Origin of the sequence: Bacteroides sp. AF32-8BH (assembly GCF_003435205.1) — a bacterium.
Classification (GTDB): Bacteria; Bacteroidota; Bacteroidia; order Bacteroidales; family Bacteroidaceae; genus Bacteroides; species Bacteroides ovatus.
Genome location: NZ_QVLZ01000052.1, coordinates 1 through 46,915, shown reverse-complemented (window position 1 = coordinate 46,915; position 46,915 = coordinate 1). Strand labels below are relative to the sequence as shown.

Here is a 46,915-nt window from a genome sequence, read left to right as displayed (position 1 = left end):
CAGAACTGTAAAATATAAAAGAGGTTGTGCCAACGTTTTGACACAACCTCATAATTCAATGATGATCATATCGACATTTCACTGTAAAACAAACCTTTCACGGTCTTCGAGTGTTTATTATCATATAAACGAATTTTACACGATATGAGCACCAAAGAACAATACTGGAAATATTCCCTCATTGTCATCATCCTGTTTATGGGAGTCATCATCTTCCGCCAAATCACTCCTTTCCTGGGGGGATTGCTGGGAGCACTCACCATCTACATTCTTGTACGCGGACAGATGAATCATCTGGTAGAAAAACGAAAGCTGAAACGAAGCATCAGCGCACTGTTGATTACCGCAGAAACGATTTTCGTCTTTCTTATCCCTTTGGGATTGACTGTCTGGATGGTGGCAAACAAGTTACAGGATATCAATCTGGATCCACAGACCTATATTGCACCTATTCAACAGGTAGCAGAATTCATCAAAGAGAAAACAGGATACGATGTATTGGGAAAAGATACGCTGTCATTCATCATGTCCATACTTCCCCGTATCGGACAAATTATAATGGAAAGCATCAGCAGCCTTGCCATCAACCTGTTCGTCATGATCTTTGTGCTTTATTTCATGCTGATTGGAGGAAAAAAGATGGAAGCTTATGTCAATGACATTCTGCCATTTAATGAAACCAATACGCAGGAAGTCATTCACGAAATCAATATGATTGTCCGTTCCAATGCTATCGGTATTCCCTTACTGGCTATCATCCAGGGAGGCGTGGCTATGATAGGCTATCTGCTTTTCGGAGCACCGAACATACTGATGCTGGGATTCCTGACCTGCTTTGCAACCATCATTCCGATGGTAGGTACGGCATTGGTATGGTTTCCTGTAGCCGCTTATCTTGCCATCAGCGGAGACTGGTTCAACGCCATCGGGCTTTTTGGCTATGGGGCTATCGTCGTATCGCAATCGGACAATCTCATCCGGTTCATCCTTCAAAAGAAGATGGCGGATACGCATCCGCTTATCACTATTTTTGGAGTAGTCATCGGTCTGCCGATATTCGGGTTTATGGGAGTCATCTTCGGTCCGTTGCTTCTTTCATTATTCTTTCTTTTTGTGGATATGTTCAAGAAAGAATATCTCGACTTGCGAAATAACCTCCCATCGAGATGACGGAACTACCGAAAAATTGTGTACTTTTGCGGCTGTAAAAACGACACTATAATTTGATGGAAACATTTACATTCAATACTGTCGAACTGATTCTTTTATCGGCGGCAGGTATTCTTTTTATCATTCAGCTCATTTATTATTTCGGCCTGTACAATCGAATACATGTCCACAATAAGGCTGTGGACAAAGAAGAGGCACATTTCACACGAGAACAGCCTCCACTTTCCGTGATTCTCTGCGCACGCAATGAGGCTGAAAATCTTCGTAAAATTCTACCTGCCATTCTGGAACAGGACTATCCACAATTTGAAGTGATTGTCATCAATGATGCTTCCACAGATGACACCGAGGATATACTGGGAGTGATGGAAGAAAAATATCCTCATCTTTACCATAGTTTTACGCCCGAAAGTGCACGCTATATCAGTCATAAGAAACTGGCTCTGACGTTAGGCATCAAAGCCAGCAAACATGACTGGCTGGTATTTACGGAAACAAACTGTATGCCCGCCAGCAACCAGTGGTTAAAACTGATGGCACGTAATTTCACTCCACAGACTCAAATTGTGTTAGGATATAGCGGATACGACCGCACAAAAGGATGGTTGCACAAACGTACTGCATTCGACGCTTTATTCCAGTCTTTGCGCTATCTGGGATTCGCGCTAGCCGGAAAACCTTATATCGGTATCGGACGCAACCTGGCTTACCGAAAAGAACTATTCTTTCAACAGAAAGGTTTCTCCAAATACCTGAATCTTCAACGTGGAGAAGATGATTTATTCATTAATGAGCTAGCTACCTCCTCCAACACCCGTGTTGAAACAGACTTCAACGCTACCACACGAATACAACCCGTATATCGCTACAAAGATTGGAAAGAAGAAAAGGTTAGTTATATGGCTACTGCCAGATTCTACCATGGAATACAGCGTTACCTTCTGGGATTTGAGACACTCTCCCGTTTGTTATTCTATATTACCTGTATAGCAGGTATCGTATTCGGGATTCTTAATTTCCACTGGCTGGTAGCAGGCATCGCATTCCTGATCTGGTTACTGCGCTTTACAATACAAGCTGTCGTTATCAACCGCACGGCCAAAGAAATGGGTGGAGGACGGAAATACTATTTCTCGTTACCCGTTTTCGACCTTATCCAACCTGTACAGTCATTGAAATTCAAACTCTGCCGTTTCTTCCGGGGAAAAGGGGATTTCATGAGAAGATAAACCGGATTTCGTGAAAAGGCAGACTTATTATTGAATCAATCGCTGCATATAAATAGCATCCGAACCATCGTGATAATAGCATGGCTTTATTCCAGCAGGAATAAAGCCATTTTTCATATATAGTCCGATAGCGGAAGTATTGGTCACTTTCACTTCAAGCGTAATCTTTGCAGCCTTACATTCGCCGGCCGTCTGAATCGTCTGATCCATCAATACCTGCCCCAGTCCTCTTCCTCTATAATCCGGATGAACAGCTATCGAATAGATTCTTAAATAGCGAGTTCCCCCATGAAATAACAGAGAGACATAAGCAATCACCCTATCCTCCTCCATCATCACATAGAAAGTTCCTTTCGAACGGCTTATCAGATAGGCAAACTGCTCCTTTGAGAAACTATCTTCCTGAAAACACTCCCACTCTATTTCCAAAATAGCGGGAATGTCTGCCTGCTGTGCTTTACGGACGAATATCTGCTCCATAATCAATAATGTTTCGTTTCTAACACTTGTTCAAAGTGATTCAACAAACGGTAATACATTTCATCACCGATAATGGCATCTTCCAGTCCATGATCAATGCTCGGATTATCATTGATTTCAATTACATAAGCCTTATCATCCACCATTTTCAGATCGACTCCATACAACCCTTTTCCTATCAGATTGGCAGCCTTAACAGCTGTATCCAATACCACACGAGGCACCTGATAAATAGGAATCGTATCTACCAATCCACAACGGCTTCTGCCCGAATCATAGTGACAGTAAATTTGCCAGTGTCCTTTTGCCATATAATATTTGCAAGCATAGAGCGGTACACCGTTCAATAGACCGACACGCCAGTCAAATTCCGTTGGAGTAAATGCCTGTGCCAGCAAGATTGCCGATTTTTCAAACAGTATCTTCAGACTGGCTTGCAGTTCCTCTTCGTTCGACACTTTTTTCATACCAATGGAATAAGAGCCATCCGGTATTTTCAGGATAAAAGGAGCACCTACCAGTTCGCTTATCTGTTCAAACGAATGATGGTTGGATTGAAAAATCAATGTAGACTTAGGAGCAGATATCTTTTCCTTCTCAAAAAGTTCTTTCAGATACACTTTGTTCGTACACCGAATGATAGACAACGGATCGTCAATAACAGCCATTCCGTTTTGTGCAGCCAACTGTGACAAATGGAATGTATAATGATTGAGTGAAGTTGTAGTACGAATAAACAAGGCATCAAATTCGAGCAAACGGATAGCATCATCTTCGGTTATCATCTCCACATGGATGTTCATTTTCTTAGCTACCTCCGTCAATTTGTGCAGAGCACCTTTATTGCTGGGAGGAAATTTCTCCTGTGGATCGACCAATACAGCGAGACTGTAACGGGAAGCCTTTGCCGACTTCGGTGCACGCCATATTTTCTTGTTAAAGTTATCCAGCGTATTGGCAAAGAAATCCTGCTCTGCATCATTAAGCTGATTCAGGGGAAGAAAATGAATGCCCTCGATCTGATTTCTGGGATGAGTATTCAAAGCCACTCTTAACAATGGGCAAGGGTAATTCTCGAAAATAAAACGCGCAATCCGTTCCAGACCTTTTTCCCGGCATTTGCCAAAGTAAATATTCAGGTACCAGATATCATCCTTGATGTCATTCTTCTGTATCCATTGATAACAAAGGGCTTGCAGACTACGGTCCATCCGCACCCCCGTTCCAACCTCCATTTTGTTGATGATATCAACATCCGGAATGACTTTCTGTCCTCTCGTTTGGGCTAGCAGCGAACAGTAATACCCTTCAGAGTTATAGCTGTAATCATTGCTAAGATTAATAACTAACTTCCGGTCTTTCTCCACCGGCTTGTTTTTTAGATAGTCGGAAACAGTCAGGACACTACTTGTCTCATAATACGGTTTCCAGTCATCCAGATTATCCAACAGAATTAACACATTATTCATAATGGTTAAAAATTAAACCTACAAGAGGATATTAAGTAAATTGGGCGCAAATATAGACATATTATTCACTCCACATCACGCAATAGACCAAATTATTTTTGCAGTAAAAATCAGATAGGAAAAAAGAGGATTATTCGTATCTCATGGAGCTTGCCGGATTGATCTTAGTGATAAGAAATGAAGGACCAATCAACATCAATACAGATGCACACAAAGTGCCCAAATTAATCAAGATAAAAAGTAAAACATTAAAAGAAACTGGAACAGTATCTACATAATAAGTCGCCGGATCAAGTTTAAAGAATCCGAATTGAGACTGAAGGATACAGAATGCCAAGCCAATGGCATTGCCCCAAAACATTCCTTTGCCAATCAAAAAGACTGCAAACCAAAGAAAGGTTCTGCGAATCGTGAAATTATTGGCTCCCAATGCTTTTAAAATCCCAATCATATTGGTACGTTCGATGATAATAATCAATAAACCGGAAATCATGGTGAAGCCAGCAACTCCTATCATCAAAATCAGAATCACCCATACGTTCAAATCCAATAAATCAAGCCAAGCAAAGATTTGAGGATTCAGTTGTTCGATGTTACGCACATAATACACACCTCCCAACTCATCTTGCCTGTTGTCAATATCAGTTGCGATCTCATAGGTTATATCTTCCAGTCTATCATAATCTTTCACCTGTAATTCCACACCGGTCACCTGTTCCGGTTGCCAACCGTTCAAACGATTCACCAGATTAAGATCCGTCAGTAAAAAGAGGTTGTCGTATTCGGAGAAATTCGTCTGATAAATTCCGGCAATCGTCAGGCGACGAGCGCGAATATCATCCTGTATATAATAGGTATATATCTTATCTCCCAGTTTCAACTTCATTTTAGTTGCCAACGCTTTCGAGATAAGTACTTGATTGGTAGAAACTGAATCACTGAAAACAGGAATCTCCCCTTCTACCAAATACTCTTTTATAAAATGGGGGTCAAACTCCGGACCTACACCTTTCAACACCATTCCTTGAAAAGCGTCATCGGTCTTAATCATACCCGGTTTGGTAGAGAAACGCTGCACATGGCTTATCTCCGGATAATCAGCAAGAGCAGTCATCATACTGTCTCCTACCACAATGGGATGGGTTTCGTAAGAACTGACCGCATCCAAATTAGTTATCTGGATATGCGACCCGAATCCTATAACTTTATTTCTCACTTCACTTTTAAACCCGATGACTACCGCCACTGCAATAATCATTACGGCCAAACCAATAGCAATACCCGCCATGGCAATGAGGACCGCAGGACGTGACACCTGCTTTCCGCCATCGCTTTCACGATAGATACGCCGGGCTATGAAAAGTGATAAAGACATTTGTTTAAGTATTAGGTATTAAGTATTAAGTGTAGCAGCAACAAACACCCCAGAAACTACGGTTAATACTTAATACTAGAATTTATTCCGTTCTTCCCGGATACACTTCCAAAGCCTTCTGCAAGACAAAAAGTGCACGGGTTAAATCTTCTTTTTTCAATACGTAAGCAATACGAACCTCGTTGATTCCAGATCCCGGAGTGGTATAGAAACCGGAAGCCGGAGCCATGAATACAGTCTGACCTTCATACTCAAAATCAGAAAGACACCATGCGCAGAACTTATCGGAGTCATCTACCGGAAGTTTGGCCACTGTATAGAAAGCTCCCATCGGAATGGGCGAATAAACGCCGGGAATACGGTTCAAACCGTCAATCAAACATTTACGACGTTCTACATACTCATCATACGTTTCGCGTGAATATTCTTCCGGAGCATCCAAAGAAGCTTCTGCAGCAATCTGTCCAATCAACGGAGGACTCAAACGAGCCTGACAGAACTTCATAACAGCATCGCGTATCTCCTTGTTTTTGGTAATCAACGCACCAATGCGGATACCACATTCGGAATATCGTTTGGATACCGAATCAATCAGTACCACATTATTTTCAATACCTTCCAGATGGCAGGCAGAAATATAAGGAGAACCGGTATATATGAACTCACGATATACTTCATCAGAGAAAAGGAATAAATCGTACTTCTTTACCAAGTCACGAATCTGATTCATTTCACGACGTGTATACAAATAACCGGTAGGATTGTTTGGGTTACAAATAAGAATCGCTTTCGTACGTTCATTAATCAGTTCTTCAAACTTCTCTACTTTCGGAAGAGAAAAACCTTCTTCAATGGTCGTAGCAATAGTACGAATCTTAGCCCCGGCAGAGATTGCAAATGCCATATAGTTAGCGTATGCAGGTTCCGGAACGATAATTTCATCTCCCGGATTCAGGCAGGAAAGGAAGGAAAAAAGCACGGCTTCCGAACCTCCTGATGTAATGATTATATCGTCTGCTGTAAGGTTGATATTGAACTTTGCATAATATCCCACTAATTTTTCGCGATAGCTACGATAACCTGCACTGGGGCTATATTCCAGCACTTTACGATCAATATTGCGTATCGCGTCAATCGCGGCCTGAGGAGTGGGCAGATCAGGCTGTCCGATGTTCAGGTGAAACACATGGACTCCGCGTTGCTTGGCAGCGTCTGCCAAAGGAGCCAGTTTTCTGATAGGAGATGCAGGCATCTCGTTTCCGCGAATGGATATGGTTGGCATAATTTTAACTACAAATTACTAATTACTATTTACTTTTTCTACTTGGAGCTGCAAATGTACGCAATAATTTGAATACAGAGACATAAAAACTTTAAAAACCTTAGCAAGGTTAAAATCGTTATGGTAAATTGAAAAGAAAGCTATACATTTGTCATACGGAAAACTTAAAACAATATCATAATGACCATACACCTTATCTCATTCGCTTCAATACTTCACAAACAAGTCTCGCTACGTAGCTCGCACGAAGCTATTTTGAGCGAGATTGAAAAATATTATACTGTAAAGTTCGTCGACCATCAAGATATGGACAAACTTAGTAGTGACGATTTCAAAATCATTTTCGTCGCTACCGGTGGGGTGGAAAGACTGGTCATACAGCATTTCGAAAACCTCCCTCGCCCCGCCATTTTACTGGCAGACGGCATGCAGAATTCTCTTGCTGCCGCACTGGAAATTTCCACCTGGTTACGGGGACACGGAATGAAAAGTGAAATTCTGCACGGTGAATTACCGGCTATCATCTTACGTATCCATACACTTTATAATAATTTCCAGGCACAACGTTCCTTGTTCGGCAAACGTATCGGAGTCATTGGAAGTCCTTCTTCCTGGTTAGTTGCCAGTAACGTAGACTACTTGTTGGCAAAACGTCGTTGGGGAATCGAATATGTAGATATTCCATTGGAACGGATTTATGAACAATTTAAACACATTACGGATGACCAAGTCGGAGCATCATGCGCAGCTGTAGCATCACAAGCTCTTGCCTGCCGCGAAGGAACTCCCGAAGATTTAATCAAAGCGATGCGATTATACCGGGCAATCAAAAAGGTCTGTCAGGAAGAAAATCTGGAAGCGCTGACATTAAGCTGCTTTAAACTGATTGAACAAATCGACACTACCGGATGCGTGGCATTATCTTTATTGAATGATGACGGGATAATAGCAGGTTGTGAAGGAGATCTTCAATCTGTATTTACGCTATTAGCAGTTAAAGCACTTACGGGTAAAGACGGATTTATGGCAAATCCTTCCATGATTAATTCCCGTACGAATGAACTGATATTGGCACATTGCACCGTAGGTCTCAAACAAACGGAGAGATATATTATCCGCAATCACTTTGAAACAGAAAAAGGAATTGCCATACAAGGGCTACTTCCGACGGGGGATGTAACGATCATAAAATGTGGCGGTGAATGTCTGGATGAATATTACTTGTCTACAGGAACATTGACTGAAAACACTAATTATATTAATATGTGCCGTACACAAGTGCGCATCCGCATGAATACTCCGGCCGAATACTTCTTAAAGAATCCACTGGGAAATCATCATATTATGCTTCATGGTAACTATGAAGATACGTTGAACGAGTTTTTCCAGGCAAATGCTTGCAAGAGGATGGAATAAAGGCATCTATAAAAAACGAAAGATTTATGATAGGAGAAATTACATGTGCTATAAATAGAGTTGAAGAGCAAATAGAGCAGCTCTTTGACGAAAAAGAGGAGTTTATCATGGCCTATGAAGATGCGCTACCTAGAACTATGTATCTGAAGAAGTTGACTGAAATTGATTCACGAATAGACGAGCTAAAGAAAACGTTGATTTCGTTGAATGAAGAGAAACAAGAGATCCTGAATATGGAATAACTTATCCTATGGGAATATCTTCCCATTTCCCCCCATGCCATTCTACCACCGAAGTAAAACCTGCTTTCTTCAAAGCGGCTAACCCTTCGAAGCGGGCATTGTTTATTCTTTCAGGGTAGTGCGCATCACTATTCACCTGTACCCGAATACCCAATTCTTTCAGGAAAGGGAAATAACGTTCATTCGGATAGAATGTACCCAGCTCATGATAAGACTTGGTATTGATTTCCACCATATAACCACGTGCGGCAATCACCGCGAAGTAATCGCGGACCAACGTGTCATACCATGCTTCATCAAGCAAACCCGGACGATAACAGGAAGCGTTATAATGCATCTTGTCAGCATGGCCGACAATATCAAATCCTCCCAGCTCTACCATACGGAGCAGGTTCTTATAATAAAGGTGGACAACAGAATCCAAGTCACCATCGAAGTGCCTGTCTACCAATTGACGGAAAAGATCTGCCGGGGTATCAATATCTACGATTTTCCCTTCTGGAGAATACAACATATGCACAGAACCTATCCGGTAGTCAAGTGGTAGTTTTTGAAAACAAGGCAAAGAGGGATTGTTTTCTTCATTCAGGTAGTCAATTTCGAGACCGATGGCAAGCTCTATCTTACCTGCATATTTCTTTTTCAGACGAGAGAATTCGGAAAGGTAATCTTCCATTCTATCCCACTCCATCGTCCATGCGGTAGAAAATGGTAGTGGAGCATGAGAAGAAATGCCATAAGAAGTAAACCCTTCGCTGATAGCAAAACGAATAAAATCGTCCATATTGGCTCGTCCGTCGCAATACAGGCAGTGGCTATGATAATTGGTTAGGTTTGTCATACTAGGTTATATTGTCTGGGGGTATATTATCATTATTTGGTTATCCGGGAATATAATAAACTATACTTGTGCCATCGAAGTGGCACAAAGGTGCCAATATAGTGGCACGAATCAGCCTTCTATTTCGCTAAGTTCCAACCAACGCATTGTCTTTTCGTCAATCATATCATTGACTTCGGGCAAACGTTTTGACTTTTCAGTCAATTCGTCAACGGAAAGTGTGCCGCTACAAAGAAGTTCCTCAATTTGTGTTTTTTCAGCTTCCAGTTCGGCGATTTCTTTTTCCAGTTGCTCGAATTCACGCTTTTCCTTGAAGCTCATCTTACGTTTGTCGTTCAGGCGGACACGGGCGGTCTTTTCTTCCTGCGGCTTCTCCGCTTCTTTCTCTTTTTGTTCTTTCGCCTCTTTCCAGTCACGATAATCACTATAATTTCCGGGGAAGTCACGGATATCTCCCTGCCCGTTGAATACCATCAGGTGATCTACTACTTTATCCATAAAGTAACGGTCATGGGAAACGACAATCACACAGCCTTTGAAGTTTTGGAGATATTCTTCGAGCACATTCAGCGTGATAATATCGAGGTCATTGGTAGGCTCGTCCAATACTAGAAAGTTAGGATTACGCATCAGGATGGTACAAAGGTAAAGACGGCGACGCTCTCCCCCACTCAATTTATAGACATAGCTATGCTGGGTTTCAGGAGTAAACAGGAAATGCTGCAGAAATTGAGAAGCAGTCAGCTTCTTTCCATTGCCCAATTCGATGACTTCGGCAATATCCTGTATCACATCAATCACTTTCATCTGTTCGTCAAACTGAAGTCCGTCCTGCGAATAATAACCGAAACGAACTGTTTCGCCAATATCCACTGTTCCGCTATCAGGCTTGACTTGTCCCATCAATATCTTGATAAAAGTAGATTTTCCGGTTCCGTTATTTCCTACAATTCCCATCTTCTCATAACGAGAGAAGATATAAGAGAAATCATCCAGAATCTTCAGATCTCCGAAACTCTTGAAAAGATGGTCGGCTTCGAATATCTTGCTTCCGATATACGATGCTTTCACTTCCAGCTTTACATTATCAGTATTAAAACGCTGCTTCGCAACCTTTTCCAATTCGTAGAAAGCATCTTCCCGGTAACGAGCCTTATGTCCGCGTGCCTGCGGCATCCGGCGCATCCAGTCGAGTTCTGTACGATACAGATTATTGGCACGCTCTATTTCCACGCTCTTAGATTCAATACGTTCCTGACGCTTTTCGAGATAATAGCTGTAGTTACCTTTATATTGGTAGATTTGTTGATTGTCTATTTCGATAATCTCGGAGCAAACACGATCAAGGAAGTAACGGTCGTGAGTCACCATCAGCAGGCTAAGGTTGGTACGACGCAGGTAATCTTCCAACCATTCGGTCATATCCAAGTCCAGATGGTTGGTCGGCTCATCAAGGATTAACAGATCCGGTTCGGTAATCAAAGCATTTGCCAAAGCAACACGCTTCAGCTGTCCGCCGGACAGTTGCTTCACTTTCTGATCGAAATTACGGATTTTAAGTTGTGAAAGGATTTGCTTGGCTTTCTGTTCATACTCCCAAGCTTTCTCCTGATCCATACGTGCCAAGAGGTTTTCCAATCCCGGATGACCTTCGGTTTCCATGCAGCGTTCGTACTCCTTTATCAATTCCACCGTGCTGTTACCATGATGGAAACAGGCTTCGAGCACTGTCAGTTCTTCGGGATATTGCGGATCCTGTTCCAGGTAATCCACCCGAAGATCACGACGAAAAACAATATTACCGCTATCATAACCTTCCTTTCCGGCAATGATATTCAGTAAGGTAGTCTTTCCACTACCGTTCTTTGCTATTAATCCTACCCGCTGACCTTCGGCAATGCCCAAAGATACATTTTCAAAAAGAACCAAGTCACCGAAAGACTTGGTCAGGTTATCTATCTGTAAATAAGGTACTGCCATTTTAATCCAAACACTTCTTATATTCTTCTATTACATTGCAAGGCTCTCCCGCCTTTACTTTACTCCAAACGAGCTTCATCGGGTCGATGGTCCGATCTTTATATTGGAGAACAGGAGCTTCCCGGTTGCCGTCAATCAACGTTTTCCATTCCATGCCATCCACTTCATTTGCCAGAATTGCACAAACAGTGATACCAATAGCCAACCATTCCTCTTTCTTTTTCAAACCAATCTTACCGCTGTCAATCACTTGTTGAAGTTTCTCCAAGTCCTCTTCTATTCCTTGAAAATCCTTTTTCAGTTCCTGCTTCACAGTAGATACCACCCATTCATATCCCTCATTAATCAAATAAATTTCAGAAAGACGTACAGGAATCAATTCAGCAGGATACTTCTGCCCTTCTTTACGTACCTCCAAAGTAGCGATTACATCTTCCGCCTCCTTCACAACTCCACCTTTAGGCACGGTGAAAGAACATTCAAAAGCAATATCGTCAACGCCTGTAATCCACAAATGGGAAGTATAATAAGTTCCCTCCTCCTGAAACATTTCTTTACTATACGCACATTCCCACGTTCCGACTTTCACCAATGAAGCCGAATCGTTCTCTTTCAGTTCCTGCCGGATGGCATCTTTGCCATAACCGGCTTTTCCTTTAAATGCGGATATACGAAAATTCCCCGTCCATACATCGGGATTATAGAAAAGAAAAGAGCCTTCGCCATCTTCAAACTCATTCCAGTCTGATGGATAGTTCATAGAAAACCATGCTCCGGGAGAGATAAATTTCTTGCCTTGCATCCTTTTACTTTAAAATGATTACTTGGCAAAAGTACGAATTAAATACGAATTACAAAACATCATTTCCCTATTGGCTGTATTTTCCTCCGCACATCTTTAGAAATCTCCAGAAACATATAATTCAATTTCCCGGAATGAATACCTTCTTCGTTCTCCTTATACTTCTTATTAGCATATTGCTTCGATTTCTCGAAAGTCAATAGCGACATTTCATTCTGCGACTTGCCTACCATTGTGGAGTCCAGCTGTTCATCCGGGAAAAAGTCATCCAGATCGACATCACCAATCATTGTTGTTTCCAGGAAGTTCTTATCAGTATGTGAATTATCGGTATAATACCCCACAAACATGTGTCCCGGCGTACGTACCAGAATAGGATCGATATTTATAGCCCGAAGCAGTGATGCAAACAGTACGCTACCGTCCACACAATTAATCTGCGAAGATTCCAGTGCATCATCAAACGTACGAACCCGTTGCGAGAAAACAACATTGCTCGAAAGGCTGGTGTTGGAAACAGAACTGTAACGGAATTTGCGTTTCTGCAATATATTCCAGAGAGCATACACCTGCTTGTCCACCGCCCCTTTAGCCTTACTCTGATAGCCTAAGAAGCGATTGACAATACGAGTATTCAGTGCTTCGCGAAGCAACTGGTCAATCATCGGATTCTCTTCATTGACATAGGCAGCAAAGAAAATACTTGTATCATGGAATTTGGTTCCATTCGATACATACCCCAACAGACATTCATTGATACTGCGCACAGAGAATGTACGCACCCGTTGCCCCAGATCTTTTCCATTCATCTCGACAGTAATAGCCACACTTACCGGTTCTGCCTGCACCTCATTTTTCAGAGCTTCATAGTTCCAGATGATATCAGGATAAATCGTATATTCCGTTCGAGGCTTGTTTAGTACAAATTCCGACACCGAACGGGAGAAAAAAGGCGTTTCAGCCACTTCAATCCGTACCCGGCTATAGGCTGTCTTCGACTTCACCCGAACAGCAATACACGATTTCGGATTCCCCAAATAATTAGAATCCGACGGAACAATCACCTGCGCATCAGTAGTGGCAACAGACAAAATCGCTGAAGGAAATATATTTCCGCCCAGATCATCCACAATTTCAAAACCGGAATTGAATGAAGTATATTTAAACACAGACATACCGCCAAGGAGAATTAACAGTACCACCACCGATCCTATTATTTCCTTCCGATGCCGTTTTAAGTCAATTTTTATCATTATTTGTAGTTTCTATAATCAAACGTTTCTATTGTATCTCGCTAACAAAGATAACAAATAGTGAGCGGTTTTTCCTCTTACAATCAACAAAAACTTCCATATACCTCATCAATTCTCGGAATTCCCGGAATGTAACACGATTGTAACGTCTGTTTCATCTGCCCGTAACAAAGTCTCCTCATCTTTGCAAAGGATAAAATAAAAACGTAACTTTGTCATATCACATTAATACATATATCTTATGAACGAAACCCGTATTCTAGTTGTCGACGATGAAGAAGACCTCTGTGAGATTCTGAAATTCAATCTTGAAAACGAAGGTTATGAAGTTGATACTGCAAACTCTGCTGAAGAAGCAATGAAGATGGACATCAGCAGCTATCACTTGATTCTCCTCGATGTGATGATGGGAGAAATCTCCGGATTCAAAATGGCGAACATCCTGAAAAAAGACAAGAAAACAGCTAAAGTGCCTATTATCTTTATCACAGCAAAAGATACCGAAAACGATACTGTGACCGGATTCAACCTGGGAGCAGACGATTATATTTCAAAACCTTTCTCGCTGCGTGAAGTCATCGCCCGTGTGAAAGCCGTATTAAGACGCACAGTGACAACGGAAACGGAAAGAGTCCCCGAACGTCTTACTTATCAGTCGCTCGTTATTGACATCACAAAGAAAAAAGTAAGTATCGACGATGAAGAAGTGCCATTGACCAAAAAAGAATTTGAGATCTTGCTTCTGCTGGTACAGAATAAAGGACGTGTATTTTCCCGTGAAGACATCCTGGCCCGCATCTGGAGTGACGAAGTCTACGTGCTCGACCGTACCATCGACGTAAACATCACCCGTCTACGTAAAAAGATTGGGGTATACGGCAAATGCATTGTCACTCGTCTCGGATATGGATACTGTTTTGAAGCTGAATAAATAATTATGCCGAATTAAATAGTTATTATGAACCTGCCTGTAACTCAAAAGCATTTTCTTTCTTTTAGCCGAAAACTTTTCCTTTCGGTTATTTCACTATTCCTGGTATTTGCCATTTGTTTTATTGCGTACCAGTATCAACGTGAACGGGAATATAAAATAGAACTGCTAAACACCAAACTGCAAGATTACAACAGCAGGCTCTACGAACAACTGGAGAATCAACCTCTTGACAGTGAAATCATCGACGGTTATATCAATAACCATATCCTGGAAGACTTGCGTGTAACCCTTATTGATGCTCAAGGAAATGTTGTTTACGACAGCTATCCAAGTCATAATAACCAGATGGAGAACCACCTGAACCGTCCGGAAGTACAGAAAGCCATAAAGCATGGCAACGGATATGATGTACGCCGTACTTCCGAGACAACCGGAGTTCCCTATTTCTATTCGGCCACTCATTATAAAGATTATATTGTCCGTTCGGCTTTACCTTACAATGTCAGCCTCATCAACAACCTGCAAGCAGACCCGCACTATTTATGGTTTACCGTAATCGTGACCTTATTATTAATGATTATCTTCTACAAATTCACCAACAAACTGGGGACTTCCATCAGCCAGCTCCGTGAATTTGCGATGCGCGCCGACCGGAACGAGCCTATCGAAATGGCTATGCAATCCGCCTTCCCGCACAACGAACTGGGAGAAATATCACAGCACATCATTCAAATCTACAAACGACTGCACGAAACCAAAGAAGCTCTCTACATTGAACGTGAAAAGCTAATCACCCACCTTCAAATCTCACACGAAGGACTAGGTATATTTACTAAAGACAAAAAAGAGATTCTTGTCAACAATCTTTTCACCCAATACAGCAACCTGATTTCAGACTCCAACCTGGAAACAACAGAAGAAGTCTTTGCCATCAGCGAACTGCAAGAGATCATTCATTTTATCAATAAGAATCAGCAAGAACGTTCGAGAGGAAAAGGTGAAAAACGAATGTCTGTCACCATCAATAAGAATGGACGGACATTTATCGTAGAATGTATCATCTTCCAGGATGCCAGCTTCGAGATTTCCATCAACGACGTTACCCAGGAAGAAGAACAGGTTAGACTCAAACGCCAACTGACCCAGAATATCGCCCATGAGTTGAAAACTCCCGTCAGCAGTATCCAAGGGTATTTGGAAACCATTGTCAGCAATGAAAATATTCCACGCGAGAAGATCAACGTATTCCTCGAACGTTGTTATGCACAAAGCAACCGTTTAAGTCGGTTATTACGCGACATCTCCGTACTCACCCGCGTGGATGAAGCCGCCAGCATGATCGACATGGAACGGGTAGACATCAGTGTGTTGGTAGGTAACATCATCAACGAAGTATCGTTGGAGCTTGACGAAAAACATATTACAGTCGTCAACTCCTTAAAGAAGAGTATACAAATCAAAGGAAATTACTCACTACTTTATTCCATCTTCCGTAATCTAATGGACAATGCCATCGCATACGCCGGAAGTAATATCCAGATCAATATCAACTGTTTCCGTGAAGATGAGAATTTCTACTATTTCAGCTTTGCCGACACAGGTATTGGAGTATCTCCCGAACATCTGAATCGTCTCTTCGAACGTTTCTACCGGGTAGACAAAGGTCGTTCACGGAAAGTAGGTGGAACAGGACTGGGACTAGCTATTGTGAAGAACGCCGTCATCATCCACGGTGGCAGCATCTCCGCCAAGAACAATCAGGGAGGCGGGCTGGAATTTGTATTTACATTGGCAAAGGAGAAGTAAAATCAGGAGTTATCCTGCAAAACTTGTCTAATCAAAAAAACTAACAGAAGAGAACGCAGCAAAATAAAAGGAAGAAAAATTCTTTGAATAAAGTAGAAAGGACATTATCTTTGTCACCAATGTAATCTACATAAATTCAATGTAATAATTGTTAGTTATGAAAACAAACATCCATATTCTTCCAGCTATATGCATCCTTTGCCTTTGTGCCTGCAAAAGCGGCAACGCTTCCAGTCTGAACAAAAATGATGTAATACAAGACACCATTAAAACCTTTACATTGCCTGCCATCCCCCCAATGATGACAGCCCCGGAACAACGGGCAGACTTTCTGGTAAAACACTATTGGGATAACGTCAACTTCGCCGACACTAATTACATCCACCACCCCGAAGTGACCGAACAAGCTTGGGCGGATTATTGTGACATACTGAATCACGTCCCGTTGGAAACTGCACAAGAAGCCATGCGGAAAACAATCGAACAAACGAATGTAGACAAAAAAGTATTCACCTACATCACCGACCTGGCGGATAAATATTTATACGACCCCAACTCCCCCATGCGTAACGAAGAATTCTATATTCCCGTATTAGACGCCATGTTAGCTTCTCCCTTGTTAGAGGAAATTGAGAAAGTACGTCCTAAAGCCCGCCGGGAATTAGCACAGAAAAACCGTATCGGAACCAAAGCCCTGAACTTCAGCTACACATTAGCTTCCGGCGCACAAGGCTCCCTCTATCAACAGCAAGCCGACTATATCCTCCTATTCATCAACAACCCCGGCTGTCATGCCTGCACAGAAACAATAGATGCCCTGAAAAACGCACCTATCATCAACCGACTTTTGGGACAAAAGAAACTAACAGTCCTCTCTATCTACCCTGACGAAGAGTTGGACGAATGGAGAAAACACCTGAATGAATTCCCCAAAGAATGGATCAACGGATATGACAAGAAATTTGCCATCAAAGAACAACAACTATATGATTTGAAGGCTATCCCCACCCTCTACCTTTTAAACAAAGAAAAGACCGTGCTCCTAAAAGACGCCACCGCACAAGCTATCGAAGAATACTTAACTAATGTTGAACTAGAGTAAAACGATACAAAAATGAGGGTGTTCGGAGAGGGCTGTACAAAGCGCTGAAACGCCCACCAGTAAAGGGGGAAAAGCCAATGAAAACCAGTAGAGTAGAGAAGAGTAAAGAAGAGTAAGTAAAAGTATTATTTCTGTTATAAACAACAGCAATAATACTGGGCAGAGAAGATGGCTTTGGATGCTGCCGTTGTCGGTTCGGACCACTTCGTCGGTGCCGTTTCTGTTCCCGTGTCCCTCATGAACTGTTCGTCCGGCAGATAACCGACTTTTGTCTGGTAGGTTGTTGATGCTCGCCCGGTGGGTAACGGACATTCACACGGTAGGTAACGTACGTTTGTACGTTAGGTAAATTCTATATTATTTCACGGGCTACCGTTTCAATACTTGTTTGCTAAAGTATCATTTGCTTCAAAACCATACCGAAATGAATTAGTTCAAAACCGTGCAGTAAGGAACAAAATAGGTGGATACCGCTGCATCCACCTATAAAAAACGACCAATTATGTTTCAATAAATCTGTTTCATACGTCCAACGTTGGACATAGACAAAGATACTTTTTAAAAGCTAATCTTATGTCAAACAAATAAAAAAAGGCGGGCAACTCAATACCCGCCTCTAAAATCCGCTAATTTGGTAAATTTTGTAATAAGTGACAGTCTCATTTACAAAAATACAGAAAATATCGAAGAAAACAAGTTGGTTCTTTCTCTTTCGTATCAGGACGAAAGAAAAAGAATATCCCCCAACTTGGAAAAAACAAATAAACTCCCTATCTTTGTCCCGCATTGGTTTGCGACTCCCTTACGGGGGAAGCAATTAAAAGGGAATCAGGTGTAAATCCTGAACAGTCCCGCTGCTGTAAGTTCCATGCATGTTACAAGCAATTCACTCATTGCCACTGGAGAATAATCTGGGAAGGCGTTTGTAACAGGAATAAGTCAGAAGACCTACCATGCAATTATGTTTCACTGCTTTCGAGGAAAAAGCGTTGAGTCTAATGAACCGGACAAGTCGTCTATCATTTCATTCATCACTCTAATTCAGAGAAAGTGTGTTAAAACGAATAAACTCTGCCAAGTTTATTTATGCGTGTCCGGTCGAAGGGATTTCGCCCGGACACTTTTAAATAGCAACAGACTGAAATAAGGAATAAATGAAAGAGAGAACATTTAAGAAAATGATCTTTGCAGTATTCTGCTGCCAATTCTTATCCATACCACTTTTTGCACAACAGCAAAAGGTAGATACGACACATACATATTCTATTCCTGAAATAACAGTATCAGATATCTATCAGACTCGCGAAGTACGTTCTACCGCTCCCCTGCAAGTATTCTCCAAAGACGCCCTGAAAAACCTGCACGCCCTGCAAGTATCCGACGCAGTGAAACACTTTGCCGGAGTGACCGTAAAAGACTACGGAGGTATTGGCGGACTAAAAACAGTATCCATACGAAGCCTGGGAGCACAACATACCGCTGTTGGCTATGACGGGATCACCCTAACCGATTGCCAAACGGGACAAATCGACATCGGGCGTTTCTCGCTTGATAATGTTGACCAACTCTCTTTAAGCAATGGTCAAAGTGACAACATTTTCCAGCCCGCCCGCTTCTTTGCAGCAGCAGGTATCTTGAATATCCAGACACTTACCCCACAGTTCACAAAAGACAAAAAGACCAACATAGCAGGAGCTTTCAAAACAGGTTCCTGGGGATTAGTCAATCCCTCCCTCCTGCTGGAACAACAATTCAATAAAACATGGCGCATGTCAGTCAATGGCGAATGGATGTCTTCTGACGGACATTATCCATATACACTGCGCTATGGAAGTGCAGAAGGAGATCTGTCCTCACGTGAGAAACGGAAGAATACAGACGTACAAACATTCCGTGCTGAAGCCGGACTTTACGGTAACTTCTCCGATAAAGAACAATGGCGGTTGAAAGCCTATTACTTCCAATCCTCCCGGGGACTACCCAAAGCTACCACTTTCTACAACGACCATTCTACCCAACACCTGTGGGATAAAAACACTTTCATACAAAGTCAATACAAGAAAGAATTCAGCCAACAATGGGTATTCCAAACCTCTGCCAAGTGGAATTGGAGCTATCAACGTTACCTAGACCCCGATACAAAGAACTCATTAAAGAAAACAGAAAACAGCTACTACCAGCAAGAATATTACCTTTCCGCTTCTGTACTATACAGACTGTTGAACAACCTCTCATTCTCTCTTTCCACCGACGGAAGCATCAACACCATGAACGCCGATCTAAACAACTTTGTACAACCCACGCGCTATTCATGGCTAACGGCATTCGCCGGCAAATACGTGAATGACTGGTTAACAATCTCCGCATCCGCATTAGCAACCATTATCAATGAAGATGTAAAGAAAGGCGGCAGTGCCGGCAATCACCGTAAATTAACCCCTTATGTAAGTGCCGCATTCAAACCTTTTCATAATGAAGAATTCCGTGTACGCTTCTTCTATAAAGACATTTTCCGCCTGGCAAGTTTCAACGACTTATATTACGAAGAAGTAGGAAACACACAACTAAAGCCGGAAAAAGCCAAACAATACAATATCGGACTGACATACAGCAAGAATGTATGTCCGTTCCTACCCTATTTGTCAGCAACCGTCGACGCTTATTATAATAAGGTAACAGATAAAATCATCGCTTACCCTACCAAGAACCTTGCAGTATGGAGCATGAAAAACCTGGGACAGGTTGACATCAAAGGCATTGATATTACAGGAAGCCTCTCTCTCCAACCTTGGGAAAAAATCCGCATCAACCTCTCGGGTAACTATACATACCAACGAGCATTAGACGTTACCCCCCCCGATCCAAACACGTATGAATCAACATACAAACACCAGATAGCCTACACTCCCCGCGTCTCCGCTTCGGGGCAGGCAGGTATCGAAACACCATGGATCAATCTGTCCTACTCATTCCTATTTTCAGGAAAGCGCTATGCGTTGGGACAAAACATTGCCGAAAACAGATTAGATAGTTATAGCGACCACAGTATTTCTGCAAGCCGTGATTTCCTGATAAGAAAAGTCACCACCTCTTTCAGCTTGGAAGTACTGAACCTGATGGACAAGAATTACGAGATTGTGAAATACTTCCCAATGCCCGGACGATCTGTAAGAGCAACAATAAAAATAAGATATTAAATATTATAAAATAAGATATTGACGTGAAAAGGAAATTAATATATATATTCTGGTGCTGGCTGTCATCGATCTTGTTATTCATGGCATGTGATGACATGGAAGACAAACCTTTCACATCAGGCATTATGGGTGATCCGACAGAAACAGGTACCGCTGAATTATATGTATTATGTGAAGGACTGTTCAATCAGAATAACAGCTCATTAGCACGTTTCTCTTTCGGTAATCAACAAATGGTTCGTGATTACTTCAAAGCAGTCAACCACCGGGGATTAGGAGATACAGCCAACGATATGGCTATTTATGGAAGCAAGGTGTATGTCGTAGTCAACATCTCCAGTACAGTAGAAGTGATAGATTTTCGTACAGGAACCTCAGTGAAACAAATTCAGATGCAGGCAGAAAATGGGAGTTCCCGCCAACCACGCTATATCACTTTTCATAAAGAAAAAGCATACGTATGTTCCTATGACGGAACCGTTGCGCGTATAGACACAACTTCCCTCTCCATAGATGCTATCACAACAGTGGGACGTAACCCTGACGGCATTTGTGTACAAAACGAAAAGCTATATATTTCCAATTCCGGCGGATTGGATTATTCATCAGGGCTGGGTGTAGATAATACAGTATCCGTTGTCGATATTGCCACATTCAAAGAGAGTAGCAAAATTATAGTAGGCCCGAATCCCGGTAAAATAATAGCAGGTCCGGATGAAACCGTCTATGTAGCCACCCGTGGCGGAGATATAGAAGCCGGAGATTATAATTTCGTCAAGATAGACTGCCGGACAAACAAAGTCACTCAATGTAACGAGAAAGTGCAAAACTTCGCCATCGACGGAGACATAGCCTACCTATATAATTACAACTACACCACACAGACTTCTTCTATCAAGATGTTCAATCTGAAAACAGAAGAAACAATCCGTGAGAATTTCATAACCGATGGAACTGTGATAAAGACACCTTACGGTATCAATATCAACCCTTACAGCAACAATGTATATATCACCGAAGCACGCGATTACACCACTTACGGCGACTTACTTTGTTTCAACCAACAAGGACAACTCATGTTTCGCCTAAACAACATCGGACTTAACCCGAATACCATCGTATTCAGTGACAAAGCCTCACAAAGCAATATTGACGACAATGACGATGACACGGAAAACCCTCTAGCTTTCGCCAATAAAGTATGGGAATACCGCCCTGCTCCCGGACAATTTATCAATACTACCACATCAGCATACAAGGATGGATTTACCTACGATGAAATATTGGAAGAAGCAACCCGCAGAATCCAGCAAAAATCGCTTATTACATTAGGAGGATTCGGTGGCTACATTGTTTTAGGATTCCCACAGCCCATTCCGAATGTAACGGGAGAATATGACTTCAAAGTAAGAGGTAATGCTTACTACAATTCCAAAACCGGAACAGGAAAACTGGGAGGAAGTGCCGAACCGGGAATTGTATTCGTATCCAAAGATGCAAACGGTAATGGAAAACCTGATGACGAATGGTATGAACTGAAAGGCAGCGAATACGGGAAAGATACAGAAACCCGAGAATATGAAATAACCTATTACCGTCCGAACCTAGCCAACCAAAATGTTTTCTGGAAGGATAATAAAAAAAACGAAGGATATATTCTCCGCAACAGTTACCATAATCAGGAATCCTATTATCCACTTTGGATAGAAGATGATGAAATCACATTTCAGGGAACACGCCTAAAAGATAATGCTGTCTTAGAAAATGGATTATGGGTAGGATATTGTTATCCATGGGGATATGCAGACAACCATCCCAACACCAAGGAAGGCAGTAATTTCAAGATAGATTGGGCTGTGGACAGTAACGGCACACCAGCCGACTTGGATCAAATAGATTTCGTTAAGATTATGACTGCAGTTAACCAAGACGCAGGACAAATGGGTGAAATATCAACCGAAGTCACAACCGTTGAAAACTTACATTTCAAAAAATAATCAACAATTTATTAATAACTAAAATTAGAAAAGAACATGAAAAAATTATCCTTATTATTACTATTATCAGTATTTATATTTTGTGGCTGTAGCGATGATGACGATACAAAAACATACATACTTAGCTTGCCTAATTACGAAACTCATACACTCGACATGGGCGATCAAGAAAATCCGGATGATTCATGGTCAGTAAGTAGTGAGTGGGGAACAACTAACTATAAATACAATCTGTTAACTGACGCAAGTGGAATCTTTGAATTTGACTGTGTATCTTCAACATACGGTTTCTATTCAGATAGCTTTGCATTTACGAATTGTACAGTAGAAGATTGTCCAGACTTCGCAAGCTATGATTATCGCGCTATCACCCAAAAAGGGGTAATCAATAATACATACGTTATCGTTGGAGCTGCCGGATATAAAATCGGAAAGAATTCTGATAAAGAAGCCGCAATACGATTCAGAGATCACGACAACCCTAATGAACTGGAAGACTATAGAGTAAAAGGACTATATGTAACAAACAGTGTCTATGCTTATAGCAGTATGAAAGAAGGAACTGGATATTATGGTGAAGAAGAAATATTCGGAAGCAACGACTCATTCAAACTTACTATCTACAATTATGATAAAACAATGCACGTAGATTGTTATTTGGCAGAAGGAACCAATCTCCTCGATCAATGGAAATGGGTAGATCTAACTTCATTGGGAGAAACGAAAGGACTAAAATTCTCATTAACATCTACCAAAAAGAATGAATACGGTCCATTGACACCGACCTACTTCTGTCTTGACGGTATCACTATCGAAGACTAAATAACCACTGCTCGATTGACCTCAACCTATTATATATTTATTTTTAATCAGCCTATTGATTACCAATAATCAAACTTATAATCATACTCAATCGAATGCATAATTTTAAAGAGCCGGATATCCTTTTAAGGGATCCGGCTCTCTTTATATCTTCTTACCACAAATTGATATATCACTAGCCTACGGAGAAATAATTCCATCAGCCACAACTTACAAAAAGTCATCATATATTTGTTAATCACGCAGATTTTAGCTACATTCGTCGACCTAAACTATAAATCTACAACAATGAAATTACCTTTTGCTGAATCATGGAAAATCAAGATGGTAGAACCCATCCGGAAAAGCACACGTGAAGAGCGTGAGCAATGGATTAAAGAAGCACATTATAATGTCTTTCAACTCAAATCAGAACAAGTTTATATCGATCTCATCACCGACTCCGGTACCGGAGCGATGAGCGACCGTCAATGGGCGGGAATGATGCTAGGTGATGAAAGCTATGCCGGAGCGACCTCATTCTTCAAGTTGAAAGAGATGATTACGAAACTAACAGGATTTGAATACATCATACCAACCCATCAGGGACGTGCCGCTGAAAATGTTCTTTTCTCTTATTTGGTACATGAAGGAGATATTGTGCCCGGCAACTCACATTTTGACACCACCAAAGGCCACATCGAGGGACGTCATGCCATCGCATTAGACTGCACCATCGATGCAGCCAAACAAACCCAACTAGAAATACCGTTTAAAGGAAATATAGACCCTGATAAATTACAGAAAGCCCTCACAGAATACGCTGAACGGATTCCTTTTATCATCGTCACCATCACCAACAATACAGCCGGGGGACAACCCGTCTCTATGCAAAACCTGTACGAAGTACGTGCCATCGCCGACAAATATGGCAAACCCGTACTTTTCGACTCTGCACGTTTTGCCGAGAATGCCTACTTCATCAAAATGCGCGAAGAAGGTTACCGAGACAAAACTATCAAAGAAATCACACGGGAAATGTTCTCTCTTGCCGATGGCATGACAATGAGCGCCAAGAAAGACGGAATCGTCAATATGGGCGGATTTATTGCCACGCGGCGTGCAGACTGGTATGAAGGTGCAAAAGGCTTCTGTGTACAATACGAAGGCTATCTTACCTACGGAGGCATGAATGGACGGGATATGAACGCCCTCGCCATCGGACTGGACGAAAACACCGAATTCGACAACCTCGAAACACGTATCAAACAAGTGGAATACCTGGCAAAGAAACTGGATGAATACGGAATCCCTTACCAACGTCCGGCCGGAGGACACGCCATCTTCATTGATGCGCCTAAAGTGCTGACACATGTTCCTCAAGAAGAATTCCCGGCGCAGACGCTAACCGTAGAGCTCTACCTGGAAGCCGGTATCCGTGGATGCGAAATCGGTTATATCCTTGCCGACCGTGATCCGGTGACCCATGAAAATCGCTTTAACGGCCTTGACCTACTTCGCCTCGCAATCCCCCGCAGAGTATATACCGACAATCACATGAATGTAATAGCTGCCGCCCTCAAAAATGTATATGAACGCAGAGAAAGCATCACTCATGGAGTACGTATCGCCTGGGAAGCTCCCTTAATGAGACACTTCACAGTTCAATTGGAAAGATTATAAACTTGGAGAATATTTGTTCGCGTAAAACAAAAGTGTTCCCCAAGTGTTTATATTATAATCGAACTTAATACGTAAAAATTATGGCAGAAGATTATAAATTAATAGACAACGAAGAAAAACATCGGTATGAGTTTCAGATCGATGGCAAAATAGCTGAAATAGACTATATCAAATCAAGCAATGGAGAAATATACCTTGTACATACCGAAGTACCCGCCTCATTAGGCGGCAAGGGAGTAGGCTCACAACTTGCGGAAAAAGCATTGGCAGACATCGAGCGACAAGGTCTACGCCTGGTACCGCTTTGCCCGTTTGTAGCCGGATATATTCACAAACATCCGGAATGGAAGCGAATTGTAATGCGTGGTATTCATATTAAATAAATACATATATGGGAAAAAAAAATGAATATACCAATGGTGAACTGACCATTGTGTGGCAGCCTGAATTATGTCAGCACGCCGGAATATGTGTAAAGATGCTACCCAATGTTTATCATCCCAAAGAAAGACCCTGGGTGCAGATTGAAAATGCGACAACAGAAGAATTAATTGCACAAATCGGCAAATGTCCGTCAGGAGCATTGAGCTATCGACTTAATAAAAAAGAGAAATAACCCAATAGTGAAAGACTTCGCTTGAAAGGCTTTGAATTCATAAAAATGAGATTGCTTCAAAATAAAAAAATGAGGCAGTCTCATTTTTCGTTTTAGAAAGACACTACATTCGGACAATGATAACACACCGAGAAAAGAGCCTCACACATTTCCTCGTCCGTTCAATTCAATGTCCACGTCAATACAAAGTCCGGACAAATACGATAACCGACAGAATAAAGTTCTTGCTGCGCCGTAACTAACTCCTGAACCTGAAACGTCCCCTCCTCTTGAGGAATAAAATGCGTCAGCCGGAGTTTACGAAGATCAGCATCCGCATTTTCCATCCGCTTGAAAACAGCTTCCTTTGCCGACCAATGCAATAACAGCCCCCAAGTTATATCTCCCTGATAAGATTCTACTTGCTCGTCAGGACGGACATAGCGGTCGCATACCTTGTGAACCCGTTGGGCATATTGTTCAATGTCAATGCCTACCGGAACCGAAGAAGCAAGCATCACCGCCACATAACCTTTCGTATGAGAAATACTGATAAAAAAAGAATGATCTGTGAGATAAGGTTTCCCCTCGGGAGAGTAACCGATTTCCTTATCCTCCTGCAACATGGAATACAACAGAACACGAACCGACAACCATTCCATCTTACGACGTTCGGAGACAAAGCGATTCAATTCCTGCTCACAGAAAGCTCTTCGCGCACCGGGCAAAAGAAGCAATAAAGCATCCAAAGACTCTTCCATCTTCCAGACAGCCCACTGTATGCCATTCGTCTTATACTGCAGAAACGACGCCATCTTCCATTTCTTTCGGCAGAATTGTAAACTTAACTTTCAATATACGGCGACTATCCATTTCGAGCACTTCAAACTCATAATTGTGATACGTCACTTTCTCATGCAGCGCCGGGAATTCACCTTTAATTTCGAGCAACATACCTGCCAATGTATCTGCATCACCCACCACCTTTTCAAATTCGTCTTCGTCTACTTTTGCAATCTTATAGAAATCCGTCAATTGCGTTTTCGCTTCAAATATCCAGGTATGGTCATTCAAAACAACGTATGTACGCTCTTCATCATCGTATTCGTCGTGAATCTCACCTACAATCTCTTCGATAATATCCTCCATCGTTACCAGCCCGGAAGTTCCTCCAAACTCATCCACAACGATAGCAATATGAATCTTATTCGCCTGGAAGTCACGCAGCAAATCATCAATCATCTTCGTCTCCGGCACAAAATAAGCCGGGCGAATCAATGACTGCCAACGGAAATTATCCCCCTTATTGACATGAGGCAGAAGGTCTTTAATATACAGCACCCCTTTAATATTGTCCCGTGAACCGGAATAGATAGGAATACGTGAATAAGCATTTTCAATGATACATTGCATCACCTCCTTGAAAGATGTACGGATATCCAGATCGACCATATCCAGACGTGATGTCATCACCTCCTTCACGGTTTCCCCACCGAAACGGATAATTCCCTCCAGAATATTGTTCTCTTCAGAAAGCTCTGCTTTATCCGTCAGTTCCAACGCGTGCGACAGTTCATCCACAGAAATATTGTGGCTCTTCTTCACAAAATGCTTATTCAGAAAAGTTGTCGAACGCACAAGCACAGTAGCTATCGGACGGAATACCTTTTCCAGAAAGTAAATTCCCGGTGCCGAAAAACGGCAAAAGGCCAATGTTTTCTGTGCCGAATAAATCTTAGGCATAATTTCACCGAACAACAACAGGAGGAAGGTCAGGATGACGGTCAGTATCAGGAACTCTGCCAACGGAGAATGGAAAACAAACACATTCATAAAGAAGAAATTGCAGAGCATGATAATGGTCACATTCACAAAATTGTTCGTAATCAATATCGTTGCCAAGAGACGTTCGGTGTCCCCAAGAAGAGCACTTATTTTATCGTCGGAAGGATGATTGCGCTCATCAATATCATTCCGATCAGAAGGAGATAGCGAGAAAAAAGCTATTTCGGAAGCCGAAGCAAAACCGGAAGCAAGCAGGAGCACACCTGCCAGCGCTATGGCAATAATAGCAGAGATAGAAGGAGTGTTTACGGTAATACCGTTGAAAATGTCAGCCAATTGGCTTAAATAACCATCTGAGTCCAAAGAGTTTATATTTTAGTTAAACAAAAGATAATGTGCCAATGAGTTAGAAAAAATCGATTGGCACACTATCACATTATTTAGAACGGCAAATCATCTGCCGGATTATCTTGTACAGGTTGCGCCTGCGACTGCTGCGTTTGTTGCGGCTGGCCGGCAACCGGTTGTTGCTGCTGTCCCATAGCAGGCTGTCCGGAAGCAGAAGCTCCCGCACCCGGGTTGGCTCCTTTCGGAGACAACATTTCCATATTATCCACATAAATTTCGGTGATATAGCGCATAGCACCCGACTGGTCACTGTAAGAACGCGTTCTTATCTTCCCTTCCAGATACAGCTTGTCACCTTTGTGCACATATTTATCTACAATCTCCGCCAAACGGTTAGATGCAACGATATTATGCCACTCTGTTCTTTCGGGAATCTGGGTTCCATTAGCCAACGTATATCCACGATCCGTCGTAGCCAATGGGAAAGTTGCTACTGCCGAACCTGTATCGAAGTATTTCACCCGAGGATCTTGTCCTACATTTCCTACCAATATCACTCTATTTACTGACATATCTGTATCAAGTTTATGATTCTTAAAATTAAATCTGCTGCCAAAATTAAACAGAATAACAATAGGATGCAAGAATTTTAAGTATTAAAACTTAATACTTGCCATTTAGTGCTTGCAGCAGAGTTTGCACCAGCCTTGAAATAGCGTACTGCTCCAGTTCCTCCACTTTTATTTTCTGGAAATCACCGAAAGAAGTCAAATTTTCAGATAATGTTACTTCATACAGATTAGCATAAATCACCCGGTGAGACAACACATGCTTCACTTCCCTGCAAACAGAACGCACCACCGGCACTTCCCCCGATGCAAAGAATGTACGGAATTCCGGCAAAGCAAGAAACTCTTCCTCCGAAAGAGCCGTCGGAGTCTCTATCAATGGCAATTCGAACAGATTCTTCCAAATATCATTTCCTGTTCGTTTATTTATAAAGGTATACGCGCCCGCACGTACATAAATATAATTGAAGTAACGGTTGGTAGTCTTTGTTTTATGCTGTTTCACCGGAAGCTTTGTCACTAACCCCTTCGAAAGTGCCGAGCAACCGCCTGCCAAGGGACAAAACAAACAGTTGGGCGACTGCGGAGTACACTGAATCGCTCCGAAATCCATTATCCCCTGATTGTAAACAGCCGGATGCTTCTTATCCAACATCTCATCTGCCAATGCTGCAAAAAGTTTCTTTCCTTCCGTCGAATCAATCGGAGTATCTATACCGAAATAACGTGAAAGCACCCGATACACATTACCATCCACCACCGCATAAGGCATACCGTAAGCAAACGAACAGATAGCTGCCGCCGTGTACCCCCCCACTCCTTTCAGAGCCAGCACTTCCGGATATGTTTTCGGGAAAACACCATTCATGCTTTTAGCGGCAGCATGAAGATTGCGGGCACGCGAATAATACCCCAACCCCTGCCAATACTTCATCACCTCGTCCTCATCCGCAGCAGCCAAAGTCTGTACATCGGGAAAACGCTTGATAAAGCGAAGAAAATAATCATACCCCTGCGCCACCCGCGTCTGTTGAAGAATAATCTCCGAAATCCAGATCAGATACGGATCGGCAGACTCCCTCCAGGGCAGTTCACGTTTATTCTCTTCATACCACTCTACAATCGTTTTCGTAAACTCGTTCATATCCTCGTTCCTAGTGTATTATCTAACATTTATCTTGCCTATCCTATCCAAAAGGCACACAAAAGTAACTCTTTTGGTTCTAAGAAAACCCTATGCCACTATTTTTTTTGAAAAACAATCGTTTTTTTGTAATCGGTTGGTAGATAAGACTTAAAGAGTAGAAAGTTCGGTAGCCGGTAGCGATTTGGTAGCTGTGCGGGTTTCGCTGCATTGCTTCGCTCTGCTCTTGGAACTGATGCAAATATAGGAATTTTGACCGAAAAAGGGAAATGTTTCGGGGATTTTTTATTTTTCGGGATTACCGGATTACAGGAAAAGCATAAAATCAGGAGGCGGTGCAAAAAACGAGGTTGCACCCGTGGTTTTACTCGAAGTGTAAAATGTTGATTTTCAGTGTGTATTTCTGTGGTGCAAGGTGCAGCTATATTTATATATATAGCTGCACCTTGCACCAGCCACACAGGGCTGTTTTGCGGCTTGCACCGATATTCTTTTAAGTTTCTGTAAATGAGTTGGTTTTGAGTTTTGGTGTTTGTTTCGGGGGAAAGGTGGGATGAACGGGATGTTCCGATAGGGCTTGGCGGCTTCGTGTTTGCCCTGCAAGGGCTTGGCAGGTGGGGTGGCTGGAATGTCGGGCTTAGGGCAGTCTTGGGGCTTTTATTCAATCCTTTGCCCTTTGCGGTCGATGTAATACCAATCATCGCTTTCCCAATAGTGGTATTCCCCATCCGAACCGGGAGCTTCTTCCAGTTCTCCCGTGTCGGTTACTTTCGCCTTCCCGTTCTCGAAAGGAAAGCCAAAAGCGAAGCGTGGTTCTACGAGGGTATTGCCATGCTCGTCCGCATATCCGATACGCCCTTTTTCATCGACGATGCGGTAAACGCCTTCCTGCACGGGGTCGTTGCCGTTGTCATACCGGTACGGGACATAGAGGCTTGCGGGATGGCTGTTGCCGGAGGATATGGCCGTGCAGCGGTCATGATAAAGGGTGAACAGCCGTATTTCAAGCAGGATGGCAAGGACTGCAAGCACCGTGCAGACAAGGAAACGGAGGCGATAGCGTTGCCGTACCGATACATGGAACGCCCCGTAATAGTCGTGCATCATGCGGTAACGCTCCTCGGTATAGATGCGCATATTCCTCCAGAGCAATACGGGGAACGGCAGTATCAGCGGGAAAAGCGTAAGGCGGTCGTCTGTTTCGTAAAGGAAGCGGACAGCCGGAGTGCCCAAGAACTGTAAAGCGATGGCGACAGGAAACAGGAGGCAGGCGAACTGGACCACACTGATGACCGCAAAACTACGATCCGGGAAGCCGTGCCGACAACTGCGCCACGTCCAATAAAAGAGGTGGTCGAAGAATCCGGGGAGCTTCGGCCGACTGGTTCTTTTATGTGGGGAGGCTTTCTTCATACGTTGCGGCTATATAGGTGCAAATAAAACGTATTTCTTCCAAACGGAAAAGATTTTTGCGGTGAAACTTTTTGAGTGATTGGACTTTTCACTATTTTTGCTTTGATGTATAACGGTTCGTCCGTAAGGTATGAATTTGGCTTTTTCTGTTATTGCTATGGAATGGTTCGATAAGATAAGCGAGTTTATGGAGGGTCTGCCGGAGTGGTTGCAGGCGCATCCGAGGTACGGCTACCTGATCGTGGCGGGAATCCTGCTGCTGTGGCTTGTGGGGATTGTCTGCGGATGGCGGTGGACGTACTCCCGTCCGGGAAGTTGGGAAGGGAATTTCTGGCTGGGTACGCTGGGTGAAAGGAGTTACCGTTTCTGGCTGGGGCTGATCGTTGCCGCCGCAACGGGATGCGCCCTGTTGCTGTTCTTCGTAACGGGATAAGCAAGCGGAAAACAAGGAAAGGAGGAAGCTATGTTCAAGGAACCGGCATACTGGATGTATTACTTCTGGAGCAAGAACAAACGTGCAAGGAAAGACAAGGCGGTTATCTCCAATGCCACGTGGACGATGGCAATCCTGTGGCTTCTTAACCTGATGGCTCTCCATCTTTTGTTCGAGGCATGGGGATGGGATATGCTGACGGGCTGGTTCTCTTCCCTGACGGACAAGGTGGAATGGAGCAGGTTCAACCCGGTTGCCTATCTGTTCGCCGCAGCGACGCTCGCTCCTTTTATCTGGATTGCCAGAAAGCTGTATTACCGTCCTGCGAAGCTGAAAGCGATGCAGGCGAAGTACGAGACAGTGGGCGAATACCGGAAATTGCTCGGTCAATGCCTGTTCTGGCTGTATGTTATCGGCAGTTTTGCATCGTTCTTCATTATAGCCGAACAAAAGAACCATTCCAAGGAGCAACCACTGATCGAAAGGTTGCAGGAGATACGGGACGGCAAATATCCCGTTGAAAAGACGCACTCACCAACCGGCGAATGACTTTCTTCCGGCTCCCCCTGCTTACTGTCATGCCGTTCTGCGGGTGGAACCGGTACAGCCTTTCTGTTTTTTCACGACTGAATATCCGAACCTATGGAGCAAAATCCGAATCTGTAATTCAAGGAAATATCGTGACCGATACGGGGTGTCGGCAGGACATCTATTGCAAACAATTTGTAATTTCGTGTAAGATTTGTATTATTTAATATCGTGTTGAAACAAAATGAAACAGAATCTTACACTAATTCTAATGAATGAAGCCGTCCGGGAGGGATGGCGGGAATGGATGGAAAAGGTACGCAGGGTATTGCCGCAAACGGATGCGGAGCGTCCGGTGACATGGATTGCGGCGGAACGGCTCGCACGGGAGAACGGACGGATGGTGCGGCTGGTGGAGCTGCTGCGGGAACACTGCCCCGTACTTTCGTGCCGGGTAAAGGAGGAAGCCGGGCTGCTGATACTGGTCGCCTATCACCGCCACGGAAGCTCGTCAGACTTCCTGCTGGAAACGGCGGAGGCGTATTTCCGGGAGAAGGACTGCAGAGGATTCCTGTTCCTCTGCCGGATGCAGGCAAGCATCAACGCCTACGACGAATACCCGCACCTGAACGTGCTCTGCAACCGTCTGGCGGGACTGCTGTTCCGCTTCCGCCGTGAACGGGCGTCCGAGTACCGCAAGGGCATACCGCCGATGTTCGGCAAGGCGGACTTGCAGGAGGTGGAAAAGTACCTGCCGCACCTGCGGGGCTGCTCGTTCCGGGAAGAAATCGCACTGGCTCTGCCCAAGGTGAAGAACGTGGAGGAACTGGCACGGGAATGCGCCATGTCGGTCAATACGCTGGGACGGCGTTTCAAGGAGGAGCTGAACACCACTCCGCACCGCTGGCTGACGGAACAGCGGAAAGCGCACGTAACCTCCCTGCTGGCGGACACGGACATGCCCCTTCAAGAGATTGCCGACGTGTGCGGCTTCGCCACTCCGAGCTACCTGTGGGACTTCTGCAAGAAGCACCTGAAGGCTACTCCTGCCGAAATCCGTGAAATCGCCCGGTGCGCCCGTACAGTTTAGCCTCCCTTTTCCAGCCCTGCCGTGAAAAACCGACCGTCCGGGGCCGATTGGCGGACAATCCGAATCCGGCGGTGAGGATTCAGAACGTCCGTTTCCCTGCCGTCCGCTAACTTTGCGCCCTTATAAACAACATGAAACAAGATTTATATGGAAGAATATTTTAACGGGCTGCTGAAGGAGGTGGATCAGCGCATGGCGACCACAGCCCCCGGCATGGACGGCAAGGAGGTGATAGGCGTCTGCCGTGAGATGGTCTCGTACCTGAAAGGCAAGAACCGGGAACTGAAGGAGTACGCCCTCGCCCATCCGTTCGCCGGGGACGCGAAGGAGATCCTCTACTTCAAGTATTACAAACCCGCCCTGACGGGCAGGCTGCTGTACTATTACCGGGTGTACCAGATAGAGAGCGGCTGCCCCGCCTGCCTGCGTGTCGCCGAACCGTACTACCGCAAGGCGATGGAGCGTGCCGAGCGGATGATGGAACGCTACCTGCCCTTTTACCAGTATTATCACAGCGGGGCGACGTACCGGGACAGCTACTATTTCCTGCGGGCGAAGGGCGAGCTAAGCCCCGAGAGCGGCAGCTTCGTGCTGGACGAGGAGGCGGAGTTCTCCACGGGCTACGACATACTGGCGGCACGGCTGATCTCGGTGGAGATGCTGCTGGTACACTTGAGCCGCCGGATGGAGCGTGCGGCGCAGGGGACGGAGACGGAAGCCGTGCCGGAGAAGGAACACCGCTGGACGAACACGAAGGTTGCCGCCATACTGCTCGTCTATGGCATACACGTGACGGGAAGCGTGGACGAGGGCAACGCCGAGATCGGCGAGCTGGCTGCGCTGTTCGAGAAGCATTTCCACGTGGATCTGGGCAACGTGTACCACGCTTTCGGCAGGCTGCGGGGGCAACAGAACCCGACGGCGTTCTTGGACGAGATGAAGGAGAGGCTGCTGAAAAAGATGCGGGACATGGATAGCCGGTAGCAAGTTGGCAACGGGGCGGCAGAGACGGCAGGACACGGGAAGGGAGCGTCCGAAGGGCTGGAAAGAGCCTTCCGGACGCTCTTTTTTACCCCGTCTCGGTCCTTTTTACCGCCCGGAACGGCGGCAAGGGCGAAAATGCGCCCCGAAAAAAAATCTTTGCCAAGGTGCCGGTATAGTGGCAGGAAAAACCGGCGAATCGGGCGACATTTGCGGCAGAAACCTAAAAATGAGTACGACAATGGAAATAATGACCATCGAGAGCAACGCCTACCGCCTGCTCGTGGAGAAGATCGAGAAGATAACCGCCTACGTGGAGGAATCCCGGAACCGGGAGGAAACGGAGCGCAAACGGAAAGAGGAAGCGGAAAGCCCTGTGACCAAGGGACGGAAAGCCGACCCGAAGTGGATGACGCACAAGGAGGTGTGCGAGGCGCTGGACATCAGCCACCGCACCCTGCAACGCTACCGCCAGAAGAACATCGTCCCCTATTCGATGATCGGGCGGCAGATACGCTATCCCCGGCAGGCTGTCGAGAGCCTGCGTGAGCGGTGGATGGTGGAGACGCCCGCCGCCAAGATCGACCGGATGATAGCGGAACATCCCCTGCATAACCGAAAAAACGGAAGCTATGGTAAGAAAGGAAGAAGTGCTGGCAAGAACCAGTAACGGGCTGGACGTGTTCCGCCACTACCTGCCCGTGAAGTGGCGGGTGGGCAGGAACTTCCTGAACCCGCTGTACGCCGACAGCAAGGCTTCGTGCAACGTGTATTACGACCGCCGGAGCGGTACGTACCGGATGAAGGACTTCGGCAACGGGGACTATTCGGGAGACTGCTTCTTCCTCGTGGCGAAGCTGAAAGGGCTGGACTGCCGGAACGCCGCCGACTTCGTGGAGGTGCTGCACACCATCGACCGGGAGCTGTGCCTCGGACTGGACGGGGACAGCCCGACCGACGGGACGGTGGGAACCGGGGGCTGTCGGAGATTGCGGCTCGTGCCGGGCGCAAGGGGCGGCGGTGCCGGGGAAGCCGGAACGGACACGGAAGAGGCGGCTGTGTCCGCCGACCGTCCCGAACCGAAGCCCTACCGGGCGGCGGAGAAGCCCTTCACCGAGGGGGAGCTTGTCTACTGGGGCGCATCGGGCATCACCGTGGAGGTGCTGCGCCGCTACGGGACGGTATCGCTCGCCGAGTACCGGGGCGAGACGAGGGAGGGCAAGGCGTTCGGCTTCAGTTCCACCCCGGCGGAACCGATGTTCGGGTACAGGGGGAAATGGGGCGTGAAGGTCTATCGCCCGATGTCGGAGGTGCGCTTCGTCTATGGCGGGCACACGGGCGACAACTACTGCTTCGGGCTGGAGCAACTGCCCTCGAAGGGCGACCTGCTCTTCCTCACGGGCGGCGAGAAGGACGTGCTGACGCTGGCGGCGCACGGCTTCCACGCCATCTGCTTCAACTCGGAGACCTCGGTCATCCCGGCGAAGACCGTGCGCAAGCTGGTCTATCGCTTCAAGCACATCGTGCTGCTGTACGACACGGACAAGACGGGGCTGGAATGCTCGGAGAAGCACCGTGCGCAACTGGCGGAGTACGGGGTGAAACGGCTGGTGCTGCCATTGTCGGGGACGAAGGCGGAGAAGGACGTGACGGACTACTTCAAAGCCGGGCACACGAGGGAGGAGCTGATGGGGCTGTTCCTGAAACTGCTCGACACGCTGTACGGGGACACGCTGGCGATGCTGAAATCGTGCGAGATCGACTATGACCACCCGCCCGAACAGGCGGTCGCCATCGTTACCGCCGGGGACGTGCCGTTAGGCTCGGAAGAGAACATCCTCTGCATCACGGGCGGTGAAGGGACGGGCAAGAGCAACTACACCGCCGCACTGGTCGCCGGGGCGATCATGGAACGGGAGACGGACGCCGATCTCTTGGGGGTGCGGGTGGAACCGAACCGCAAGGGGCGTGCGGTGCTGCTCTACGACACGGAACAGAGCGAGCAACAGCTCCACAAGAACACGGGGCGGCTGCTGCGCCGTGCCGGGCGTGAGCGGATGCCGGAGTATCTGCACGTGTACTGCCTGACGGGGATGTCGAGAAGCGAGCGGTTGACCGCCATCGTGCAGAGCATGGACCGGTACCACTACCTGCACGGGGGCATCCATCTGGTCGTCATCGACGGGGTGGCTGACCTGATCCGCTGCGCCAACGACGAGGCGGAGAGCGTGGCGCTGATTGACGAGATCTACCGGCTGGCGGGAATCTACCGCACGTGTATCGCCGCCGTGGTGCATTTCGTGCCGAACGGACTGAAGCTGCGGGGACACCTCGGCAGCGAGCTGCAACGCAAGTCCGCCGCCATCCTCTCCATCGAGAAGGACGAGAACCCGGAGGTGTCGGTGGTGAAGGCGTTGAAGGTCAGGGACGGCAGCCCGCTGGACATTCCGCTGATGCAGTTCAGATGGGACAAGCAAGCCGGGATGCCCGTCTATGTGGGCGAGAAGCCGAGGGCGGAGAAAGAGAAGCGCAAGGAGAAGGAGCTGGCGGAGATGGCACGGGAGGCGTTCGCCCGGCAGGAGAAGTACGGCTACATCGAACTGTGCGAGCTGATACAGGAGATGCTGGAAGTGAAGGAACGGACGGCGAAAGGCTACATCCGCTATATGCGGGAAAAGGAAATCATCGAAAAGGAGGGCGACTGCTATGTACACGGACAGGGAAGAGTTTGAGGGCTGGATGGAGCGCATCATGGAACGCTTCGACCGGACGGAGAAATTGCTGGAAAGGGTGCTGAAGAAGAACAACACGCTCGACGGCGAGGAGGTGCTGGACAACCAAGACCTGTGCCTGCTGCTGAAGGTGGGCATCCGCACGCTGCAACGCTACCGTGCCATCGGGGTGTTGCCGTACTTCACCATCAGCGGCAAGGTGTTCTACCGCACGAAGGACGTGCACGAGTTCATCCGCACCCGTTTCGCCGACGTGGAGGAACGGGCTGCGAAACGCAAGGAGAAGGAAGCCCGGAAAGAGGAAAGGCGCAGGAAAAGGGGGTTGTTCCCGTGAAAATGACATTTTTCTGACGGTGCTTTTGGTGGATGAAGCCCTGCCGGATCGTGAGATTAGGCGGGGCTATTGTTTTGTTATTCGGGAAGTTTCATTATCTTTGTTCGCACGAAGACAGAAGGCGGTGCTCTCGGGCACGGTCGCTGTCGTGACATAGAAGATTCATGCCCGGCTTGGAAGCAGGCGGGGATTGATATACATATTGTACGTTCGCTGAACGTCTTGAAGTAAAAAACTGGTAATTTTTGATAAGCAAGACGAATGGCGCAATGTTCATGCTGTATGCTTATACGGCGTGGGCTTGCCTATTCTGCTTATCGGGTAATACCAGTACCTTTACTTCGGAATAGCGTGAGTTCACGCTGTTCTTTTGGGTGCGAGGCGGACATAATCCTTAAAAACACATTGATATGAAACAGATTACCTTGCACGTGTACCAATCCATTGACGGTTGTCCGGTCAGATCGGACAAGTATTTCGATGCGGCGGTGGACGCCTCCGGCTGCGTGCTGATCGACGAGGAAACCTACCTGCGCATTTACCTGAACCATCTGGGCTGGCCGCTCACGGCAAAAGAGACTTTGGTCGTGACGGACGGCTGTATTGACCTGACGGAGAAGGAACGGGTGCGGTTTGTTACAGGGGATGCGGCAGCGGAACTGCGGAGAATAAAAGCGGACGGCGAAGGGACGGTAACGGCTTACGGAGCGGAAACCGGGGCTTTGCTCTTGGATAACGGGCTGGCGGACGAAATCGTGGTGATAACCGTGCCGGTGCTGGTCGGCGGCGGCGAGAAGGCACTGGAGTGCGGGCTGAACGACGGCAGGACGTGGATCGTGCGGTCGAGCAAGGTATTGGAGGACGGGAAAATCCGGACGGTGTACGGAAGGGTATGCCCATGAAATGCAAAAAGCCACTGAAAAGTGGCTTGGGTCATTCAGGAAAGGATGACGGGTTATAAAAAAACGACCCGCCGATTTGAGCATTATCAAGAGGCTTGGCAGGTTCTACTGATGCAAAGATAACGGAAATAGTTGGAATGACAAAGATATGTTGAATTTAGGTCTTGCTGATGCCTAAATTTGAAGTATAAACAAAAGGTGCATCATTGATGCACCTTTTGTTCTAATATATTAATTCCTTTATAATGTTAAAGTACATTTGTCGGAAGAATATTAGTTCTGTCTAATTTCTTTCTAAAGAATGTTTTTTGAATAGACGATAATACGCTATGTTCAATCACATCCTTATGCAAAGTAAAGAATTTATCAGAAGCACTAATACACTCTTGTGTAGCTTTACATTTTCTCAAAGAATTATTCAATAGACTAACTCCCATGAGCTTAGTTTTGAAAAATCTATTTTTTAATCCGTTACGGTATAGAAAATCAAAATAAACTTCAGCATCGGCAACATTATATTTTGCCAATTCTGATTGGAGAGCAGTCCAATAGTAATCCGTCATTTCCAATGACAGAACTACTACTAAAAAACTTCGTTCTCCTAAAGAGATTATTTGATAATCTTTTGTCTTCATTTCTTTACCAATTAGTACATAAGTCATTTATAATAACAAGTCCATCCTTTATTATGTTCACCGCTTCATCATAATATAAGGTTCTGCTTGTTTCTAAGTTCCTGCGATCAATATGGAAAGTTGTATGCCGATTCTTGTTATAAAAGTCATACGCCTTTTCCAATGCTCTTTTTAACGAGGGATTACCATTGTAAGTTCCCACATTCTCCAAAAAATGGTAGTTTCCATCTTTACCTCTCTCAAAATATGTACCATAATCTTTAAAATCCGGTGCGTCTTCCAAGAGTCTTTTGCTAATCAAGCCATCCAAAGCCTTCATTATACCGAATGTATAACACCCGTAATCATCAACCACAACACCGGAGTTAGCAAGAGCAATAGATGTTTTCAGAAAATCTTCAAGAATACTTCCTTCAATGTTTTCAGTTTTCGTGAAATGCTTATTCAAATCTTTTTCTATCACACATCCTACTAAAGGTTGAATAGCCAAGAAGTCTTCCATTACTTCGGTTGGAACAGAAGATATTGTCTCCATTATTTCTGTAATAAGCTCAATATAAAAAGCTGTTACAGCTCCCTGTAAAAATAAAGTCCCATTATTATAAAAAATAATAGATACCTTGGCATCATATTTCCCCTTTAAATGATATTGGTTCCTGATAGCAGGATTGTTATCTGTATTGACCGTAGTTATTTCGATTTCATCACTTTCCGATAATACATCTATAAAAGCATCAAAATCTTCTTCACTTATTCCTTTTGCCGTAAAGCTTTTCTTATCAGGGCAAGGAATTGAAGTATTTTGAAGGATAACGTTCCAACATTCTTCACATATTCCTTTTAAATGTGCTTTTCCTTGCGTACTATAAGAAACTTGCCCGCCATTAATAAAACAGTTTAAGATACCAGTTTCCTTATTATGAGTTATTGCTATTTTTTTTAATTTACCTTCTTGGCAATCTGTTATTTTGATTGAATATGAAGGTTTTGTCGCTATAAAATCAATAGCAACCTGATCTATGTTTTCAACAGATAATGAGTGCTTTTTAGCCATTGTCGTCCTATTTTCGGGTACAAAAATACAATATTTTTCGAATATATGTCCACAAATTCAAGCATTTAACCCTTTTTGAGTTGTAAAAAGGCTGTTTAAAGGGAAATGGAACGCTTCATATTATGAACAGAATAGGTTCGAAATCCTTTCGAGTATTTGCCAGTCGGTTATGGGAAAGACAAATCCGCCTTCTTATATAATCGGCTGGCAAAGATAGTGAATATTGCCGGGATTACGGGTACAAGACCTTGAAATCCCGTGGGCTGCCGCCGTCTGTCAAGCCGTCCTGCCGGAGCCGCCGGAGGGTCTCGGCTGCCGATCCGCTGCCGAAGTTGCGGACACAGTACAGGCGGGAGAAGCGGAAGCGGCGGAGGTGGACGAGCAGGTGCTCCACGGTGAAGACGCCCAGCTCCCGGCACGCCCGGACGATGCGCTGCGACAAGCCGAAGGTGTCGAGCGGGGTATCGAGCAGGCGGCGGAGCCTGCCCGGTCTGCCGGGCTTGCCCCGCTGTTGCGCCACGTCCTCGTAGATGGTGGCGACCCGGTTGCGGCTGAACAGGGCGGCAAGGGATGCGCCGTCGATCATCAGGATGCCGTCGAAACGGGCGTAGGCGATGTGGTTGCCGTTCATCCAGAGGGTGATGCGCAGCTCGTCCGTGCCGCAGAGCCGGGCGGCTTCCGCCACGGTGATCCAACCGATGCCGTTCATCGCCTGCGCTCCTTTCCTTTGGGCTTGTCCGTGCGGGGCGGGAACCCGTACACGATGCGGAAGTCCTTGTCGAAGGTGAGGTACGCATCGAAGGGCTTGCCGTCCCTGCTCCTGAAGCCTTTGATAAGGGATGTTTTGCCTTTGGTTACAAGGTCGGCAATCTGGCTGTCGGTGAGCTGCTTCTCCCCTTTGTTGCGGAAGACGGTCAGGGGGCAATCGACGTTGTTGCACTTGGCGACCTTCGGGTAAAGGAGGATGCGACCGGAACGGCACTTGGGACACGGGATATGTCCGCCGTCCGCCACCGATACCTGCACTTGCAGGAGTTCTTCGGTAATCTGGGCGGCATAGACCTCGATGCCCTTGCGGAAGGTGTCGGGATTCATCTCCCCGCTCTCGATCTTGGCGAGGGCGGTCTCCCACTGCCCGGTCATCTCGACATCGGCGATGCGCTTGTCCTTCACTATCTGATACACGGCAAGCCCCTTGTCGGTCGGCACGAGGCTCTTCTTCTCCCGGCGCACGTAGTCACGGGCAAAGAGGGTCTCGATGATGGAGGCACGGGTGGCGGGCGTGCCGATACCGTTCCCTTTCAGGCTGTCCCGCAGCTCGTCGTCCCGCAACTCCCTGCCGCAATGCTCCATCGCCGAAAGCAGGCTGCTCTCGGTGTGCAGGGGACGGGGCTTGGTCTGTTTCTCCACGCACTCCGCCGATTGCAGGGGGAAAGCCTCGCCGGGCTGCAAGGGCGGCAAAGCGGCTGTTCCCTCGTCGTCCTCGTCCCGCTCGTTCCGTACGGCACGCCATCCGGCGGACCTGACGACCGTCCCCTTGGCGGTGAACACGCTGTTCCCCGCCGTGAAAGAGACGGTGGTAACGTCCTTGAGGCAACGGGCGGAGAAGGCTTCGAGCAGGCGGGCGGCTACCATGTCGTACACCGTGCGCTCGTCGGCGGACAGCTCGCCGGGCAGACACTCGGTGATGATGAGCGCATGGTGGTCGGTAACTTTCCCCGCATCCACGCTGCGGCGGTTGAGCGAAGCCCCTTTCAGGGCGGCGGCATGGGTGGAGAAAGCCGGGTACCGCTCCAGCAGGGCGATGCGGTCGGGTATCTCGTCGAACACATCCTCCGAGAGGTAGCGGGAGCCGGTACGGGGGTAGCTCAACACCTTCTTCTCGTAAAGCGACTGGGCGACGGAGAGGGTCTTGTCCGCCGAGAAGCCGTACCTGCCGTTCGCCTCTTTCTGCAAGGCGGTCAGGTCGTAGAGCAAGGGAGGCTCTTGGCTCACCTCCCTGCGCTGCACGTCGGCAACCTGCACCGTCCCCGTTGCGGTTACAGCGGCGAGGGCGGCGTTTGCCACCGGAAGGGTTTCGTAACGCAATTCAGAGATGGCGGCGAAGGGCGTGCCGTCCTTTTCCGCCGTGATCTTCAGCCGGAAATAGGTCTGCGGGGTGAAATCCCTGTTCTCCAGATAACGGGAGCAGATCATCATCAAGGTGGGCGTCTGCACCCGTCCGAGGGAGTAGATGCCCTGCCCGGCGGCGATGGAAAGCGCTTGAGTCGCATTCAATCCAATCTCCCAGTCGGCGATGGCACGGGCTTCGGCGGCACGGTAGAGGTTGTCGTAGTCGCTGCCGGGCTTGAGGTTATCCAGCCCCTCCCGGATGGCACGGTCGGTCAGCGAGGAGATCCAGAGGCGCAGGCAGGGCTTGCGGCAGCCAAGGTAATTGTAGATGTACCGATGAATGGCTTCGCCCTCACGCCCGGCATCGGTCGCCACGACGATACGGTCGGAACGGTCGAAAACCTCCTTGATGACCTTCAACTGTTTGAGCACGCCGGGATCGGGCTTGTACTCCTTGCCCTCCCGTATCTGGCGGGGGATGTACTTGAACTCCTGCGGCAGAATGGGCAGGTTCTCACGCCGGAAGCCCGTGTAGCCGTATGCTTCGGGCATGGCGAGCTGGACGAGATGGCCGAACGCCCAGGTAACGAGGTAGCCGTTACCTGAGAGGTAGCCATCGTGCCGCTCCCGGACATTCAACACGTTTGCTATATCCTTCGCTACGGAAGGCTTTTCAGCGATGACTGCTGTAATCATATTTCTTTAATTTTTAACGGTTTGACAAAAGTTATCCCGCCGCTCGGACGGGATAACCGGGTAATTCATTTACAGAATGGCGGGGGAAATCATCGGCGGACACCCCGGCTGCGCTTGGGCTTGTCGGGCTGCTCCTGCTTCTGTGCCTGTTTCCGGTCCTCTTTCTGCTCCTGCCTGCGCTCCTGCTGCTGTTTCTGCTCCCCGGTGGGGCGCTGCTGTGCGGATTGCAGGGCCTCTTTCAGGTTGCGGGTAGCCTCGACGGTCTTGCCCTCGGAATTGACCGCCACCTGCACCTCGTTCTCCACGGCGGGCTTGACACACCCCTCTTCGAGCGCCGCCTTGTAGTCTTTGGGGAACATGAAGGCGGGCTTCTCGCCGGGCTTCCATGTGATGTAGCCTTGGTAGGCTTTTCCTTTCTTGTCCACCAAGCCGGAGACCTTGACCGTTCCCCCGGCTTCGAGTTCGAGGCGGGACTTCTCGGTAAGCTCCTGCTTGCGGAAGGTCTTCGGCACCTCCTGATTGGCGGTCTGTTTCAGGTTCGCCTTGTACGCATCCATCGCCAGCCTGCCCCGGTCGCCGAAGAGAAATTCGAGCTGCATCTTGGCTGCGCTGAACTGCACGGGTGCTGGGTAGAGCTTGGGCTGCTCCCCCTCCTTGGCTCTGGAAAGGAACTGGCAGACCACCGCCTCGCCCTGTTTGAGCCGGGCTATCTCGTCCGGTGTGAAGGTATGCCCGTTCTTCTCCGCCGGGATATTGACCTTGGAGAGCGGGAAGGCGACCAGCTCGTTGGTCTTGAGGTTGCGGCTGACAAGGGCTTCGACCTGCTCGCCCGCCCGGTTGGTGACAGTAGCCGGGTGTCCCATGTTGCCCGTCTGCCGGAGCACCTGCTTGTCGGAGTCGGTGATGTCGTAGCCGAAGAACTGCTTCTGCATCTTCTCCGGGTCGAGGATGCCGTGGCTGCACACGGTCAGCCTGCCGTCCGTGCCGGGCTTGAGCGAAAGCTGGCTGTCGTTGCTGTGCGAGATGCCGTCGAAGTGGAAATGCACCCGGACGGTCTTGTCGGTCTGGAAGCCCCGTAGCATCTGGTCGAGCATCCCGTTGCCCTCGATCTGCTCCCGCTGCACGCCGAGGGCGGCGAGGCTGTTCCAGTCGATGTCCTCCGGGCGGTACTTGTACTGCGGGTTCTGTTCGGTCTGCCCGGCGGACTGCTGCGGCACACCCTCCGGCTGTTGCTGCTGCCCGGCTTGGGTCTGCTGCTGTGCCTGCACGGGCGGCTGCACCTCGTACTGCGCAACGAGCGGCTCGCCCGTCTTGACGGACTGGCTCTCCCGTTGCCGGAAATCGGCGGCTACCCGCTGCACCTCCTCTTCCGGCACACGGAAGAAATGGAAGCGGGTCGGGTCTTTCAACTGGTTCCAGAGGTTGGAAAAGAAATTCGAAAACATATCGCCGTGGCGATCCACCCGCAGGAGGTCGTTGTTGTCCTCCAAGGGATTCTTGGTCTGTAACTCGCCGTCCTTTACTCCGCTGACGGCTTGGAGCGTGCCTTTCTCGTCCATGACGAGCAGGATGTCCATTAACTGCTGGCTGCTGTCCGGTCGTTCGTCCATAATCTAATGTTTTTAAATGGTGAATACTATTGGTTCTCAAGTGAAACCGGGCGTAAATATAGAGGGAGAAACACGGGGAACGTGCAACTCCGGGGCGGGCTGTCCGCACTTGTCGTCCGGTTCGCAGGTTTGTCGCAGCCCTTTCTTGTGAAAAATATCAAAAAATCATGCCCCGCACGCATTTTTCTCCTCCGGAAAACAGCGATAATTCGTTGTTTTCTCTATATTTGTAAAATATGGGTAATGAGGGACACGGTCTGTCATTGCCACCCATGCGATGCGTATGAAAGTTTATCAGAGCAAACCGAGAATAACGCTTTCACCTGCCATCCGTGACGGGCAGAAATACGTGGAAGTGGAGTTCGACGAGGACGATGCCATCCGGCTGTCGCTGTCGAAAGAGAAGGGCGTGCGGTTCGAGGGGGACAGAGCCTACCTGCCGGAAGAAGGCTTCGACCTGTCCGGCTTTTTCGACCGCCATGTGGAAACGGCGTATATCAATTACTCCGCCCTGAAAAACACCCTGCCCAAGAAGAGCGGGAAAACCAGCCCCGCCATCCCGCCCGGCTATGCCGAGATGCTGCGGCAACTGCGGTACAGCGAGCATACCGTCCGTGCGTACACCGCCTATTTCAAGGAGTTCCAGCAATACTTTGCGGGAAGAAACCTCCGCTACATCCGACCGGAAGAAATCAACGCCTACATCGTGTACCTGATTGACACACGGGGGATCTCGTCGTGCCAACAGAACCTGCGCATCAACTCGATCAAGTTTTATTTCGAGAAGGTGCTGGGATTGGAACGGAAATGTTACGAGGTAAAGCGAGCCAAACGGGAACGGACGCTGCCCGATGTGCTGAGCAAGGAGGAGATAAAATCCATCCTTGACGCAACCGGTCCGGACATCCGGCTGTTCTGCATGTTCTCGCTGCTCTACTCCGCCGGGTTGAGAATCAGCGAGCTGCTGGACTTGAAGCCCCACGACATCAACGTGAGCCGTTCGCTGATACGGGTACGGCAGGGCAAAGGGAGGAAAGACCGCTACACGCTGCTGTCGAAGCCCCTTGTCAGGAAGCTGACCGAGTACACCAAGCTGTACAAGCCGCAGGAATGGCTGTTCGAGCGGTACAAGGGCGAACCGTTCACGGAGAGCATCGTGTCGAAGAAGCTGAAAGAGGCGGCGAAGGAAGCCGGACTCACCAAGCGGGTGTACCCCCACCTGTTGCGGCACTCGTTCGCCACGCATCTGATCGAGCAAGGCACGGACTTGAAAATCGTGAAAGAGCTGTTGGGGCACAACCAACTGAAAACGACGGAAATGTACGTGCATATAGCCGACACTTTCAAGAGCAGCATCCGCACTCCATTGGATGATATTCTTGAAAGTGATAATGAGATAGTTAAATAAGAAAATAACAGCGAAAACCGCTGATAATTACATGTTATCGACCATAAAAAAGATTAACTAACTGATAAATAATTAAATGACTGAAAGATGATGGATTTAAGAAATTTCATATTGGAGAAGAAAGACCATTTGCCAAAACAAACCGGGAAGTTGGTTAATCGACTATATAACAAAATTAAACTTGATAGTTATTATCCTGACAATAAGAATGTAATAAAACTTAAAGAGTTCTCAACCGTAGAAATAAATAATTTTCTATTAGAATGTTTGGCGGAGTATGATAAAACAGAAAGACTATTTTGTGAACATCATGATATTGTTGGCTTACGAGGTGTATGGGCGGTTTTAGCCTTCTCCAAAGAAGAGAATGTCTTAAAGTATTTCGACGAACTTATAGACAAATATATTCACGGTAAACCGTTTTACTTACATTTTTTATTTGAATTATTTGGCTATTCGGAAATTCAGCACCCTTTATTCGATAAGATACGAAAGTATTATGATAAAATTTCCGATGATTTACCAGCATATATATTATTGAAAAATCTCAATATAGTGCCTTCGGATAAATATAATTGGTCTGTATCTCTTATAATTACAACAGATGGAGAATGGCTCACATCCAGTCAACTTACCGATGAAGAAAAAGAGCAAAGATTTTCATTTGAAATGCGGCTGAGTAACCCGCGAACAATGGGAGATACCTATGAAATAATAATCGAAAATGAACTATCCTCTCGAAAAAAACAAATTATTTTTTCAGATAGTAATATTCGGACAATTAGTGTTGATAAGACAGTATTTAGCACTCCTAATATATTAAATCTTAATAATTTTGTTTGTGAGGTAGAGAATTATTTTGGTATTCAATTTAATTTTGAAAAAATAGCCTACTTATCAGTAAGTAAAGGCATAAACAAAAAACAAATCGAAAAGTGGGTGAAGAATAAATTCATGATATAATATGGTCGATAACAAGCGGCTCAATCTCCCCCGAAAAGGTCGGTTAGCCACCAAACATTATAAACTCAATAGATGAATAATAAAGAAATTTATATAAAACTGGAAAAAGCAGTTGGCGATAACAACGTGCAGGAAGTGTCGAATATACTCGACCAACATTCAGATCTGGATTTGAATGATGAGAATTTATATACGCTTCATCCACCTTTATGCCGAGCTGCAAAGAAAGGTTTTTATGAAATTTGCAAGACTTTAATTCAATATGGAGCCGATGTAAATTGTATTAAAGATAGATTATTTTCTCCTTTATGGGGTGCTTCGTCTGGAAACCATTTAGAAATAGTCAAATTATTGATAGAAAATGGCGCAGATATAAATGCTTATGAAAGTTCTACAACAGCAGCTTTGAATGAAGCTGCCGCTAAAGGGCATTTTGAGATTGTTCGCTATCTTATAGAGAAAGGTGCGGACATAAATAGGCTTACTACAACTCTACTTTTTTCTCCTCTTGATTGGTCTATTAG

The 46,915-nt window shown here is 46.2% G+C and carries 42 protein-coding genes and 1 riboswitch; of the genes, 24 read left to right on the top strand and 18 right to left on the bottom strand.

Translation table 11 applies throughout. The features are described from left to right. Window positions 1-144 precede the first annotated feature (144 nt). Window positions 145-1,170 (top strand): AI-2E family transporter, encoded by a 1,026-nt coding sequence (locus DWZ47_RS26090; RefSeq protein ID WP_004300618.1) that lies wholly within the window; start codon window positions 145-147, stop codon window positions 1,168-1,170. Between the two features lie 56 nt (window positions 1,171-1,226). Then, a complete protein-coding gene (locus DWZ47_RS26085) occupies window positions 1,227-2,399 on the top strand; it encodes a glycosyltransferase (protein WP_117515191.1) in 1,173 nt (390 codons plus the stop codon). 27 nt (window positions 2,400-2,426) lie between these two features. Here DWZ47_RS26085 and rimI read toward each other — a convergent pair whose 3' ends face one another. From rimI to DWZ47_RS26065, 4 genes are all read right to left on the bottom strand, one after another. Further along, the gene (rimI, locus tag DWZ47_RS26080) at window positions 2,427-2,879 is read right to left on the bottom strand and encodes a ribosomal protein S18-alanine N-acetyltransferase (protein WP_117515189.1); all 453 of its coding nucleotides are present in this window, start codon (window positions 2,877-2,879) and stop codon (window positions 2,427-2,429) included. 2 nt (window positions 2,880-2,881) lie between these two features. Beyond that, window positions 2,882-4,348, bottom strand: a complete 1,467-nt coding sequence (locus DWZ47_RS26075; protein ID WP_117515187.1) for a RimK family protein — start codon at window positions 4,346-4,348, stop codon at window positions 2,882-2,884. A gap of 130 nt (window positions 4,349-4,478) precedes the next feature. Next, a complete protein-coding gene (locus DWZ47_RS26070) occupies window positions 4,479-5,723 on the bottom strand; it encodes an ABC transporter permease (RefSeq protein WP_004300622.1) in 1,245 nt (414 codons plus the stop codon). 82 nt (window positions 5,724-5,805) lie between these two features. Further along, window positions 5,806-7,005, bottom strand: coding sequence for a pyridoxal phosphate-dependent aminotransferase (locus tag DWZ47_RS26065; RefSeq protein WP_004300623.1), 1,200 nt, complete (start codon window positions 7,003-7,005; stop codon window positions 5,806-5,808). 180 nt (window positions 7,006-7,185) lie between these two features. Here DWZ47_RS26065 and DWZ47_RS26060 point away from each other — a divergent pair, with 180 nt between their 5' ends. Continuing rightward, window positions 7,186-8,421: a fucose isomerase gene (locus DWZ47_RS26060; protein WP_117515184.1), complete on the top strand. Its 1,236-nt coding sequence runs from the start codon at window positions 7,186-7,188 to the stop codon at window positions 8,419-8,421. Window positions 8,422-8,447: 26 nt separating this feature from the next. Next, window positions 8,448-8,663 (top strand): hypothetical protein, encoded by a 216-nt coding sequence (locus tag DWZ47_RS26055; RefSeq protein ID WP_117515183.1) that lies wholly within the window; start codon window positions 8,448-8,450, stop codon window positions 8,661-8,663. Window position 8,664: 1 nt separating this feature from the next. Here the strand turns inward: DWZ47_RS26055 and DWZ47_RS26050 are convergent, their stop codons facing one another. The 4 genes from DWZ47_RS26050 to DWZ47_RS26035 form a co-directional block, all read right to left on the bottom strand. After that, window positions 8,665-9,504 (bottom strand): histidinol-phosphatase, encoded by an 840-nt coding sequence (locus DWZ47_RS26050; protein ID WP_004304183.1) that lies wholly within the window; start codon window positions 9,502-9,504, stop codon window positions 8,665-8,667. A 111-nt stretch (window positions 9,505-9,615) separates the two neighbouring features. After that, window positions 9,616-11,484, bottom strand: a complete 1,869-nt coding sequence (locus DWZ47_RS26045; protein ID WP_004311243.1) for an ABC-F family ATP-binding cassette domain-containing protein — start codon at window positions 11,482-11,484, stop codon at window positions 9,616-9,618. Between the two features lies 1 nt (window position 11,485). After that, entirely contained in the window at window positions 11,486-12,286 is an 801-nt protein-coding gene (locus tag DWZ47_RS26040) for a DUF3805 domain-containing protein (RefSeq protein WP_004311244.1), read from the bottom strand. A gap of 59 nt (window positions 12,287-12,345) precedes the next feature. Beyond that, on the bottom strand, window positions 12,346-13,539 hold the full coding sequence (locus DWZ47_RS26035) for a hypothetical protein (protein WP_004300629.1): 1,194 nt from the start codon (window positions 13,537-13,539) through the stop codon (window positions 12,346-12,348). A gap of 241 nt (window positions 13,540-13,780) precedes the next feature. Between DWZ47_RS26035 and DWZ47_RS26030 the strand changes: the two genes are divergently transcribed. The 9 genes from DWZ47_RS26030 (at window position 13,781) to DWZ47_RS25985 (ending at window position 25,675) form a co-directional block, all read left to right on the top strand. Continuing rightward, window positions 13,781-14,470: a response regulator transcription factor gene (locus DWZ47_RS26030; RefSeq protein ID WP_032843909.1), complete on the top strand. Its 690-nt coding sequence runs from the start codon at window positions 13,781-13,783 to the stop codon at window positions 14,468-14,470. Window positions 14,471-14,497: 27 nt separating this feature from the next. Beyond that, window positions 14,498-16,279, top strand: coding sequence for a sensor histidine kinase (locus DWZ47_RS26025; RefSeq protein ID WP_117515181.1), 1,782 nt, complete (start codon window positions 14,498-14,500; stop codon window positions 16,277-16,279). Window positions 16,280-16,436: 157 nt separating this feature from the next. Then, the gene (locus DWZ47_RS26020; protein ID WP_004304184.1) at window positions 16,437-17,381 is read left to right on the top strand and encodes a DUF5106 domain-containing protein; all 945 of its coding nucleotides are present in this window, start codon (window positions 16,437-16,439) and stop codon (window positions 17,379-17,381) included. Window positions 17,382-18,151: 770 nt separating this feature from the next. Continuing rightward, window positions 18,152-18,352, top strand: a riboswitch (cobalamin riboswitch). Window positions 18,353-18,535: 183 nt separating this feature from the next. Continuing rightward, window positions 18,536-20,578 (top strand): TonB-dependent receptor plug domain-containing protein, encoded by a 2,043-nt coding sequence (locus DWZ47_RS26010; protein WP_008648718.1) that lies wholly within the window; start codon window positions 18,536-18,538, stop codon window positions 20,576-20,578. Window positions 20,579-20,601: 23 nt separating this feature from the next. Beyond that, on the top strand, window positions 20,602-22,575 hold the full coding sequence (locus DWZ47_RS26005; RefSeq protein ID WP_032852546.1) for a YncE family protein: 1,974 nt from the start codon (window positions 20,602-20,604) through the stop codon (window positions 22,573-22,575). A 36-nt stretch (window positions 22,576-22,611) separates the two neighbouring features. Continuing rightward, on the top strand, window positions 22,612-23,397 hold the full coding sequence (locus DWZ47_RS26000) for a DUF4465 domain-containing protein (RefSeq protein WP_008648720.1): 786 nt from the start codon (window positions 22,612-22,614) through the stop codon (window positions 23,395-23,397). Between the two features lie 288 nt (window positions 23,398-23,685). Next, window positions 23,686-25,059, top strand: a complete 1,374-nt coding sequence (locus tag DWZ47_RS25995; protein WP_008648721.1) for a tryptophanase — start codon at window positions 23,686-23,688, stop codon at window positions 25,057-25,059. A gap of 80 nt (window positions 25,060-25,139) precedes the next feature. Next, window positions 25,140-25,442 (top strand): GNAT family N-acetyltransferase, encoded by a 303-nt coding sequence (locus tag DWZ47_RS25990; protein WP_008648722.1) that lies wholly within the window; start codon window positions 25,140-25,142, stop codon window positions 25,440-25,442. 8 nt (window positions 25,443-25,450) lie between these two features. Next, window positions 25,451-25,675, top strand: a complete 225-nt coding sequence (locus DWZ47_RS25985) for a (4Fe-4S)-binding protein (RefSeq protein ID WP_074638765.1) — start codon at window positions 25,451-25,453, stop codon at window positions 25,673-25,675. Between the two features lie 161 nt (window positions 25,676-25,836). Here DWZ47_RS25985 and DWZ47_RS25980 read toward each other — a convergent pair whose 3' ends face one another. The 5 genes from DWZ47_RS25980 to DWZ47_RS25955 form a co-directional block, all read right to left on the bottom strand. Beyond that, a complete protein-coding gene (locus DWZ47_RS25980; RefSeq protein WP_004311252.1) occupies window positions 25,837-26,469 on the bottom strand; it encodes a 4'-phosphopantetheinyl transferase family protein in 633 nt (210 codons plus the stop codon). Further along, window positions 26,447-27,802, bottom strand: a complete 1,356-nt coding sequence (locus tag DWZ47_RS25975; protein WP_004300642.1) for a gliding motility-associated protein GldE — start codon at window positions 27,800-27,802, stop codon at window positions 26,447-26,449. Before DWZ47_RS25975 ends, DWZ47_RS25980 begins: the two co-directional genes overlap by 23 nt. A 77-nt stretch (window positions 27,803-27,879) precedes the next feature. Continuing rightward, window positions 27,880-28,359 (bottom strand): single-stranded DNA-binding protein, encoded by a 480-nt coding sequence (locus tag DWZ47_RS25970; RefSeq protein ID WP_004304191.1) that lies wholly within the window; start codon window positions 28,357-28,359, stop codon window positions 27,880-27,882. A 91-nt stretch (window positions 28,360-28,450) separates the two neighbouring features. Continuing rightward, window positions 28,451-29,500: an A/G-specific adenine glycosylase gene (gene mutY, locus DWZ47_RS25965; RefSeq protein ID WP_008774655.1), complete on the bottom strand. Its 1,050-nt coding sequence runs from the start codon at window positions 29,498-29,500 to the stop codon at window positions 28,451-28,453. 657 nt (window positions 29,501-30,157) lie between these two features. Further along, window positions 30,158-30,784 carry a WG repeat-containing protein gene (locus DWZ47_RS25955; RefSeq protein WP_224262758.1) on the bottom strand — a complete coding sequence of 209 codons (627 nt, stop codon included), beginning with the start codon at window positions 30,782-30,784 and terminating at the stop codon, window positions 30,158-30,160. 259 nt (window positions 30,785-31,043) lie between these two features. Here DWZ47_RS25955 and DWZ47_RS25950 point away from each other — a divergent pair, with 259 nt between their 5' ends. From DWZ47_RS25950 to DWZ47_RS25915, 8 genes are all read left to right on the top strand, one after another. After that, window positions 31,044-31,346, top strand: a complete 303-nt coding sequence (locus tag DWZ47_RS25950) for an immunity 17 family protein (RefSeq protein WP_008627610.1) — start codon at window positions 31,044-31,046, stop codon at window positions 31,344-31,346. A gap of 30 nt (window positions 31,347-31,376) precedes the next feature. Beyond that, window positions 31,377-31,895, top strand: a complete 519-nt coding sequence (locus DWZ47_RS25945) for a hypothetical protein (RefSeq protein WP_008627612.1) — start codon at window positions 31,377-31,379, stop codon at window positions 31,893-31,895. 223 nt (window positions 31,896-32,118) lie between these two features. Continuing rightward, window positions 32,119-32,964: a helix-turn-helix domain-containing protein gene (locus DWZ47_RS31325; protein ID WP_009040051.1), complete on the top strand. Its 846-nt coding sequence runs from the start codon at window positions 32,119-32,121 to the stop codon at window positions 32,962-32,964. Window positions 32,965-33,111: 147 nt separating this feature from the next. Next, window positions 33,112-33,948, top strand: coding sequence for an RteC domain-containing protein (locus DWZ47_RS25935; RefSeq protein ID WP_004327325.1), 837 nt, complete (start codon window positions 33,112-33,114; stop codon window positions 33,946-33,948). Between the two features lie 238 nt (window positions 33,949-34,186). Beyond that, window positions 34,187-34,615 carry a helix-turn-helix domain-containing protein gene (locus DWZ47_RS25930; protein WP_032581435.1) on the top strand — a complete coding sequence of 143 codons (429 nt, stop codon included), beginning with the start codon at window positions 34,187-34,189 and terminating at the stop codon, window positions 34,613-34,615. Further along, complete coding sequence (locus DWZ47_RS25925) at window positions 34,578-36,677, top strand: bifunctional DNA primase/helicase (RefSeq protein ID WP_117515176.1); 2,100 nt, start codon at window positions 34,578-34,580, stop codon at window positions 36,675-36,677. The genes DWZ47_RS25930 and DWZ47_RS25925 overlap by 38 nt, the downstream gene beginning before the upstream one ends. Then, complete coding sequence (locus DWZ47_RS25920) at window positions 36,652-37,011, top strand: helix-turn-helix domain-containing protein (RefSeq protein WP_004327328.1); 360 nt, start codon at window positions 36,652-36,654, stop codon at window positions 37,009-37,011. The genes DWZ47_RS25925 and DWZ47_RS25920 overlap by 26 nt, the downstream gene beginning before the upstream one ends. 410 nt (window positions 37,012-37,421) lie before the next feature. Continuing rightward, a complete protein-coding gene (locus tag DWZ47_RS25915; protein ID WP_029427375.1) occupies window positions 37,422-37,913 on the top strand; it encodes a dihydrofolate reductase family protein in 492 nt (163 codons plus the stop codon). 248 nt (window positions 37,914-38,161) lie between these two features. Here DWZ47_RS25915 and DWZ47_RS25910 read toward each other — a convergent pair whose 3' ends face one another. The 5 genes from DWZ47_RS25910 to DWZ47_RS25890 all read right to left on the bottom strand — a co-directional run bounded on the left by DWZ47_RS25910 (window position 38,162) and on the right by DWZ47_RS25890 (window position 44,020). Further along, on the bottom strand, window positions 38,162-38,548 hold the full coding sequence (locus DWZ47_RS25910; RefSeq protein WP_004327330.1) for a type II toxin-antitoxin system RnlB family antitoxin: 387 nt from the start codon (window positions 38,546-38,548) through the stop codon (window positions 38,162-38,164). Window positions 38,549-38,552: 4 nt separating this feature from the next. Continuing rightward, window positions 38,553-39,602, bottom strand: coding sequence for a type II toxin-antitoxin system RnlA family toxin (locus tag DWZ47_RS25905; RefSeq protein WP_004327332.1), 1,050 nt, complete (start codon window positions 39,600-39,602; stop codon window positions 38,553-38,555). Between the two features lie 232 nt (window positions 39,603-39,834). Beyond that, window positions 39,835-40,311, bottom strand: a complete 477-nt coding sequence (locus DWZ47_RS25900; RefSeq protein WP_008627641.1) for a hypothetical protein — start codon at window positions 40,309-40,311, stop codon at window positions 39,835-39,837. After that, entirely contained in the window at window positions 40,308-42,410 is a 2,103-nt protein-coding gene (gene topB / locus DWZ47_RS25895) for a type IA DNA topoisomerase (protein WP_117515174.1), read from the bottom strand. The genes DWZ47_RS25900 and topB overlap by 4 nt, the downstream gene beginning before the upstream one ends. Window positions 42,411-42,499: 89 nt before the next feature. Further along, window positions 42,500-44,020: a DUF4099 domain-containing protein gene (locus tag DWZ47_RS25890; RefSeq protein ID WP_004327338.1), complete on the bottom strand. Its 1,521-nt coding sequence runs from the start codon at window positions 44,018-44,020 to the stop codon at window positions 42,500-42,502. 277 nt (window positions 44,021-44,297) lie between these two features. On the opposite strand from DWZ47_RS25890, the gene DWZ47_RS25885 reads away from it, so the two are divergent. From DWZ47_RS25885 to DWZ47_RS25875, 3 genes are all read left to right on the top strand, one after another. Further along, window positions 44,298-45,428 carry a tyrosine-type recombinase/integrase gene (locus tag DWZ47_RS25885; RefSeq protein ID WP_199488166.1) on the top strand — a complete coding sequence of 377 codons (1,131 nt, stop codon included), beginning with the start codon at window positions 44,298-44,300 and terminating at the stop codon, window positions 45,426-45,428. An 87-nt stretch (window positions 45,429-45,515) separates the two neighbouring features. Then, the gene (locus DWZ47_RS25880; RefSeq protein ID WP_117515172.1) at window positions 45,516-46,391 is read left to right on the top strand and encodes a hypothetical protein; all 876 of its coding nucleotides are present in this window, start codon (window positions 45,516-45,518) and stop codon (window positions 46,389-46,391) included. A 72-nt stretch (window positions 46,392-46,463) separates the two neighbouring features. After that, window positions 46,464-46,915: ankyrin repeat domain-containing protein (locus DWZ47_RS25875; protein WP_147330796.1), on the top strand; the 452-nt coding region annotated here is incomplete at its 3' end.

Excerpts from the sequence above, each read along its gene's own strand:
- DWZ47_RS25905 (WP_004327332.1), bottom strand. The coding sequence starts at position 39,602 with ATGGCTAAAAAGCACTCATTATCTGTTGAAAACATAGATCAGGTTGCT.
- DWZ47_RS25880 (WP_117515172.1), top strand. The coding sequence starts at position 45,516 with ATGATGGATTTAAGAAATTTCATATTGGAGAAGAAAGACCATTTGCCA.
- DWZ47_RS25910 (WP_004327330.1), bottom strand. The coding sequence starts at position 38,548 with ATGAAGACAAAAGATTATCAAATAATCTCTTTAGGAGAACGAAGTTTT.
- DWZ47_RS26010 (WP_008648718.1), top strand. The coding sequence starts at position 18,536 with ATGAAAGAGAGAACATTTAAGAAAATGATCTTTGCAGTATTCTGCTGC.
- DWZ47_RS25985 (WP_074638765.1), top strand. The coding sequence starts at position 25,451 with ATGGGAAAAAAAAATGAATATACCAATGGTGAACTGACCATTGTGTGG.
- DWZ47_RS25915 (WP_029427375.1), top strand. The coding sequence starts at position 37,422 with ATGAAACAGATTACCTTGCACGTGTACCAATCCATTGACGGTTGTCCG.
- DWZ47_RS26000 (WP_008648720.1), top strand. The coding sequence starts at position 22,612 with ATGAAAAAATTATCCTTATTATTACTATTATCAGTATTTATATTTTGT.
- DWZ47_RS26045 (WP_004311243.1), bottom strand. The coding sequence starts at position 11,484 with ATGGCAGTACCTTATTTACAGATAGATAACCTGACCAAGTCTTTCGGT.
- DWZ47_RS26040 (WP_004311244.1), bottom strand. The coding sequence starts at position 12,286 with ATGCAAGGCAAGAAATTTATCTCTCCCGGAGCATGGTTTTCTATGAAC.
- mutY (WP_008774655.1), bottom strand. The coding sequence starts at position 29,500 with ATGAACGAGTTTACGAAAACGATTGTAGAGTGGTATGAAGAGAATAAA.
- DWZ47_RS26035 (WP_004300629.1), bottom strand. The coding sequence starts at position 13,539 with ATGATAAAAATTGACTTAAAACGGCATCGGAAGGAAATAATAGGATCG.
- DWZ47_RS25900 (WP_008627641.1), bottom strand. The coding sequence starts at position 40,311 with ATGAACGGCATCGGTTGGATCACCGTGGCGGAAGCCGCCCGGCTCTGC.
- DWZ47_RS26075 (WP_117515187.1), bottom strand. The coding sequence starts at position 4,348 with ATGAATAATGTGTTAATTCTGTTGGATAATCTGGATGACTGGAAACCG.
- DWZ47_RS26060 (WP_117515184.1), top strand. The coding sequence starts at position 7,186 with ATGACCATACACCTTATCTCATTCGCTTCAATACTTCACAAACAAGTC.
- topB (WP_117515174.1), bottom strand. The coding sequence starts at position 42,410 with ATGATTACAGCAGTCATCGCTGAAAAGCCTTCCGTAGCGAAGGATATA.
- DWZ47_RS25890 (WP_004327338.1), bottom strand. The coding sequence starts at position 44,020 with ATGGACGAACGACCGGACAGCAGCCAGCAGTTAATGGACATCCTGCTC.
- DWZ47_RS26025 (WP_117515181.1), top strand. The coding sequence starts at position 14,498 with ATGAACCTGCCTGTAACTCAAAAGCATTTTCTTTCTTTTAGCCGAAAA.
- DWZ47_RS26065 (WP_004300623.1), bottom strand. The coding sequence starts at position 7,005 with ATGCCAACCATATCCATTCGCGGAAACGAGATGCCTGCATCTCCTATC.
- DWZ47_RS26020 (WP_004304184.1), top strand. The coding sequence starts at position 16,437 with ATGAAAACAAACATCCATATTCTTCCAGCTATATGCATCCTTTGCCTT.
- DWZ47_RS26070 (WP_004300622.1), bottom strand. The coding sequence starts at position 5,723 with ATGTCTTTATCACTTTTCATAGCCCGGCGTATCTATCGTGAAAGCGAT.
- DWZ47_RS25935 (WP_004327325.1), top strand. The coding sequence starts at position 33,112 with ATGGAAGAATATTTTAACGGGCTGCTGAAGGAGGTGGATCAGCGCATG.
- DWZ47_RS25925 (WP_117515176.1), top strand. The coding sequence starts at position 34,578 with ATGGTAAGAAAGGAAGAAGTGCTGGCAAGAACCAGTAACGGGCTGGAC.
- DWZ47_RS25945 (WP_008627612.1), top strand. The coding sequence starts at position 31,377 with ATGTTCAAGGAACCGGCATACTGGATGTATTACTTCTGGAGCAAGAAC.
- rimI (WP_117515189.1), bottom strand. The coding sequence starts at position 2,879 with ATGGAGCAGATATTCGTCCGTAAAGCACAGCAGGCAGACATTCCCGCT.
- DWZ47_RS26030 (WP_032843909.1), top strand. The coding sequence starts at position 13,781 with ATGAACGAAACCCGTATTCTAGTTGTCGACGATGAAGAAGACCTCTGT.
- DWZ47_RS25970 (WP_004304191.1), bottom strand. The coding sequence starts at position 28,359 with ATGTCAGTAAATAGAGTGATATTGGTAGGAAATGTAGGACAAGATCCT.
- DWZ47_RS26085 (WP_117515191.1), top strand. The coding sequence starts at position 1,227 with ATGGAAACATTTACATTCAATACTGTCGAACTGATTCTTTTATCGGCG.
- DWZ47_RS26050 (WP_004304183.1), bottom strand. The coding sequence starts at position 9,504 with ATGACAAACCTAACCAATTATCATAGCCACTGCCTGTATTGCGACGGA.
- DWZ47_RS25980 (WP_004311252.1), bottom strand. The coding sequence starts at position 26,469 with ATGGCGTCGTTTCTGCAGTATAAGACGAATGGCATACAGTGGGCTGTC.
- DWZ47_RS25995 (WP_008648721.1), top strand. The coding sequence starts at position 23,686 with ATGAAATTACCTTTTGCTGAATCATGGAAAATCAAGATGGTAGAACCC.
- DWZ47_RS25920 (WP_004327328.1), top strand. The coding sequence starts at position 36,652 with ATGTACACGGACAGGGAAGAGTTTGAGGGCTGGATGGAGCGCATCATG.
- DWZ47_RS31325 (WP_009040051.1), top strand. The coding sequence starts at position 32,119 with ATGAAACAGAATCTTACACTAATTCTAATGAATGAAGCCGTCCGGGAG.
- DWZ47_RS25885 (WP_199488166.1), top strand. The coding sequence starts at position 44,298 with ATGCGTATGAAAGTTTATCAGAGCAAACCGAGAATAACGCTTTCACCT.
- DWZ47_RS26090 (WP_004300618.1), top strand. The coding sequence starts at position 145 with ATGAGCACCAAAGAACAATACTGGAAATATTCCCTCATTGTCATCATC.
- DWZ47_RS26055 (WP_117515183.1), top strand. The coding sequence starts at position 8,448 with ATGATAGGAGAAATTACATGTGCTATAAATAGAGTTGAAGAGCAAATA.
- DWZ47_RS25930 (WP_032581435.1), top strand. The coding sequence starts at position 34,187 with ATGGAAATAATGACCATCGAGAGCAACGCCTACCGCCTGCTCGTGGAG.
- DWZ47_RS25950 (WP_008627610.1), top strand. The coding sequence starts at position 31,044 with ATGAATTTGGCTTTTTCTGTTATTGCTATGGAATGGTTCGATAAGATA.
- DWZ47_RS25990 (WP_008648722.1), top strand. The coding sequence starts at position 25,140 with ATGGCAGAAGATTATAAATTAATAGACAACGAAGAAAAACATCGGTAT.